The organism is Paraburkholderia silviterrae, from assembly GCF_004353915.1.
Lineage (GTDB): Bacteria > Pseudomonadota > Gammaproteobacteria > Burkholderiales > Burkholderiaceae > Paraburkholderia > Paraburkholderia silviterrae.
In genome coordinates this window covers 159,759-217,429 of sequence record NZ_SMRP01000010.1, presented here as the reverse complement: position 1 = coordinate 217,429, position 57,671 = coordinate 159,759, and the positions used below count along the sequence as shown (strand labels likewise).

The 57,671-nt window shown below is 62.8% G+C and carries 49 protein-coding genes (1 of these 49 only partly in view); 24 read left to right on the top strand and 25 right to left on the bottom strand.

Going from position 1 to position 57,671, the window contains the following annotated elements:
* A protein-coding gene (gene acnB / locus EYW47_RS20975; protein WP_133196751.1) for a bifunctional aconitate hydratase 2/2-methylisocitrate dehydratase crosses the window boundary here: on the bottom strand, window positions 1–424 show its start. 2,162 nt of this gene lie to the left of the window's left edge; the window shows 424 of its 2,586 coding nt (coding positions 1–424); it begins with the start codon at window positions 422–424; the stop codon falls past the left edge of the window.
* A 309-nt stretch (window positions 425–733) separates the two neighbouring features.
* Between acnB and EYW47_RS20970 the strand changes: the two genes are divergently transcribed.
* A complete protein-coding gene (locus tag EYW47_RS20970; protein ID WP_133196750.1) occupies window positions 734–1,186 on the top strand; it encodes a VOC family protein in 453 nt (150 codons plus the stop codon).
* Window positions 1,187–1,203: 17 nt separating this feature from the next.
* Here EYW47_RS20970 and EYW47_RS20965 read toward each other — a convergent pair whose 3' ends face one another.
* Both EYW47_RS20965 and EYW47_RS20960 read right to left on the bottom strand, forming a co-directional pair.
* Window positions 1,204–1,965: an SDR family NAD(P)-dependent oxidoreductase gene (locus EYW47_RS20965; RefSeq protein ID WP_133196749.1), complete on the bottom strand. Its 762-nt coding sequence runs from the start codon at window positions 1,963–1,965 to the stop codon at window positions 1,204–1,206.
* 42 nt (window positions 1,966–2,007) lie between these two features.
* Complete coding sequence (locus EYW47_RS20960; RefSeq protein ID WP_276322959.1) at window positions 2,008–3,681, bottom strand: GMC family oxidoreductase; 1,674 nt, start codon at window positions 3,679–3,681, stop codon at window positions 2,008–2,010.
* Window positions 3,682–4,158: 477 nt separating this feature from the next.
* Between EYW47_RS20960 and EYW47_RS20955 the strand changes: the two genes are divergently transcribed.
* Window positions 4,159–5,220, top strand: coding sequence for a porin (locus EYW47_RS20955; RefSeq protein ID WP_133196747.1), 1,062 nt, complete (start codon window positions 4,159–4,161; stop codon window positions 5,218–5,220).
* A 114-nt stretch (window positions 5,221–5,334) separates the two neighbouring features.
* On the opposite strand, the gene EYW47_RS20950 is transcribed toward EYW47_RS20955, so the two are convergent.
* Both EYW47_RS20950 and speB read right to left on the bottom strand, forming a co-directional pair.
* On the bottom strand, window positions 5,335–6,435 hold the full coding sequence (locus EYW47_RS20950; RefSeq protein ID WP_133196746.1) for a polyamine ABC transporter substrate-binding protein: 1,101 nt from the start codon (window positions 6,433–6,435) through the stop codon (window positions 5,335–5,337).
* A gap of 45 nt (window positions 6,436–6,480) precedes the next feature.
* Window positions 6,481–7,467, bottom strand: coding sequence for an agmatinase (gene speB / locus EYW47_RS20945; protein WP_133196745.1), 987 nt, complete (start codon window positions 7,465–7,467; stop codon window positions 6,481–6,483).
* Between the two features lie 71 nt (window positions 7,468–7,538).
* On the opposite strand from speB, the gene EYW47_RS20940 reads away from it, so the two are divergent.
* Window positions 7,539–8,528, top strand: a complete 990-nt coding sequence (locus EYW47_RS20940; protein WP_133196744.1) for a LysR substrate-binding domain-containing protein — start codon at window positions 7,539–7,541, stop codon at window positions 8,526–8,528.
* Between the two features lie 92 nt (window positions 8,529–8,620).
* On the opposite strand, the gene EYW47_RS20935 is transcribed toward EYW47_RS20940, so the two are convergent.
* Complete coding sequence (locus EYW47_RS20935) at window positions 8,621–9,460, bottom strand: IclR family transcriptional regulator (RefSeq protein WP_133196743.1); 840 nt, start codon at window positions 9,458–9,460, stop codon at window positions 8,621–8,623.
* A gap of 190 nt (window positions 9,461–9,650) precedes the next feature.
* On the opposite strand from EYW47_RS20935, the gene EYW47_RS20930 reads away from it, so the two are divergent.
* Window positions 9,651–10,748 carry a cupin domain-containing protein gene (locus tag EYW47_RS20930; RefSeq protein WP_165976630.1) on the top strand — a complete coding sequence of 366 codons (1,098 nt, stop codon included), beginning with the start codon at window positions 9,651–9,653 and terminating at the stop codon, window positions 10,746–10,748.
* A complete protein-coding gene (locus tag EYW47_RS20925; RefSeq protein WP_133196741.1) occupies window positions 10,745–11,467 on the top strand; it encodes a dienelactone hydrolase family protein in 723 nt (240 codons plus the stop codon). The genes EYW47_RS20930 and EYW47_RS20925 overlap by 4 nt, the downstream gene beginning before the upstream one ends.
* Window positions 11,468–11,487: 20 nt before the next feature.
* On the opposite strand, the gene EYW47_RS20920 is transcribed toward EYW47_RS20925, so the two are convergent.
* A complete protein-coding gene (locus EYW47_RS20920; protein WP_133196740.1) occupies window positions 11,488–12,390 on the bottom strand; it encodes a LysR family transcriptional regulator in 903 nt (300 codons plus the stop codon).
* A 133-nt stretch (window positions 12,391–12,523) separates the two neighbouring features.
* Between EYW47_RS20920 and EYW47_RS20915 the strand changes: the two genes are divergently transcribed.
* The 6 genes from EYW47_RS20915 (at window position 12,524) to EYW47_RS20890 (ending at window position 17,462) form a co-directional block, all read left to right on the top strand.
* Complete coding sequence (locus EYW47_RS20915; protein WP_133196739.1) at window positions 12,524–13,513, top strand: FAD-binding oxidoreductase; 990 nt, start codon at window positions 12,524–12,526, stop codon at window positions 13,511–13,513.
* 39 nt (window positions 13,514–13,552) lie between these two features.
* Window positions 13,553–14,809, top strand: a complete 1,257-nt coding sequence (locus EYW47_RS20910; RefSeq protein WP_133196738.1) for an aromatic ring-hydroxylating dioxygenase subunit alpha — start codon at window positions 13,553–13,555, stop codon at window positions 14,807–14,809.
* 1 nt (window position 14,810) lies between these two features.
* Complete coding sequence (locus EYW47_RS20905) at window positions 14,811–15,284, top strand: aromatic-ring-hydroxylating dioxygenase subunit beta (RefSeq protein ID WP_133196737.1); 474 nt, start codon at window positions 14,811–14,813, stop codon at window positions 15,282–15,284.
* A 9-nt stretch (window positions 15,285–15,293) separates the two neighbouring features.
* Complete coding sequence (locus tag EYW47_RS20900) at window positions 15,294–15,605, top strand: non-heme iron oxygenase ferredoxin subunit (protein ID WP_133196736.1); 312 nt, start codon at window positions 15,294–15,296, stop codon at window positions 15,603–15,605.
* A gap of 21 nt (window positions 15,606–15,626) precedes the next feature.
* Window positions 15,627–16,673: a gentisate 1,2-dioxygenase gene (gene gtdA / locus EYW47_RS20895; RefSeq protein ID WP_133196735.1), complete on the top strand. Its 1,047-nt coding sequence runs from the start codon at window positions 15,627–15,629 to the stop codon at window positions 16,671–16,673.
* Window positions 16,674–16,763: 90 nt separating this feature from the next.
* A complete protein-coding gene (locus EYW47_RS20890) occupies window positions 16,764–17,462 on the top strand; it encodes a fumarylacetoacetate hydrolase family protein (RefSeq protein WP_133196734.1) in 699 nt (232 codons plus the stop codon).
* Between the two features lie 113 nt (window positions 17,463–17,575).
* Here the strand turns inward: EYW47_RS20890 and EYW47_RS20885 are convergent, their stop codons facing one another.
* Window positions 17,576–18,493, bottom strand: coding sequence for a LysR family transcriptional regulator (locus EYW47_RS20885; RefSeq protein ID WP_133196733.1), 918 nt, complete (start codon window positions 18,491–18,493; stop codon window positions 17,576–17,578).
* 274 nt (window positions 18,494–18,767) lie between these two features.
* On the opposite strand from EYW47_RS20885, the gene EYW47_RS20880 reads away from it, so the two are divergent.
* From EYW47_RS20880 to EYW47_RS20865, 4 genes are all read left to right on the top strand, one after another.
* Entirely contained in the window at window positions 18,768–20,030 is a 1,263-nt protein-coding gene (locus tag EYW47_RS20880) for an aromatic ring-hydroxylating dioxygenase subunit alpha (protein ID WP_133196803.1), read from the top strand.
* The gene (locus EYW47_RS20875; protein WP_133196732.1) at window positions 20,027–20,503 is read left to right on the top strand and encodes an aromatic-ring-hydroxylating dioxygenase subunit beta; all 477 of its coding nucleotides are present in this window, start codon (window positions 20,027–20,029) and stop codon (window positions 20,501–20,503) included. Before EYW47_RS20880 ends, EYW47_RS20875 begins: the two co-directional genes overlap by 4 nt.
* 19 nt (window positions 20,504–20,522) lie before the next feature.
* Complete coding sequence (locus EYW47_RS20870) at window positions 20,523–21,587, top strand: maleylacetate reductase (protein WP_133196731.1); 1,065 nt, start codon at window positions 20,523–20,525, stop codon at window positions 21,585–21,587.
* A gap of 191 nt (window positions 21,588–21,778) precedes the next feature.
* Window positions 21,779–22,870: a porin gene (locus EYW47_RS20865; protein ID WP_133196730.1), complete on the top strand. Its 1,092-nt coding sequence runs from the start codon at window positions 21,779–21,781 to the stop codon at window positions 22,868–22,870.
* Between the two features lie 55 nt (window positions 22,871–22,925).
* Here the strand turns inward: EYW47_RS20865 and EYW47_RS20860 are convergent, their stop codons facing one another.
* Entirely contained in the window at window positions 22,926–23,510 is a 585-nt protein-coding gene (locus EYW47_RS20860) for a TetR/AcrR family transcriptional regulator (RefSeq protein ID WP_240763826.1), read from the bottom strand.
* A gap of 308 nt (window positions 23,511–23,818) precedes the next feature.
* On the opposite strand from EYW47_RS20860, the gene EYW47_RS20855 reads away from it, so the two are divergent.
* The 7 genes from EYW47_RS20855 to EYW47_RS20825 all read left to right on the top strand — a co-directional run bounded on the left by EYW47_RS20855 (window position 23,819) and on the right by EYW47_RS20825 (window position 31,865).
* On the top strand, window positions 23,819–24,256 hold the full coding sequence (locus tag EYW47_RS20855) for a MarR family winged helix-turn-helix transcriptional regulator (protein ID WP_133196728.1): 438 nt from the start codon (window positions 23,819–23,821) through the stop codon (window positions 24,254–24,256).
* 107 nt (window positions 24,257–24,363) lie between these two features.
* Window positions 24,364–25,926, top strand: coding sequence for a DHA2 family efflux MFS transporter permease subunit (locus EYW47_RS20850; protein ID WP_133196727.1), 1,563 nt, complete (start codon window positions 24,364–24,366; stop codon window positions 25,924–25,926).
* Between the two features lie 9 nt (window positions 25,927–25,935).
* A complete protein-coding gene (locus EYW47_RS20845; RefSeq protein WP_133196726.1) occupies window positions 25,936–26,373 on the top strand; it encodes a MarR family winged helix-turn-helix transcriptional regulator in 438 nt (145 codons plus the stop codon).
* A 52-nt stretch (window positions 26,374–26,425) separates the two neighbouring features.
* A complete protein-coding gene (locus EYW47_RS20840) occupies window positions 26,426–27,928 on the top strand; it encodes an efflux transporter outer membrane subunit (RefSeq protein ID WP_133196725.1) in 1,503 nt (500 codons plus the stop codon).
* 34 nt (window positions 27,929–27,962) lie between these two features.
* Window positions 27,963–29,249 (top strand): HlyD/EmrA/EmrK family protein, encoded by a 1,287-nt coding sequence (locus EYW47_RS20835; RefSeq protein WP_133196724.1) that lies wholly within the window; start codon window positions 27,963–27,965, stop codon window positions 29,247–29,249.
* An 83-nt stretch (window positions 29,250–29,332) separates the two neighbouring features.
* On the top strand, window positions 29,333–30,259 hold the full coding sequence (locus EYW47_RS20830) for a LysR family transcriptional regulator (RefSeq protein WP_133196723.1): 927 nt from the start codon (window positions 29,333–29,335) through the stop codon (window positions 30,257–30,259).
* Between the two features lie 139 nt (window positions 30,260–30,398).
* Window positions 30,399–31,865: a UvrD-helicase domain-containing protein gene (locus EYW47_RS20825; protein WP_133196722.1), complete on the top strand. Its 1,467-nt coding sequence runs from the start codon at window positions 30,399–30,401 to the stop codon at window positions 31,863–31,865.
* A gap of 41 nt (window positions 31,866–31,906) precedes the next feature.
* Here EYW47_RS20825 and EYW47_RS20820 read toward each other — a convergent pair whose 3' ends face one another.
* The 7 genes from EYW47_RS20820 to EYW47_RS20795 form a co-directional block, all read right to left on the bottom strand.
* The gene (locus EYW47_RS20820) at window positions 31,907–32,956 is read right to left on the bottom strand and encodes a PDDEXK nuclease domain-containing protein (protein WP_133196721.1); all 1,050 of its coding nucleotides are present in this window, start codon (window positions 32,954–32,956) and stop codon (window positions 31,907–31,909) included.
* 185 nt (window positions 32,957–33,141) lie between these two features.
* The gene (locus EYW47_RS20815) at window positions 33,142–34,854 is read right to left on the bottom strand and encodes a Na/Pi cotransporter family protein (protein WP_133196802.1); all 1,713 of its coding nucleotides are present in this window, start codon (window positions 34,852–34,854) and stop codon (window positions 33,142–33,144) included.
* Window positions 34,855–35,034: 180 nt separating this feature from the next.
* Window positions 35,035–35,184 carry a hypothetical protein gene (locus tag EYW47_RS42790; RefSeq protein WP_240763824.1) on the bottom strand — a complete coding sequence of 50 codons (150 nt, stop codon included), beginning with the start codon at window positions 35,182–35,184 and terminating at the stop codon, window positions 35,035–35,037.
* 17 nt (window positions 35,185–35,201) lie between these two features.
* A complete protein-coding gene (gad, locus tag EYW47_RS20810; protein ID WP_240763823.1) occupies window positions 35,202–36,464 on the bottom strand; it encodes a glutamate decarboxylase in 1,263 nt (420 codons plus the stop codon).
* Window positions 36,465–36,512: 48 nt separating this feature from the next.
* On the bottom strand, window positions 36,513–38,156 hold the full coding sequence (locus tag EYW47_RS20805) for a bifunctional aspartate transaminase/aspartate 4-decarboxylase (protein ID WP_133196720.1): 1,644 nt from the start codon (window positions 38,154–38,156) through the stop codon (window positions 36,513–36,515).
* 85 nt (window positions 38,157–38,241) lie between these two features.
* On the bottom strand, window positions 38,242–39,933 hold the full coding sequence (gene aspT, locus EYW47_RS20800; protein WP_133196719.1) for an aspartate-alanine antiporter: 1,692 nt from the start codon (window positions 39,931–39,933) through the stop codon (window positions 38,242–38,244).
* Between the two features lie 633 nt (window positions 39,934–40,566).
* The gene (locus EYW47_RS20795; RefSeq protein ID WP_133196718.1) at window positions 40,567–45,411 is read right to left on the bottom strand and encodes an NAD-glutamate dehydrogenase; all 4,845 of its coding nucleotides are present in this window, start codon (window positions 45,409–45,411) and stop codon (window positions 40,567–40,569) included.
* 330 nt (window positions 45,412–45,741) lie between these two features.
* Here EYW47_RS20795 and EYW47_RS20790 point away from each other — a divergent pair, with 330 nt between their 5' ends.
* Window positions 45,742–46,116 carry a hypothetical protein gene (locus tag EYW47_RS20790; protein WP_133196717.1) on the top strand — a complete coding sequence of 125 codons (375 nt, stop codon included), beginning with the start codon at window positions 45,742–45,744 and terminating at the stop codon, window positions 46,114–46,116.
* Between the two features lie 39 nt (window positions 46,117–46,155).
* On the opposite strand, the gene EYW47_RS20785 is transcribed toward EYW47_RS20790, so the two are convergent.
* Genes EYW47_RS20785 through EYW47_RS20775 form a run of 3 tightly spaced genes read right to left on the bottom strand, consistent with a single transcriptional unit; the run spans window position 46,156 to window position 50,971 of the window.
* Window positions 46,156–47,166, bottom strand: a complete 1,011-nt coding sequence (locus EYW47_RS20785) for a porin (protein WP_276322957.1) — start codon at window positions 47,164–47,166, stop codon at window positions 46,156–46,158.
* Window positions 47,167–47,217: 51 nt separating this feature from the next.
* Window positions 47,218–49,821: a glucose/quinate/shikimate family membrane-bound PQQ-dependent dehydrogenase gene (locus tag EYW47_RS20780; protein WP_133196716.1), complete on the bottom strand. Its 2,604-nt coding sequence runs from the start codon at window positions 49,819–49,821 to the stop codon at window positions 47,218–47,220.
* Between the two features lie 46 nt (window positions 49,822–49,867).
* Complete coding sequence (locus EYW47_RS20775; protein WP_133196715.1) at window positions 49,868–50,971, bottom strand: porin; 1,104 nt, start codon at window positions 50,969–50,971, stop codon at window positions 49,868–49,870.
* A gap of 324 nt (window positions 50,972–51,295) precedes the next feature.
* On the opposite strand from EYW47_RS20775, the gene EYW47_RS20770 reads away from it, so the two are divergent.
* Window positions 51,296–51,829 carry a cysteine hydrolase family protein gene (locus EYW47_RS20770; RefSeq protein ID WP_133196714.1) on the top strand — a complete coding sequence of 178 codons (534 nt, stop codon included), beginning with the start codon at window positions 51,296–51,298 and terminating at the stop codon, window positions 51,827–51,829.
* An 80-nt stretch (window positions 51,830–51,909) separates the two neighbouring features.
* Here the strand turns inward: EYW47_RS20770 and EYW47_RS20765 are convergent, their stop codons facing one another.
* The 6 genes from EYW47_RS20765 to benC all read right to left on the bottom strand — a co-directional run bounded on the left by EYW47_RS20765 (window position 51,910) and on the right by benC (window position 57,641).
* Window positions 51,910–52,587 (bottom strand): trimeric intracellular cation channel family protein, encoded by a 678-nt coding sequence (locus EYW47_RS20765; RefSeq protein WP_133196800.1) that lies wholly within the window; start codon window positions 52,585–52,587, stop codon window positions 51,910–51,912.
* 32 nt (window positions 52,588–52,619) lie between these two features.
* Complete coding sequence (locus EYW47_RS20760) at window positions 52,620–53,939, bottom strand: M20 family metallopeptidase (protein WP_133196713.1); 1,320 nt, start codon at window positions 53,937–53,939, stop codon at window positions 52,620–52,622.
* A gap of 102 nt (window positions 53,940–54,041) precedes the next feature.
* Window positions 54,042–54,494 (bottom strand): MarR family winged helix-turn-helix transcriptional regulator, encoded by a 453-nt coding sequence (locus EYW47_RS20755; protein ID WP_133196712.1) that lies wholly within the window; start codon window positions 54,492–54,494, stop codon window positions 54,042–54,044.
* A gap of 142 nt (window positions 54,495–54,636) precedes the next feature.
* Window positions 54,637–55,842: a benzoate/H(+) symporter BenE family transporter gene (locus EYW47_RS20750; RefSeq protein WP_133196711.1), complete on the bottom strand. Its 1,206-nt coding sequence runs from the start codon at window positions 55,840–55,842 to the stop codon at window positions 54,637–54,639.
* A gap of 3 nt (window positions 55,843–55,845) precedes the next feature.
* Window positions 55,846–56,616, bottom strand: a complete 771-nt coding sequence (gene benD / locus EYW47_RS20745) for a benzoate diol dehydrogenase BenD (protein ID WP_205710115.1) — start codon at window positions 56,614–56,616, stop codon at window positions 55,846–55,848.
* A 2-nt stretch (window positions 56,617–56,618) separates the two neighbouring features.
* Entirely contained in the window at window positions 56,619–57,641 is a 1,023-nt protein-coding gene (gene benC, locus EYW47_RS20740; RefSeq protein WP_133196709.1) for a benzoate 1,2-dioxygenase electron transfer component BenC, read from the bottom strand.
* Window positions 57,642–57,671 lie beyond the last annotated feature (30 nt).

The following is a 57,671-nucleotide window of genomic DNA, read 5'->3' as shown; positions in this document are numbered from 1 at the left end:
TGGCGTTGCCCTTGTCGGCCAGTTCCTTGACGTCGTGGAACTGGTCGAACATCAGCAGGGTTTTCTTCAGCGCGTTGGCGGCCACCGTGCCCACTTCGGCGTCGGACAGCAGCTCGATCAGCGGCTCGATGTTGTAGCCGCCCAGCATCGTGCCGAGCAGTTCGGTGGCGTGGGCGCGCGAGATCAGCGCGCAGGCGGTCTGGCCCTTGGCCACGGCGGCGAGGAACCCGGCCTTCACGCGGGCGGCTTCGTCCACGCCGGCGGGCACGCGGTGGGTGATGAGCTCGAGCAGCGTCTGCTCTTCGCCCGCGGGCGGATTCGTCAGCAGTTCCACCAGCTCGGCGGTCTGTTGGGCGGTCAGGGGCAGGGGGGGAATGCCGAGCGCGGCGCGTGCGGCTACGTGAGCACGAAAGTTTTCAAGCATGGGGGGACCTGCTGATATCGCGTTTAGGGGAAGGCTTTCCCGGCGCGCCAAGGCTGTGCCGGGCACTGCTTTGAACGCGATTTTAGTGGCAATGGCCTCTAACGTCAAATGTCTTATGTCTTATATAAGAGTTATGACCGGTAAAAGCTTCCAGTAGCGAGGTTGGAACACGTTATTGCTCCAAAAATGGATTAATCAAATCCTGTCTGAACGTCTGGTGTCGGGCGACTTCAATCCCCATACTTGAGGTGTCGCACACCAGGAGCAGGTGGCCATTTCCGGGCCGCCGGTCTACAAAGGGAGGGTCAAATGGTTGACTCCAAAAAGCCGCGCGCCATCGGCTTCAACCACGTCGCGCTGGAAGTCGGCGATATTGAGGAAGCGCTGGCGTTCTATGGCCGCATCTTCGACTTTGAATTACGCGGCAAGAGCAGGACGATGGCCTTCATCGATCTTGGCGACCAGTTCATCGCGTTGCAGGCGGGACGCAGACAGTCCGCCGATGACGGCCGGCATGTCGGCCTCGTTGTCGACGACAAGCAGGCGGCCCGCGCCGCGCTGAAGGCGGCGGGGGTCGAGCCGCTCGGCGGTCCGTTTCTGGATTTCCGCGACCCGTGGGGCAATCGCATCGAGATCGTGGGCTACGACAATGTGCAGTTCACCAAGGCGCCGAATGTGCTGCGCGGCATGGGCCTCACGCATTTGACCAAGAACGAGGGCGCGAAAAAGGAACTGGCGGAAAAAGGGATGGCGGAGAGCTAGACGCGATCGCCCGGCGATCACCAGACTTTCATGCCGCCGTCGACAACAAGATCGACGCCGGTGACGTACGAACTGTCGTCGGAGGCGAAAAACAGCGCGACCTTCGCCACTTCCTCCGGCTGGCCCAGGCGCCCCAGCAGCGTCTTGTTGAGCATGTAGCCGGACCATTCCGGGTTTTTCAGTTGCTCGCGCGTCTGGTTCGTTTCAATCACGCCCGGTGAAATGGAGTTAGCGCGAATCCCGTGCTGCCGCCCCTCCATCGCCAACTGGCGGGTCATGCCGATAATGCCGGCCTTGGCGGTCGTGTGCGCCAGAGAGCCAAGATCCCTGAAGCTCATGAGCGCGGTGAGCGAAGCCATGTTCACGACCACGCCGCGGCTTGCCTTCAGATAAGGCCATGCCGCTCGCGTGAGATAGAACACGAGGTCGACCTCTTCGCGCTGGTTGCGGGTCCATTCCTCGTCGGAGATGTCTTCGATCCAGTTGAAGTAGGCCATCGCCGCGTTGTTGACGAGCACGTCGATGCGGCCGAATTTTTCAACGGCGAGTTCGACAAGCGCCTGGCAGTCCGATGGTTTCGTGAGGTCGCAGGGATGCAAGGACACCATCTGTCCACCTGCGGCCTGAACGGCCGCCACGGTCGCCTCGCTGTCGTCTGCGCGTAGACCGCAGCCGACGATTAGCGCACCTTCCCGTGCGAACGTGACGGCGATCTCGCGCCCGACGCTCCCGCCGGTGCCAGTGATCACGCAAACCTTACCCTCGAGCCGCATCGACATGAAAAACTCTCCTGTTATGGCATCACGATAGTGGTGACGCGATCACGCGACGCCAAGGATCATGCCCGCGGCCTTGGCGCCAATCATGTGACTTGCGGCACTGGTTGGGCCGGTCACGATGTTCGGCATGATGGACGAATCGCAGACCCGCAGCCCCTCAACGCCATGGACGTGCAGTTGCGGATCCACCACGGCCATTTCATCGACGCCCATCTTGCAGGTGCCGACCGGATGGCCGAAGCTGATCGTCGCGTTGCGGGCGAAATCCCGCAGCGCCGCCTTATCGAGCGGGCGGCCCGGAATAGCCTCGGCCGCGCGCACGGGATCGAATGCCTGCTGCCGCCCGAGCTCCCTGCACAATTCGATGCAGCGCACGGTCGTTTCGAGGTCGTGGTCCGTCGACAGAAAGCCGGCGTCGAGCTGGCCCGGCTCCCGCCAGTCGGCGCTCGTGAGCTGGAAGCGGCCGCGGCTCGTCGGACGCACAAGGGCCGGTGAAATGACAAAGCCATTCTCCGGAGGGGCGCCAAACGCAGCGCGTATCTCCGGCGTGACCACCGAGACCTGTTGAAGGACCATGGCGACATCAGGGTCGCGGAGCGAGGAATCGCTGCGCACATAGGCCGCTGCCTCGACCGCGTTGCTCGTCATCGAGCGCGGCGGGAACGTGCCTTTGTAGCCGAGCGTGACACCGAACAGCAGCGGGTGGTCCTGGAAATTGCGCCCGACACCTTTCAGGTCGACGACGGGAGTAATGCCGTGGCGGCGCGCGTCTTCCGCGTCGCCAATGCCGGACAGCAGGAGCAGCTTCGCGCTCGCGATGCCGCCCGCAGTCACGATGACCTCGCGCCTCGCGCGAACGTTGCGAACGCCGTCCGCATCATTGAGCGTAATCCCCGTGCACCGGGTACCCATGAAACGCAAGCGGACGCCATCCGTGTTGAGCAGCAGCGTCAGATTCGGGCGTCCGAGCGCCGGGCGCAGAAAGGCGCGCGCGGCGCTTGCACGACTTCCGTCGCGGTTGATGCTCATGTTCACGTAGCCTGCGCCTTCGCGCATCGGGCCATTCATGTCGTCGAGGATGGGAACATCCATCTGACGTGCCGCCCCAATAAAGGCCGTCGCGGTAGGATGAGGCGAATGCGTCGTGCAGACGTGCAATGGGCCACCCGCGCCGCGCCACTGATTGGCCCCGCCTTCCCAGTCCTCGAGTTGCTTATAGATGGGAAGCACCTCGGAAAAGCCCCAGCCATCGCAGCCTTGCTCGGCCCAGCCGTCGTAGTCCTGCTTCACCCCTCGCACCCAGAGCATGGCGTTGATGCTCGTGCCTCCACCGAGAACATGCCCCATGGCCACCGGCACGGCCCGGTTGTTGACGTAGGGTGACGGCGCCGCCTTGACTTTCCAGTCGAGCGGACCGCCGATGTTGGTGAACCACAAGCCTGGCGTCGTCACCTGGGGCAGGTTGTCGGAACCGCCGGACTCGACGAGCAGCACTTCGGCCCCCGCATCCGCCAGGCGTGCGGCCACGATGCAGCCGGCCGCGCCCGCGCCTGCGATCACGTAGTCGTAGCTGTCCTTGATGGCCTGCCGGTTTGCGCGTTGAGTCTCGCCGGCGGCCAACGCCTGTTGCGTCTGCGCGGGATCGAGCACGGCGGCAATACCCATCGCGGCGGCCAGTTTCATGAACCCTCGGCGACTCAGTGTGCCGCGCGCCATGCGATCCAGAAGTTGTTGTGCCGCTTCGGCACGCGCTTGAATCACTCTCGTGTCTCCACCATCTATTTTTACGTGAGAATTTTCCACAGCCACAAACTACGCCGCTAAAAATCCGGATAACTAATGGTTTTATTATCCATGTCAATGCATGGATTACGAGCAACCATTCACGCGAGATGTACGGCGACGATGATGCACGGTCGCATCCCATCTGAACAGCAGCAAAATTCCGATTGGATGCATCGACTATGGAGATAGATCCGCGGCTCTCGCACACGGAGCAGGGCAAACCCGCTTCTCTGGCAGCGCAAGCGCATGTGTCGCTTCAGCGGTTTGATATTCGATTGCATTTACCTGGTACTACTCGGGAAAGTACCGACGACGTAAACTGCACACTCGGAAAATTTATCGCTAATCTTGCTCCACTAACCAACGCAGTGCGATTGCATCGCATCAAACAAGTGGAGACCTCGAAGAATGAAACGATCGATATTGGCGGTTGCGTTACTGGGGATTGCGCCTGTTATTCACGCTCAAAGCAGCGTTACGCTGTACGGCGTCATTGATGCATCGCTGTTGTTCACAAGCAAGACCCCCAACGCGCAAGGCCAGAACGCCGGCCGAACGTTCGCGCTGGCCGATGGGGGGTTGTCGCCATCGCTATTTGGCTTCTCTGGCGTGGAGGACCTGGGCGGGGGCCTAAAGGCCAAGTTCAAGATCGAAAGCGGATTCAATACCAGCAACGGTGGCATTAACGATTCGAACGGGAATTTCTTTGGCCGTCAGGCGTGGGTCGCGTTGGAGGGACACTACGGGGAGGTCAAGGCAGGGCTGCAGTTCTCGCCGTTCGTGAACACGATCTACGATTCCGACACACGGGGCTTTGCGAACTTCGGCGATGTACAAAGCATCTACGGCAACAACGTCTTCCTGACGGGCGTGCACAACTCCAATGCGATCTCCTATACCAGCCCCAAGATCGCCGGACTCGAAGGCAGCGTCATGCTCGCGCTCGGCGGGGAAGCGGGTAATTTTCAGGCGGGCCGGCAGTACGCCGCGAGCTTCAAATACGACAATGGCACCGTGATGGTCAATGGGGCCATTTACGACGGCAACAGCGGTGGGACCGTCAACACGCCGATTCCCAGCACCGTCGCATTCGTCGGCCGTACGCTCGGTGCCGCATACCGGATCGGGTCGTTGACAGCGAAGGCCGTATTCATCAATTACAAAGTAGCGGGCGCTGCCAATAACTATGTCTATGGTGGCGGCCTTGACTACATCATGGCATCACAGTTCGACTTTAACGGCGGTATTTGGCTAACGCGCGATCGCAACAATTCCGATAATCACTCGCTCCTCGCATCTGTGGGCGCAGCCTATTTCCTGAGCAGACGGACAACGCTTTACACGCAGGTCGGCGTAGTCAACAACCATGGCGCGGCGAATACCGGCCTGTCTGTGTCTTATCCCAATGTATTTTTTGAAGTGCAGGGAACCACTGTTGGGGTGAACGTCGGGATCAGACACACATTCTGATCTCGACGCAGGCGGCCAGGTCCGGGAAGTCATGGAGCGGGTCATGGGTCAAGGTCGGCGTTTGCGTGGGGAGCAGATACGGCGGCGTGCTGCCGCCGTGTGATGAACGCGAACTTAGCGCCCGTCCTTCAACTGCGACCAAAGACGCGTTTCCAGACGCTTGATCGCCGCGGGCAGCGGTTGTTGCATGAACAGCGTTGCGAGCACCTCGGGCTTCGGATAAACCATCGGGTCGTCGAGCAACTCGGGCTTGACGTACTTCGAAGCGGCGCTGTCGGCGTTGGGATAGAAGACGGCGTTGGTAATCGCCGCATGGACTTCCGGCCGCTCAATGTAGTTGATCCACTTGAGTGCGGCCTCCGGATGCGGCGCGTCTTTCGGGATCGCCATCATCTGGAACGATACCGGTGCACCGCCCTTCGGTATGAAGTACGCCAGCTGGAAGTCCTTGTGCGCCTCGTGCACGCGGCTGGCCGCCATCTTCACGTCGCCCGACCAGCTCACCCCGAAACAGATGTCGCCGCCGGCGAGGTCGTTGATCCATGAATAAAGGGCGAATTGCGTCACATAAGGGCGGATGCTCTTGAGCAATTCATAGGCGGCCTGGTAGTCGGCCGGATTGTGACTGTTGGGATCCTTGCCGAGATAGTGCAGGGCGATCGAAAACATGTCGGTTGGCGAGTCGAGCAGCGAGACACCGCAGCTCTTCAGCCTGGTCAGGTACTCCGGCTTGAACAGGATGTCCCAGTTGTCGAGCGCCACTGAGGGGCCGAGCACCTTGCGAACCTGGTCGACGTTGTATGCGAGACCGGTCGTGCCCCATGCCCACGGCACGCCGTATCGGTGCCCCGGGTCGGCTGCCTCGGTCAGTTTCAGCAGTTGCGGATCGAGGTTGGCAAGGTTCGGCAACTGGGACTTGTCCAGCTTCATGTAAATCCCCGCGGCCGCCTGCGCGCCGAGGTAGCTCGACGAAGGCACGACAATGTCATAGCCCGACGAGCCGGTAAGCAACTTCGCCTGCAAGGTGTCGTCGCTATCGAACACGTCGTAGCGGACATGGATGCCGGTCTCCTTCTCGAAGTTTGGTACGGTATCCTTATCGATAAAGTCGTCCCAGTTATAGACGTTGAGCGCGTTATCGCTGGCGAGCGCTGCTGTCGCGAATGCGCAGCCGGCAAGCAAGGCAAGTGCAGTCCGTAAATACGGTGCTGGCATGATGTCTCCGATAGGGTCGTTGGTCGTTATAGGGCATCGGTGTGTTCAGGATGAGCTGATCGGCCGTTGATGCCGCATGAGGAACAGAATGTCGGCCGCGAGATGGGCGGCCGCGAGCGCCGTGATGTCGCTGTGATCGTACGAAGGCGCGACTTCCACGACGTCGGCGCCGACAAGCTGGATACCGTCCAGCGCGCGCACGATCTCGAGCGCTTGCGCCGACGACAGTCCGCCCGCGACCGGCGTGCCGGTGCCCGGGGCGAAGGCTGGGTCGAGGCAGTCGATATCGAAAGTCAGATAGGTGGGACCATCGCCTGCCACCGCGAGAATCTGCTCGACCGTAGCCGCGGTGCCGTGACGATGTACCCAGGGCGCGTCGAGTACGCGCACCCCCATGAAGTCGCTGTTCCAGGTCCGGATGCCGACCTGCACCGATCGCGCCGGATCGATCAGGCCTTCGCGGATCGCCTTGTAGAACATCGTCCCGTGATTGAGCGAATCCGCGTGCTCGTCGGGCCACGTGTCGCAATGCGCATCGAAATGAATCAGGCCGAGGGGGCGGCCGTAACGTTCGACGTGTGCGATCAGCAGCGGGTACGTGATGTAGTGGTCGCCGCCCAGCGTCAGCATCTTTGCGCCTGAGGCGAGGATGGTGCGGGCGTGGGCCGCGATGGCATCGCGGATCGTCCACGGCCGGTGCGCATCGAACCAGCAATCGCCGTAGTCGATCACGTTCAGTGCGTCGAGCGGCGCGAGCCCCCACGGGTAGACACCCAGATCTGCGAGCTGTACCGAGGCGGCACGCACGGCGGCGGGACCGAGGCGGGCGCCGGGACGGTAGGTGGTTGCAAGATCGAGCGGCACACCCGAAACGGCGACGTCGACGCCGGTGAGATCGCGGCCATAGGGGCGCCGCATGAATGACAGTGGCCCGGCGTAGGTCGGCGAAGCAGGCTCCAACGGCTGCGGCGAGTCATTGCCTGCTCGCGAGGAAGCGGCGGCGAAGTGGTCTTTCTGAAAAGTGGATGTCATGGTCTATCGGTAAGTCAGGAGCTAGTAAATTGATTCATATGAGTTGTCGCGTCATCTAGCGCGAATCCCATGTGCGCTATGATTCGCCAGAAGAGATGGATAAAAAAGCGAAGGATTTTTCTGGAACTATCGATATCGCTCATACCTCGATGCGCAGACTCCCACCCCTCCAGGCATTACTGGCCTTCGATTCGGCCGCCCGATTGGGCTCGTTCACACGTGCGGCTCAGGAGCTGTCCCTGACCCAGTCGGCGATTAGCCACCAGATTCTTCAACTCGAGGAGTGGACGGGACAGTCCCTCTTCCTGCGCATGGGCCGTGGCGTCGTATTGACCGTGGCCGGCAAGCTGTTCGCGCAGACGGTGGCCGACGCGCTCGCGTTGCTGAGCGACGGGCGCGAGAGGATCGAGCCTTATGGCAACCCCGCTTCAGTGCTGCTCTATTGCCCGCCGGAGTTCGCCTCGGGCTGGCTGATTCCGCGCATGGGCGAACTGACCGCCGCGATGCCGGACGTCGAAATCTGGCTCGTGACCGACATGGAGGTGACCGAAATCGACCGCGTCGACATCGATCTCGTCGTATCGACCAAACCGATCAAGTCGCCGGATGTCGAATGCCGGTTGCTGATGGAACAAGAAAAAGTGGCGATCTGCGGACCCGAGACTGCGCGTCGGCTGCACGAGGTCCCGTTTCCCGACGTGCTGGCGCGCGCACCGCTGCTCGTGCACGAACAGTCCCAGGAATGGGCGCCATGGTTGCCCGAGCTGCGGCGCAGCGGCCTGCGAACCCGACGCGTGATGACGAGTGTCGATCCGCATTTGCTGGTGGCGGCTGCGGAACGGGAGGCGGGCATTGCCATGGTCTCGCGGCTATTTGCGAGCGAGGCGCTGGCGCAACAGCGAGTGTGCCGACTGCCGCAGGTGCCAGGGGTTGCAATGCCGCCTCTGTGGCTCATGAAATCGACGCTGCCGGCACGCTCAGCGGCGGTTGAGCCCGCCTTTCAATGGATTACATCGGCGTGCGGTGCCGGCATCGACGAGGGCCCCGCGTCGGTGAAATGATCGATCTCCGGTGACCAGACGCGAAACTATCCTGATGACGCGCCCGGGTCCAGGTCACGTGATCGGCGGTGATATTGGTTGCGTGCGCAACCTTAGTCTTCGACTTCCTGCTGGCCGGCGGCGCCAGCGCGGTATCCGAGCCGCTCCGAAGCAAGCGCGGCACAATCGAGCAACGATTTGATCGGCGCCGACTCCGCTGAGAGCGGCAAGTCAGGTTCCCGCCCGAGCAGCCCGATTACGACAGTGACGTTGCCCTTGTAATCATGGACCGGGGCGGCGACGGCGTTCACACCAGGCACGCTCGATCCCGCGACTCCCGCATAGCCGTTTGCGCGTGTTTCCTGATGGAGCTCGCGTGCCTGGACGGATGTCAACTTCGCCACGGGTGTCGACAGCGCATGCTCCTGAAGCTTGACGACTCGCTTGATGAGTTCCTCGGGCAAGTGAGCGGCGAATACCCGGCCGGCCGCGCTCTGGTAGACCGGCAATAGCGCACCCACGCGCACGTTCATGTAAATCGGCCGGTCGGATTCCTCCAGCAAGCAGACAGTGGGACCCACGTCGGTCCAGATCGCGCCGAAGGTCGTTTCCTGAGTGGCGTCTCTCAACTGTGCTATTGCGCGGGCGGCCTCCTTGACTGGCGAGCACGCCCAAAGTCCGGAGAGCCCAATCGCGATGGCGCTCCTGCCCACCCCGTAATGGCCGCTCAACGCGTCCTGCTCGACCAGTCCCGAGCGCGTCAGGCTCACCAGATAGCGGTGCACCTTGCCCACCGGCATCCCGCATTTCGCCGCAAGCGAGCGCAAGGGCACGGGTCTGCCGAAAGTCGCCAGCGCACTCAATATTTCGGCGCCGATTTCAACGGACTGAATGCCGGGACGCTGGTCATCTGTCTGCTCGGCCGGCTCGACGTCTTCAGCCTTCTTTTGCACGGTTATCGCCTTCCTTGTGTGGACTGATGCGAAGCGTATCAGCGGCGTGCCTTGCTATCAACTTGCCCTGTCCCCCAAACGTCTGAAGCCTTCGTTAAGCACCGGCTTGACAGCCCGTTTTTCATCTTATATTGTTCGATGCATCATACAATGTAATATCAACACGCAGCAGACCAGGAGGGACATCACCATGCAACATGAACAATCCGGCGTGCGCGCCACACTCTCGCGCGACGCATCCGCGCTCAACCTCGTGGAGTTCTGGAAGGAGCGCGAGGACATCGAAATCCGGGAACCACGCAAGACGGCCGTGCCGCATCTGTGGCAGTGGTCCGAGATCAACCCGCGGCTCGCGAGTGCGTCGAAGACCGTGCCAATCGAGGAGTGTGAGCGGCGCGCTTTGGTGTTCGCCAATCCAGGGTTGGGCGGCAAGCCGTACATCACCTCGACGTTGTTCGCCGCCTATTCGCTGTACAACCCGGGGGAGAGCGCGCCGGTCCATCGCCATACGCCGTGCGCCAGCCGTTTCGTACTGCAAGGCAACGGCGGGTTCACCACGGTGGCGGGCGAGAAGATTCCGATGTCGCGCGGCGACCTCGTGCTGACGCCTCATGGCTGCTGGCATGATCACGGCAACGACGGCACGGAGCCGGTCGTCTGGGTGGACGTGCTCGACGTCCCGCTAATCGAGGCGCTCAACTCAACGAGGTTCGAGTTCGATTACGCCGAAGAAGGGCAAACGAAAACGACCCAGTCGATCAGCCGGCCCTCGGGATACTCCACGCGCCTTTACTCGTACGGCGGCATTACGCCAACCTTCGTCGACCACCAAAGAGGCAGCGTCGATCATTCCCCGATGTTCGTCTACCGCTGGCAGGATACGCGCGAGGCGCTCAAAGCCATGGCCGATCTCCCAGGTAGTCCTTATGACGCCATTACGGTCGAATATACCAACCCGGTGAGCGGCGGGTCGGTCATGCCGACCATGTCACACCGGAGTACGTTGCTTAGAGCCGGGGAGAAAGCGCTGTCGCAGCGCAGCACCGCTTCGTCGGTCTTTGTCGTGCTCGAAGGCAGCGGGACGACCGAGATCAACGGCGTGCGTTTCGACTGGAAACCCAACGACGTGTTTTGCGTGCCTGCATGGGTTTGGTATCACCATGAAGCGGTTGGCGGCGAGGCCGTGCTCTACTCGGTGACCGATTCGCCGTCGCTGACCAAACTGGGGCTGATGCGCAAGCAGGGCCGCACGAACGACGGCGCGATCGTCGAACTGGAGGCAGCATGAATACCGCACAGTTCCCGTTGGGCTGGCACACGGTCTCTCAAGACGGAAACATTGAAGCGTTCTGCGCGGGACCAACCGAAGGCGAGCACGAGGCGCCGCGCGGCACGGTGTTGCTGCTTCAGGAAATCTTCGGCGTCAACGCGGCGATCCGGACCATCGCGACAAAGTTGAGCGAGAAGGGCTACCGGGTTGTGTGCGCGGACGTATTCGGTCATGTGGAGCGCCGGGTCGATCTGGGCTATAGCGAGGCAGACCGCAAACGGGGCTTTGCGCTGATGCAAGCCTACGATCCGGAAACGGCTCTCGATCATTGCAACACCATTGCGCAGTGGGCTCGTCACTTGCCGGGCTCCAACGGCAAGCTGGCCGTAGTGGGGTTCTGCATTGGCGGCCTGCTCGCACTCCGGTACGCGGCACGGTTTCCTTGCGACGCTGCGGTTTCGTTCTACGGCGTGCGGGTTCATGAGCATCTGGAAGAATTGCGCGCTATCGATTGCCCGCTGCAGTATCACGTTGGCGAAGAGGACACGCACATACTGCCCGAGCACAGGAAGATCGTTGCGCAGGCGGTCAGCGGCATGGAAAACGCCACCGTATTTGCGTACGAGGGCGCAAAGCATGGGTTCTTCAATCCCTTGCGTGAAGAGGCCTTCAACCGGGATGCCTTCCTGGCCGCGGACGAGCGCATGTTGAGATTGCTCGCCCAAAGCCTTCGGTAACGCTTGCCGGAACCGGGTTTCTATACGGAAAACTCGTCGAAGATGAGCTGGCGCAGCCATTGGTTGCCCGGCTCACGATGATTCTTTGCGTGCCAAAGGACGTTGATGACGATATCCGGAATCTTGACCGGGCATGGCGCCGATTCAAGTCCAAAGGGTTCGAGCGTCCCCGCCGCGAACGCTTGCGGCACGACGGCAATGAGATCCGTCGTCTGGAGGATATGTCCAACGGCAACGAAATGCGGCACGCGCAAGCGCAAGTTGCGTGTGATGCCTGCGCGCTGGATCACCTCGTCCACGATCCCATGTCCGGTGCCCTCGGCCACGATCGATACATGCTCCGCTTCGCGGAATGCGGCGAGCGTCATGCCCGTCTTGCCGAGCGGGTGCCCTTTGCGGAAGAGGCAAACATAGCGCTGTCGAAAAAGACGCCGCTGGAAAATCCCTGTCTTCAGATCGGGGATGAATCCGATCGCCAGATCGACGCGCCCCGCCTCCATTTCGTCCTGCAACGTTTCGGAGGCGTCGTGCGCAGTGCTGATCAACACGTTTGGCGCAACCTGGCCGAGCCGTTTCATGAGCGCAGGAAGGAAATAGATCTCGCCGATGTCCGTCATCGCGAGGGTGAAAGTGCGGGTGCTCGATGCAGGGTTGAACGTTGTCTTCGCATTGAGCGTGTCATGTATGGCGCCGAGCGCGAACCCGATGGGTTCCGCGAGCGTCTCGGCGAAGGGAGTGGGAATCATGCCTCTGGACGTGCGCAGGAACAACTCGTCTCCCAGCAGGCGGCGCAGACGGTTGAGGGCGTTGCTGATGCCGGGCTGCGAAATGCCCAGCGTCTCGGCAACGGCCGACACCCGGCGCTGGCGCAGCAGTTCGTTGAAAACCACCAGCAAGTTCAGGTCGATGTCGTGCAGTTCCATGGCTAGACTCTCCGCGTTCCGCCGCCATGTTATCACTGGCGGTGATGTGACGTATCAGCCATCTTCTGTTCATTTATAAGTTGGCCTCTGGCAACATGAATTCATCCAAAATCAACGCGGAGACACCGGTACCATGGAACTGTCCATCCTGCCGCTTCAGCAGACACTGGACGTACGTGCTGGAGACAACCTGCTCGACGTACTGCTAGCCAACCAGATTCCTGTTTCGTATAGCTGCATGTCAGGGCGTTGCGGAACGTGCCGCTGCCAGGTAGCCGCCGGGCGCGTGCTCGTGACCGGTGGCGGCGAATCGAATGCCCCCATGAACGAGGGCGCAACCGTGCTGGCATGCCAGACGACGCTTATCGACAATTGCGCGATCGAAATACCCGAGGTCGACGAGATCGTCGTTCATCCGGCAAAGATCATCAGGACTACTGTGTTGTCCATTGATGACCTGACGCACGACATCAAGCGCCTGCGCCTGAAGCTGCCCAAGCCGTTCGGGTTTTCGCCTGGCCAGTACGCGAATCTTCAGTTCACCCCGGAGCATATCCGGCCGTATTCGATGGCGGTTACGCAGAACCCCGACGAAATCGAGTTTCATATCCGGCTCGTGCCCGATGGCCGCGCGACGTCGTACGTCGTCAACGAATTGAAGGTAGGCGACAGTGTGCGTGTGAGCGGGCCGCTGGGCACCGCCTATCTGCGCCGCAAGACGGAAGGTCCCATCGTGTGCATCGCCGGGGGGACCGGGCTCGCACCGATTCTTTCGATCTTGCGCGGCATGGCCGAGGTCGAGATGGACAACGACGTGCATGTCTATTTCGGCGTGCGCTCCAGGGTGGATATCTACGGCGAACCGTGGCTTCGGGAACTGCAGGGGCGGCTGCCGCGCATGAAGTTTCACACCGTCGTTGCCTCGGGCGTGCAAGCGCACGGTTACCGCAATGGTGTGGTGACCCAGGCCGTTGGCGCTGACTGGCGCGACATGAGCGGCTGGACCGCCTATGTCGCGGGGGCGCCCGTCATGGTGGATGCGGCCGCGATACTGCTGCGCGAAAGAGGTGTCGCACCCGAGCGCATCTACGCCGACGCGTTCTATTCGAGTGGCGTCCGATAGCGCGGCGTCGCCACATAACCCGATCCTCGGAGACACAGCATGAATGAGGTTCCCGTTGTTTTCATGAAACCTGCCTGGAAGGACGAGGGCAGCAGCCGGATTCCGTTTTCGGCCTATACGGACGAAGCTATCTACAAGCGCGAACTCGAGCGCTTCTTCTATTCAGGGCATTGGTGCTACGTCGCGCTGGAGGCGGAGATACCGAATCCGGGCGATTTCAAGCGTACCGTGGTGGGCGAGCGCTCGGTTATCGTAAGCCGCGCAGCCGACGGCGAGATCTATGCCGTCGAGAATGTCTGCGCGCATCGTGGCGTTCGCTTTTGCCGTGAGAAGTTCGGCAACCGCAAGGATTTCACCTGCCCTTATCACCAGTGGAACTACGATCTGAAGGGCAATCTCGTTGGCGTGCCTTTCCGCCGGGGCGTGAAACTCGACGGAAAAGTCAACGGCGGCATGCCCGCGGACTTCGATCCGAAGGATCACGGCCTCACGAAACTCAAGATCGCAACGCGCAATGGCGTGGTATTCGCATCGTTCGATCATGATCTGCCCTCGCTCGAGGACTATCTGGGACCGACGATCGTGGCTTATTTTGACCGCGTATTCAATGGCCGCAAGCTGACAATCCTGGGTTACAACCGGCAACGCATCCCCGGCAACTGGAAGCTGATGCAGGAGAACATCAAGGACCCGTATCACCCGGGCCTGCTTCACACGTGGTTCGTGACATTCGGTCTCTGGCGTGCCGACAACAAGTCCGAGATGAAGATGGACGAGCATTTCCGTCACGCGGCGATGATCTCGACGCGCGGCGCGGGTGGAAAGAACGATGTGACGAAGGGCGTGTCGAGCTTCAAGGAGCAGATGAGTCTGCACGACGAGCGCATCCTCGACGTGGTGAAAGAGCCCTGGTGGGGCGAGCCGACGGCCGTGATGATGACGCTCTTTCCGAGCGTGATAATCCAGCAGCAGGTCAATTCGTTATCGACGCGCCATATTCAGCCCACGGGTAACGGGTCGTTCGACTTCGTGTGGACGCACTTCGGCTTCGAAGAAGACACCGATGAAATGACGCGCCGGCGCCTTCGCCAGGCGAATCTCTTCGGTCCGGCCGGCTTCGTATCGGCGGACGACGGCGAAGTGATCGAGTTCTCGCAGGAAGGATTCGAGCAGAAGCCGTTCTATCGGACGATTGCGGAACTGGGCGGGCGCGAAGTGGCCGACACCGATCACATGGTGACGGAGACGCTGATCCGCGGAATGTACAAGTACTGGCGCCAGGTGATGGAGGCCTGAAATGCTCGACTTCGAAACGTATCAACATTTGCTCGCGCTCTATGCCGACTACGCGGCGGCGCTGGACGAAAATCAGCTCGACAAGTGGCCTGAATTCTTTACCGAGGAATGCATCTACAAGGTGCAGCCACGGGAGAATTTCGAGCGTGGCTACCCACTCGCCACACTTGCCTTCGAGAGCCGTGGCATGTTGCAGGACCGCGTCTACGGCACGACCGAGACCATCTTCCACGACCCGTATTACCAGCGGCACGTGGTGGGCGCCCCGCGCATTCTCGGCGTAGACGCGGAGCGCATCCGCGCAGAGGCGAACTATGCGGTGTTTCGCACCAAGCCCGATGAAATATCCACGGTGTTCAACGTGGGTCGCTATGTCGACACGATCCGCCGCACCGATGCGGGGTTGAAGTTCGAGTCGCGTGTGTGCGTGTTCGACAGCGAGATGATTCCCAACTCGCTCATTTATCCCATTTGAGGTTTGATCATGACGCGACAATGGACAAGGATTATCGAGCTGGTCGAGGTTCCCGCCGATGATGTGGTGGCGGTTCAGGCGGGCGGCAAGGAGCTGGCAGTTTATGGCGTGGATGGCGAGGTGTTCGCCACCGACAACATCTGCACGCACGGGCACGCCAGGCTGTGCGACGGTTTTCTCGAAGGACACGAGATCGAGTGCCCGTTGCATCAGGGGCGTTTCGATATCCGCAACGGCCAGGCCATGTGCGAGCCGCTCACGAACGACATTCAGACCTATCCGGTCAAGATCGAGGACGGTGGCGTCTTCGTCGAAATCTGAAACCCGTTGCAGGAGACACCTATGACCGCAAATACACAACAAGAGCAACGCTCGGCTTATTATGGGCAAATCGCGCAGCAGCATCTCTCCCCGTTGTGGGAGTCCTTGCATAATCTGGTGCCGAAAGTGCCGCGCCCGCAGATCATCGCCGCCATCTGGAAGTACGCGCAAATCCGTGATCTCGTGATGCAGTCGGGGGCCGTCATTAGCGCAGAGGAAGCGGTGCGGCGCGTGCTGGTGCTGGAAAATCCTGGACTGCCCGGCAAATCGAGCATGACGACCACGCTCTATGCGGGATTGCAGCTCATCTTGCCGGGTGAGCTCGCGCCTAGCCATCGGCATACGCAGTCCGCACTGCGCTTCATCGTCGAAGGGCAAGGCGCGTGGACCGCAGTGAATGGCGAGCGTACGACCATGAAGCCGGGGGATTTCATCATCACGCCCTCGTGGACCTGGCACGACCACGGCAATCCCTCGGTGGAAGAAGGGGGCGAGCCGGTGATATGGCTCGACGGGCTCGACATTCCGCTCATCGTCAACCTCGATGCGGGATTCGCCGAGAACTATCCGGAATCGACGCAGCCCATCTCGCGGCCGGAAGGCGACAGCTTTGCCCGCTACGGGCACAACATGCTGCCGGTCAGGCATCGCGTGACGGACCCGACTTCCCCCATCTTCAGTTATCCATACGAGCGCAGCCGGGAGGCGCTCGATACGCTCTACCGCAACGGTGAACTCGACGGCTGGGACGGCGTGAAGCTTCGTTATGTCAATCCCGCCACCGGCGGCTCGCCAATTCCCACCATGGCGACCTTCATGCAGTTCCTGCCGGCAGGCTTCTCAGGCAGAACGTATCGCAGCACGGACGCAACCGTCTATTGCGTTGTGGAAGGGAGCGGGACGGCGCGCATCGGCGACAACGCATTTTCCTTCGAGCCCCACGACATCTTCGTGGCGCCGTCATGGCAGCCGGTTGCTCTCGCCGCATCGAGCGACGCCGTGCTGTTCAGCTATTCGGACCGGCCCGTGTTGTCCGCGCTAAATCTGTTGCGCGAAGAACGCATCTGAAACCTGGCTCAGGGCGATGACGGTTGCCGGATCGTGCGCCGCGCAGGCGTCTTCGCCATTGAGCATTTACAAAGAGCGAGTTAAATCATCATGTCATTCGTATTTCCCCCTGCAGCACCCGTTGCGCTTCCTGTCATTGGCCACGACGAGCAGTTTGCCGTGCGCCGCGTATATTGCGTCGGCCGCAACTACGCGGCTCACGCCCGCGAAATGGGCTTCGATCCGGACCGCGAGCCGCCGTTCTTCTTCTGCAAACCCGCCGACGCGATTCAGCCGGTTGGATACGGACAGACGCTCGAACTCGACTATCCATCGCAAACGGAGAACTATCACTACGAGGCGGAACTCGTCGCCGTAATCGGAAAGGGCGGTGCGGACATCCCCGTGAACGATGCGCTCGAGCATGTGTGGGGCTATGCGGTGGGACTCGACATGACACGGCGCGATCTGCAAATGAAGATGCGGGAAATGGGGCGGCCGTGGGAGATCGGCAAGAGCTTCGACCGCTCGGCGCCCACCGGACCGATCCATCGCGCGGCCGATGTTGGCCACTTCCTCACCGGCGGCATCTGGCTGGACGTCAACGGCGTCACGAAGCAAAAGAGCGATGTGTCTCAACTCATCTGGTCGGTCGCCGAGACTATCGCCGATCTTTCGAAATTCTTCCGCCTCGAACCTGGCGATTTGATATTTACGGGCACGCCTGAAGGCGTCGGCGCAGTGCAGCGAGGCGACACGATGAAGGTGGGCGTGGAGCGCCTCGGTGAACTGACGGTCGCAATCGTCTGAGCAAAGGTGAAATGTGACGCCATGGCAAGCGCTTGTTGAGGAGCCGATTGCGTTCCATTCCCATCGCTCAAGCATGCCGAGGCGTTACTGAGCGGTATTGGAACGCGTTCGGATCACACCGCTTTGGAATCCGAAAACAGCTCGGCGATCAGATTTCTCAACCACTGATTGCCGGGTTCCTTGTGCGCCTTCGCGTGCCAGAAAATATTGATGCCGATCTTCGGCAATACGACCGGGTGCTTCACGTAGGCAAGCTGGAATGGCACCCGGCAGGCCATTGCGTATCGCTCCGGCACCGTGGCGAGCAGATCCGTAGTCGAGAGGATGTGCCCCACGGCCACGAAATGGGGCACGGTAAGCCGAATGTTTCGGCGGATGCCTTTTCGCTCAATCATTTCATCCATTTTCGAGTGCCCCGTGCCCGGCGCCGAGACCACGACATGGTCGGCCTCGCAGAACTGCTTCAGTGAAATCCTTTTCCCCTGAAGCGGATGCCCCTGGCGGAACATGCAGACATAGTCCTGGTGTAACAGGCTGCGCTGAAAAAATCCTGCCTTCAGTTGGGGCAGAAGGCCGATTGCAAGATCGATCTGTCCCGCCTCCATGGCCTCCCTCAAATTGGCAGTCGTGTTGGGCACCGTGTTCAACGAGACGCCGGGAGCGACTTGCGCCAGCTTGTCCATCAGCGCGGGCAAGAAATAGACTTCCCCCACATCGGCCGCGCTAATGGTGAACTTTCGCGTGCTCGAGGCCGGAGCAAATGCCGCTTGCTGGTTCAGGGAGTTTCGAATCGTGCTCAGCGCGGAACTGATTGGCTCCGCAAGCTGGCTCGCATAGGGCGTCGGCTCCATTCCCTTCGATGTACGAATAAAGAGTTCATCGTCAAGCGTCTTGCGCAACCGGCTGAGCGCGTTGCTCACGGACGGCTGCGTCAAGCCCAGCTTGTCGGCAACCCTGGCTACACGGCGCTCGATGAGCAGTTCGTTGAACACCAGCAGCAAGTTCAGATCGACATCGTTCAGTTCTACCATCTCATTCACCAAATCAATATTCACAATTCACGACATTGTCTTTACCGAAGGTAGGCCAGTCCATAGAATTTGTCCACCTGGAGTTAGCGAGTGGACCGGGTGTGATGAAGCCGCTACTTCATGCACTTTTCCTGGACTTCTCATCGACGCGATCGCCAGCGACTGGCGCCGCAACCTGCAGCACTTTCACGCACATCCATGCGGTTCGCCTCCGCTGACGCACAGCGCCAAGGTGATCGTGACCGTGGCATCGCAAAACGAAGGAGGTAGCACAATGACGTCTACTGTATTTCCCTCAGCCGTCGAGTGGGAGAGCGAGGGTACCAGCCGCATCCCATTCATGGCTTATACCGACGAGTCGATCTACAAAAAAGAACTGGAACGATTCTTCTACCGTAATCACTGGTGCTATGTCGGCCTGGAAGCCGAGATTCCTGACCCCGGCGACTTCACGCGCACGACGATCGGCGAGCGCTCCGTCATCATGGTTCGCGGCGTGGACGGCAAGGTTAACGTCGTCGAGAACGCCTGCGCGCATCGCGGCATGGCGTTTTGCAGGGAGCGCCACGGCAACCGCAAAGATGGCTTCACGTGTCCGTACCATCAGTGGAATTACACGCTGGAGGGTAATTTGCAAGGCGTGCCATTCCGCAGGGGTGTCAAGCAGGACGGCAAGGTTCGCGGCGGCATGCCACCCGACTTCAGGCTGGAGGACCACGGCCTCACAAAGCTGAAGGTCGCCACGCGCGGCGGCGTCGTCTTTGCATCGTTCGATCACGATATCGAATCGTTCGAGGACTTTTTGGGCCCGACGATCCTCGCGTGCTTCGACCGGACGTTCAACGGCCGCAAGCTGAAGATTCTCGGCTATAACCGGCAGCGCATTCCGGGCAACTGGAAGCTGATGCAGGAAAACATCAAGGATTCCTATCATCCAGGTTTGCTGCATACGTGGTTCGTGACCTTTGGGCTCTGGCGTGCCGATAACCGGTCGGAGCTGAAGATGGATGCACGCAGCCGGCATGCCGCGATGATCTCCACTCGGGGTAACTCGCTCAAGGCGTCGGAGGTCTCGCAGGTCGCGCGTTTCAAGGAGGACATGCAGCTCAACGATCTGCGCTTCCTCGATATCGTGCAGGAGCCGTGGTGGGGCGGCCCGACCGCGGTGATGACGACCATCTTCCCAAGCGTCATCCTCCAGCAGTCGGTCAACAGCGTTTCGACGCGGCAGATCCAGCCCAATGGCCACGGCTCGTTCGACTTCTTCTGGACGCACTTCGGGTTCGAGGACGACTCCGGGGAAATGACCCAGCGACGGCTGAGGCAGGCCAACCTGTTCGGCCCGGCAGGCTTCGTCTCCGCGGACGATGGCGAGGTGATCGAGTTCTCCCAGGCGTCGTTCGAAAGTCGCCCGTTTCATCGTGCCGTGGCCGAGCTTGGCGGACACGAGGTCGCCGACACCGATCACATGGTGAGCGATACGCTCATCCGCGGGATGTACCGCTACTGGCGAGAAGTCATGGAGGCACCGCAATGATGGAGAGCCTGAAGGACTGGATGGCGCTCACCCAGTTGTATGCGGACTATGCGCGCACGGTAGATTCCGGCGACTGGAACCGGTGGCCGGATTTTTTCACCGAGCAGTGCCTCTACCGCCTGCAACCCCGGGAAAACTTCGAGCGCGGCTTTCCACTGGCGACGCTATCGTTCGAAAGCAAGGGGATGCTCAAGGATCGCGTGTACGGCATCAAGGAGACGCTCTTCCATGACCCGTACTATCAACGTCACATCGTGGGCGCGCCGCTGGTAAGCAAGGTCGAAGACGGGCGCATCCATAGCGAAGCCAACTACGTCGTGATCCGCACGAAGCTGAACCAGCTGTCAAGCGTATTCAACGCGGGGCGCTACATCGACGAGATCGTTGCGACACCGGAAGGATTCAAGTTCGCTTCGCGGCTCGCGATCTACGACAGCGAAATGATTCCGAACTCCATCATTTATCCAGTCTGATCATACAGAAGGGCTTTTCATGCAGACCGTTTTCGACTTCTTCTGCCATTCGCCGACTGTCTTGTTCGGCGCGGGCCGTGCGAACCGGGTGAGCGAGCGATTGCGCGAACTCGGGCGCTCGCGTGCGCTTGTCGTCACAACCCATTCGGGACCACGGCGCTATGCGCCGGTCATCGAGTCAATGGCCGACATGACGCATGCAACCTTTGCCGGTGCGCAGCCACATTGTCCTGTCGATGTCGCCAGGGCCGCGCTGGAAGTCTACGAGCGTGCCGGTTGCGATAGCGTCGTGTCGATCGGCGGCGGCTCGACGATCGGGCTTGGCAAATACCTTTCGGTCGAGGCCGGCGCGGTTCATGTCGCGTTGCCAACTACGCTCTCGGGGTCGGAGTTGACCCCGCTGTTCGGCGTGCTCGTGGATGGTGAAAAGCGCAGCAGGCGCGAGCCCAGGGCGCTTGCCAACACCGTCATTGTCGATCCGGCGCTCGCGCAATCCCTGCCGATACGCGAGACGGCAACTACAGGCATGAACGCGCTCGCGCATTGTATCGAGGCGCTCTATGTCCCGAAGCGCAATCCGTTGACCAGCCAGCTCGCTCTGACCGGCATCGACATGCTCTACCGTGCATTGACGAAACTGGCCGTCGAGCCCACCAACCTGGAAGCCCGGACCCAGGCGGCGTACGGCGCGACGATTGGCGGCCTGATGGTCAATTCGGTCGGCATCGGCATGCATCACCGGATCTGTCACGTCCTGGGCGGACGCTTCGAGGTGCCGCATGGCGAATCCAATTGTGTGGTGCTGCCGCACGTGCTGGCCTATAACGCGCCGGCGATTCCGCAAGCTTGTGCGGCGATGGAGTCGGTCATGGGCGTGCACCCCGCGGTGGCGTTGCAGCGGCTCGTGCGCGAGCTCGGCGCTCCCGTCGCGTTGAGTGAGCTGGGCGTGCCGGCCGAGCGCATTGCCGCCATCGCGAGCGAATCGTTTCACCACATCGATCACAATCCCTTCCCCATTGACGAGGCAGCTGTGCTCGGCTTGCTGCAAGCCGCGTGGTCGGGACTGGAGCCTGCCGTGAGGTAAGCGCGGCAGCCGGCATCAAGCTCTCCAGCTATCCATCCGGCGCCAGCAGCTTCGATAGGAGGCCGCTGGCGACGCCTGCGTATCGCGCTGACTGGAGGGCTCCGTCCATACAAAAAATACGCCGGTGCGCATGCATTTAATTAGTATGACAAAAATTACACCGCAGTGCCGCTAAAGGAAAGGAGACGTCAATGGAAGTGCGTAGTGTTGCGAGGAGTGTCGCTTTCGGTTCGCTCATGCTGGCATCAAGCCTCTCGTACAGTCAGAGCAGTGTCAGCCTGTACGGCATCATCGATACAGCGGTCGAATACTATAACCACGCCGCCGGTGGCGGTAGCTTCGCCGGCATGCCCACTTTGACCGGCGAGATACCTTCCGAGTGGGGGTTGACCGGCGCGGAGGATCTCGGCGGCGGGAACAAGGCGATTTTCAAGCTGGAGAATGGCTTCGCGCCCGGCACCGGCGGCTTCAATTATGGCGGCCGCGAGTTCGGGCGTCAGGCGTACGTGGGATTGCAGAATGCCTGGGGAACGCTGACGCTTGGCCGGTTGGTCAACATGACGACCTACGCACTCCTGAACGCCGATGTCATCGGCCCATCGACACATTCCCTGTACGTCTTCGACTCCTATCTGCCGAATGCGCGCAGCGACAACGCCATTGGGTATATGGGCAAGTTTGCGGGCGTGACCATTGGCGGCACGTACAGCTTCGGGCGCGACGCAGCCGGTCCCGCCGGCCCGGCCGCGACGAACTGCCCCGGCCAGGTGCCCGGCAATTTTCTCGCCTGCAAGCAGTACACGGCCTTGCTTGCCTACGATTCGTCGCAATTCGGGCTAGTGGCATCGTATGACCGCATGCGTGGCAATACGGGGGCGTCTGCGCCGCTGACCAGCGCCGCCTACACGGACACGCGCACTATCGTCGACGGCTATTTCACGCTCACGAGGCTGAAGGTCGGTGGTGGCTGGATTCATCGCAGCTTGTCTGCCGGCACTGCAAGCACGCTCTATAACCTGTACTTTCTCGGCCTCACTTATATGCCGATAGCGTCACTGGCCTTCGATGCGCAAGTCGACAAATACATTCAGGAACATGTGACGAGTTCGACGAACCTGGTTGCGCGCGCCAACTATTATCTGAGCCCGCACACAACGGTCTATGCCTCAGTGGGTTACATGATCAACGGTCGAAACGGCAGGAACCCGGTGGCCGCCGGCGGTACCGTCGAGACGGGCGCACAACAGCTTGGCATGATGGCGGGCGTGCGGCACGTGTTCTGAACGAAGCCTTGCGGAGCGCTCCTTTTCCACGATCGCCCACGTTCCGCTCGTCGGATTACTTCGGCGCCTTCTGAAAAGCGCGCAGAAATGCGGTGACGGCGTCTTTTGCCCATCTGTCCCGTTGGGCGGCGGACGCGGGGGACTCGGGGTGCGTCAGGCATTGCATCTGCGCATCGCCACGCACCATGCTCACGAAGAGCGAGGCGGCGGAATTGCGCCCGATGCCCCCAAGGTCCACATCCCCCCTCGATTCGGCGGCTTCCAGCGCTTCCTCCACGGCATCGATCATGGCGTTCGGGCCGGCGAGATAGAAGCGCCTGCCGAGCTCGGGAAACCTCGGCGCCTCGGACACGACCGCGCGATACAGCGCCATGCCGTCAGGGGAGAGCAACAGCTCCAGGTATCCGTGCGCTATCGCGCTCAGGTTGTCCGCCAGACGCTTCTCCGAAAATTCGCACTTGCGGATCGTCTGCAGAAACCGCTCGCATTCGGCTTCGACCACCGCTATGAACAGGGTTTCCTTGTTCGGGTAGTGCGAATAGACCGTCGACTTCGACACGCCCGCGGCTTGCTGGATCATGTCGGTCGTCGCGGCGCTATAGCCATTGGCCAGAAAGACGGCTCTCGCCCCGGCAAGCACGAGGCGCGCCTTTTCGGACTGGACGGCGGCGCCATCGGCCGGAACGGACGGGGGAGGTGTAATCGTCTTTGTGCGCGCGGCCGAACTAGCCATCGGTTCCATTCCTGCTGAAGTCAAAACGGGGCGACGCCACTGTATCACGGAAGTTCACACCGATCGGTATCGGTGCCAGATTGCCTGGTTACACGGTGATTTATCAAATTTTTAATTTCTCCCTTGACCGTATCGAACCGATCGGTTTAGTATGCCTCGCATCGAGATCGTGATCCTGGCGAGAAACGCCAGAGTCAGGAGCAGAGGCATCAGTCATGAACCACCTTGGCGAAGAGCGTATGTTGCCGGGCCTGAGCATCGGCCTTGCGCTGGGCAAGGCGCGCAGCGTGTACAAGGCGGACCTCGATATCGCCCTTGCAGAGTTGGGCGTTACGGCTTCACAGGTCGGCGCGCTGTTGCTCCTGTCTCACGGCAACACGCATTCATCGGTCGAGGTGTCGAGACTGCTCGACGTCGACTCGGGATTCGTCGCACGTGTGATCGAGCGGCTGGAAAGCAAGCGCCTCGTGCGCCGTGCTCGCGATAGCGAGGACCGGCGCGTGGTCAATCTCGCGTTGACCGGGACCGGTCGGGAGGTCGCCGAGCGCGCAGCCGAGATCGTGCCGGCGGTGTTGAACCGGCGCCTCTCGGCCTTTGACGGGCCGGAGTTCGTCACTTTTTGTCGTCTCCTCGGCAAGCTGCTGGATCAGTGAGCCATTTTTTTTACCGCAATGTCTGATATGTCAGATATAGACATGACAGATCAGACAAATGATGACCGTGTGGGCACTTCGATCGTCGCCCCCTTAAAGGACGCAACATGAACTCTCCAAAGAATGTGAACGTTCCGGCGCCATTGGCGGGCTGGCAGTTCGCGCTGGGCACGTTCGCCGTGGCGCTTGCCACGTTCATGAATGTGCTGGACTCGTCGATTGCGAACGTCGCGATCCCGACCTTGTCCGGCGACCTGGGCGTGTCGGTCGACGAAGGCACCTGGGTCATCACGGTGTTCTCGGCGGCCAACGCGGTGTCGATTCCGTTGACCGGGTGGCTCACGCAGCGGGTTGGGGAAGTGAAGCTCTTCGTGGCCGCGATCCTGCTGTTCGTGGTCTCGTCCGCGGCGTGCGGTATCGCGCCGAACCTGATGGTGCTGCTCGCCGCCCGCATCGTGCAGGGGGCGGTCGCCGGGCCGCTGGTGCCGCTTTCGCAGGCGCTGTTGCTCAAGTCCTTTCCCAGGGAGAAAAGCTCGAGCGCGCTTTCGCTCTGGGCGATGACCGCCACGGTTGGCCCGATCGCCGGTCCCGCGCTTGGCGGCTGGATCACCGACAACTACAGCTGGTCGTGGATCTTCTACATCAACGTGCCCGTTGGCATTTTCGCCGCGGCGGTGATCTGGGCGCTCTATCGCCAGCGCGAAACGCCGTCGCGCAAGCTACCGGTCGACAAGGTTGGATTGCTCTCGCTCGTCGTGTGGGTGGGCGCGTTGCAGGTCATGCTCGACAAAGGCAAGGATCTCGCCTGGTACGAGTCCTCCACAATCTGGATCCTCTCGATCGTTGCGCTGGTCGGCTTCGTATTCTTCCTGATCTGGGAGCTGACCGAGTCCAAGCCGATTATCGATTTGCGTCTCTTTACCGGGCGCAACTTCATGGGCGGCACCGTGGCCATTTCGGTTGCATACGCAATCTTCTTTGCCAACCTCGTGATTCTCCCCACCTGGATTCAGGAATACCTGGGCTACCGGGCCGTGGATGCGGGGCTCGTGACCGCGCCGCTCGGTATCTTCGCGGTGATTCTCGCGCCGGTGATGGGCAAGATCATGCCGAAGTCGGACCCGCGGGTGCTGGCGACGCTCGCGTTCCTCGGCTTTGCCGGCGTGTTCTTCATGCGCTCGTTTTATGTGACGGGCGTAGATCCGTACACGCTCGTGATGCCGACGCTGCTGCAGGGCATCCCGATGGCGCTGTTCTTCACGCCGCTCACGGCGATCATCCTCTCGGGCCTGCCGCCCGAGAAGATCCCGGCGGCCGCGGGCCTCTCGAACTTCGTGCGGGTGTTCGCGGGGGCGGTCGGCACGTCGCTCCTTTCGAACACCTGGAACAACCGGACGATCCTGCATCACTCGCAACTCGCCGAGCAGACGAGCGCAACCAACCCGAACTACGTGCACGCGCTCGCCAACATCGAAACGACCCTGCACGCGAGTCTTTTCAAAGCTCAGGCTTTTTTTGAAACGCAGTTGGGCGCGCAGGCGGCGATGCTGGGATTGAACGACGTGTTCTGGTTATCCGCGGTGATCTTTGTCGTGATCATTCCGCTCGTCTGGGTGACCAAACCCACCAAGGACGGGGCATCGAGCGCGGCGGGCGCGGGCGGTCATTGAGGAGGGGCCATGGAGCACTACACACGTGACTCTTTCTCGCTCACGCAAAACGTCGGGTTCATGTTGATCCGGGCTCGCAAGCAGATCGTGACGGAAATGGACGCGGCCTTCAGTCACCTCGGCATCACCAGTGCGCAGATGGGCGTCCTCCTCGCGATGCAGCGCGGCGTGGCGTCCACGCCGATCGAGCTCTCGAAACGACTTTCTGTCGACACAGGCCTGATGACGCGGATGCTGGACAAGCTGGAAAGGAAAGGGCTGCTGGAACGCGCCCGCAGTGCCGACGATCGCCGGGTGGTCAACCTCGCGATGACGCACAAGGGCAGGCAAGCCACGGCGGAAATGCCGGCGATCGCAGCCGTGGTGCTGGATGCGAAGTTGAAGAAGTTCACGAAGGCGGAGTTCGAGGAATTGGACCGCCTGCTGCAGAAGTTCATTGGAGTGTGAGCGCAGCAGCGCATCGCCTCTTTATTCAAACTTTAATCTGACAGGTCAGAAAATGAAGACGCAGATTACGCAACCCGGCATCCGTGCGGCGAAGGTAGGGCTGTCGGCGATTCTGGTGGCGTTGCTGTCGGCCTGCGTGAATTACGCGGGCATCCACAGCGACAAGCAGATGGCGCAGCCTCGGCAGTTCGAAACGGCAACCAGCTTGCCCGCTGAAAGCGGCCACTGGCCGGCGGCAGACTGGGCAGACCAGTTCGGCGACGCGCAATTGAAGGCGTTGATCGACGAAGCGCTCAAGGGCAGCCCGACGATTGCACAGGCGCGAGCTCGTGTCGCCGGGGCGCAGGCTTATACGGAAACCGCGAAGGCCAGCACGATGCCGAGCGTCAACGCCGACTACTCGCTCAAACGTGAGCAGTACAGCGGCAACGCGCTGATTCCGCCGCCGTACGCGGGTTCGTGGCAGACGGAAAACTCCGGACTCCTGAGCGCGTCGTACGATCTGGATCTGTGGGGGAAGAATCGCGAAGCGCTGAAAGCTTCGGTCTCCGACTTGCAGGCGAGCCGGGCCGACGCGGAAGTCGTCAAGCTCACGCTCACCACCACGATCGCCCGCACCTATAACCAGCTTGCGCAGCTTTACGTGCTGCACGACATCGCGCAACAGGAGGTCGACCGGCGTGCCGAAATCGACCGCATCACGGCCGGCCGCATCGCGACCGGGCTCGATACCGAAGTCGAGCGCAAGACGGCGCAGGCGAACCTGGCGAGCGCGCGCTCCGCGCTTGCGGCGCTCGACGGCAGCATCGTGACGACCCGCTACCAACTGGCGGCGCTCATGGGCGAGGGCCCCGACCGAGGGCTTGCGATCGCGCGACCCGCGCTCGGCGTGGGCGACGAAGTGCGCCTGCCGGACAACCTGCCCGCCGACCTCGTGAGCCGCCGGCCAGACATCGTCGCGGCCCGCTGGCGCGTCGACGCGATCACGCACGAAGTCAAGGAGGCGAAGGCCGAGTTCTATCCGGACATCAATCTGAGCGCCGCGATCGGCCTGGACGCGTTTGGCTTCGGCCGCTTCCTGACGGCCGCGAGCCGCACGGCCAGCGCGGGCCCGGCGATCCATCTGCCGATCTTCGATGCCGGCGAACTGCGCGCGCAATTGAAAGGACGCTACGCCGACTTCGACGACGCCGTCGCGACCTACAACCAGACGCTGATCACGGCCTTGAGCGAAGTGGCGACGCAACTCGCGCAGATCCGCTCGAGCGACACGCAGCTTGCCGATGCGCAGGCCGCGCAACAAGCCGCGCGCGAGGCCGACGATCTGGCGATCACGCAATACAAAGGCGGCCTGACGAATCAGCTGACCGTCCTCAACGCCGACATGACCGCACTGCAAGCCGATCAAGCCGTCGCCAGGCTGCTGATGAACCGGCGCGACCAGCAGATCGCGCTCGCATCGGCGCTCGGCGGCGGCTACGTCGATACGTCGACCGATGCCACTCGCCGCGCGGATTCCGCCGCGCAATCCCATCCCGTCGTCGCCGCGCGTTGAACCGGCGCGTTCGCAAATTCACTGGAGCATTGACATGAGCGATTCCACCACGACCGAGCGCACGAGCGCGGACACGGCACAACCGACCAGCAACCCAGCGCACGGCGCACCCGCTAGTGCCACGCCGAACGCTACGCGGCCCGATGCGCCGCGCAAACGCAGGCTGTGGATTGCGCTGCTGAGTATCGGCGTCGCGCTCTCGGGGGCGGCATATGGCGCATACTACTGGACGTACGGCCAATATCACGAGTCGACCGACGACGCGTATGTCAACGGCAACCTCGTGCAGCTCACGCCGCAAGTGACCGGCACGGTCGACGCTGTCAACGCGGACGATACCCAGATCGTGAAAGAGGGCGACCCCGTGGTCACGCTCGACCCTGCCGATTCACGAATCGCACTCCTGAACGCTGAAGCAGCGCTCGGCCAGGCGGTGCGCCATGTGAGCACGCTCTACGTGAACAACGACTACTACGCGGCCAACGTCGCGCAACGCGAGTCGGACCTCGCTCGCGCACAGGACGATTTGCGCCGCCGTGTCGCGGTGCAGGCCACCGGCGCGGTGTCCGCCGAGGACGTCTCGCACGCCCGCGACGCCGTAGCCGCCGCGCAGGCCGCGCTCGACGCCGCTCGTGAGCAGGCGCAGTCGAACCGCGCGCTGACCGACCGCACGTCGATCGAGCAGCATCCCGACGTGCAAGCCGCGGCGACCCAGGTCCGCGACGCCTACCTGAATTACGCGCGCAACACGTTGCCGGCGCCGGTGACGGGCTACGTCGCGCAGCGCTCCGTGCAGGTGGGACAGCGCGTGGGGCCAGGCACGCCGCTGATGTCAATCGTGCCGCTCGACGGCGTGTGGGTGGACGCGAACTTCAAGGAAGTGCAACTGCACCGCATGCGCATCGGCCAGCCGGTCACAATGACGGCGGACGTGTACGGTTCGAGCGTCAAATATCACGGCAAGGTGATCGGCTTCTCGGCCGGCACGGGCAGTGCGTTCGCAACGTTGCCGGCGCAGAACGCTACCGGCAACTGGATCAAGATCGTGCAGCGGCTGCCGGTGCGTATCCAGCTCGACCCGAAGGAGCTGCAGGCGCATCCACTGCGCATCGGCTTGTCGATGGACGTGGACGCCGACACGCGCGATGACTCCGGCACGCAGCTCGCCGCGGCTGTGAACACAACTTATCGCACGGACGTCTTTGCGCAGTACGGCGCGAAGGCCAATGCGGAGATTGAAAAGATTATCGCGAGCAATGAGATGGCGCAACAGACCAAGGCTGCATCGCCAGGCATGCAGAAAATCGCTCAGGCGAACTGAGCGGGTGGGTAGCCGGGCCCGCAGCAACGCTGATTACCCGTGTTGCGGCGGGCCATTCGGAAGCTGAATTAGAGGATCTGAAAATGGATACGTTGCAATCGATGCGAATATTCGTTCGCATTGCAGAAGAGGGCAGTTTTGCCCGTGCGGCAGAGCGCATGGATATTTCACGCGCCGTTGCAACCCGTGCCGTCGCCTGGCTGGAGACCCATCTTCGCGCCCGGCTGCTCAACCGCACCACGCGCCGCATCGCATTGACCGAGACCGGGCAACGCTATTTGCAGCGTTGCCAGCAGATTCTCACCTCTATCAGGGACGCAGAGGTGGAAGCCTCGGACGCATTGGCCAAGCCGGCCGGCCGTTTGCGGGTGCACGCGATGCTGGGCTTTGGCCAGACCTACCTGGTGCCCGCCCTCATGCGTTATCAGGAATATTATCCGTCCGTGTCGGTGGATCTGAACCTGTCCCACCATCTCCCGAGGATTCTGGACGAGGGGTGCGACGTCGCGGTCTGGATGGCGGGCGATCAACTGCCGGACTCGGGATTCGTATCGCAGCGGCTTGGGACGCTGCACAGCGTATTGTGCGCGTCGCCGGCCTACCTCGAGGATCACGGAGCGCCAGAGGACGTTGCCGATCTGGCGCAGCATTCGTGCATACCGCTCGTTTCATCGCTGTTCCCGCGCGGTCGCTGGGATCTCGACGGACCGGACGGCCCGGAAACATTCGAGCTTCCGCCGACGGCTTTTCAGGTGAATGTTCCGGAGGTACTGGGCACGGTGCTGCAGGAGGGCAAAGGCATCGGCGCGCTGCCCATGCCGTCGGCCGTACCGCTCCTCAAGAGCGGTGCGTTGGCGCGTGTCTTGCCGAACCACCAGCTGCAGAAACTGACCGGCTATGTCCAATATCCATCGCGACAATATCTCGATGCGAAAGTCCGGACCTTTGTCGAGTTCCTGCGGGAGATCGTGCCTCCGGCGTTGGCTAGCGACCACGCCGCGCTGCATTGAAGCGCTCGCATTCAGCGCGCTATTGTTCAAGCGCGCGAGAGTTTTGAACCCTGGTCAGCGCCGGGCAGAGTGGGGGCTGTCGGAACCGGCATCATTTCTGGCACACTCCGGGACGTTCCCCCTTCTGCGTCCCGTTCCCATGCCAGTCCCGTTCAATCCCACGCAAGAGCAGCGCGCGGTCGTCGAGGCGGTGCTGCGTGGCGGGAACCTCAAGATCAAGGCCTACGCGGGCGCAGGCAAGACCTCCACGCTCCAGCTGGTGGCGGAGCAACTCGGCGGACGGCGCGGCGCCTATCTCGCCTTCAACCGGGATATCGCGGCGAGCGCCGGCCGCCGCTTTCCTCCCACGGTCGACGCCCGCACGATGCATTCGCTGGCCTGGGCGTGCGTGCCTCAGACGCTGAGAAGTCGCGTGAGCCTGCAGGCCGAGCCTGCGCACTTGCTGGCCGCACGCTACGGACTCGGGCCGGTACAGGTCCGCACCGTGACGGGGAAGGCCGTCGACGTCACGCCGTTCGAGATCGGGCGCTGGATTGCCGACGGACTCGGCAGGTTCTGCCGCTCGGACCAGCACCAGCCGGAAGTGCAGCATATCGTCGTGGACGAGAAAATCGACGAGGCAATGGCGGCGCAATTGCGTGCCTGGCTGCTGCCCCACGTCGTGCGATTGTGGGAAGAGAGCGCCCATCCACGGGCACGCAATGTCATTTCGCCGGACGTGCTGCTCAAGCTCTGGGCGCTTTTGGAGCCACGCATCGAGGCCGATTACATCCTGTTCGACGAGGCGCAGGACAGCGACGGCGTCATGCTTTCGGTACTCGAGCGGCAGCGCCACGCGCAGATCATCTACGTGGGCGACCCGTACCAGCAGATCTACGAGTGGCGGGGCGCGGTGAACGCGATGGCGCAGATCGACGCGCCCGAATGCGCGCTCACGGAGTCGTTTCGTTTCGGCACGACATTCGCGGCGCTGGCGAGCCGGCTGCTTGGCCTGCTTGGAGAACGAACGCCCATTCGCGGGCAAGACGCGATTGGCTCGATCATGGTCGAAGACCCGGCGATTGCGCCGCCCGTGGACGCTGTTCTATGCCGCAAGAACGTCTCGGCGCTATGGCAGTTCGCTGCGGGCATCGAGGCGGGGCATCGCCCGGCAATCCGCATGAGCGCGGCCGAGATCGTTGCGTATGCAGACGGCGCGGACCAGTTGCTGGCCGGACAGCGCGCATTCCGGCCAGCGGCGTTTGCGCTGTTCGAGACATGGGGCGAGGCGCAGGCGTTTGCGCGCAGCGCTTTTGGCCAGGACCTGCTGCCGGTTGTCCGGATCGTCGACGAGCTGGGCACGGACTATCTGCGTGCCCTCGCGCAACGCTCGACGGCGGAGGGCGCCGCGGATTATGTAATCTCGACCGTCCACCGCGCCAAGGGCCTCGAATGGAAGCGGGTCAAGGTCGCGAACGATTTCCGCCTGCGGGGTGCCGACGGTAGCCCGATGCCCGACGAGGATGAGCTGCGCCTGCTCTATGTGGCGCTGACTCGCGCGCAGCATGTGCTCGATATCTCCGAGTTGCGCGACGAGCTGTTGCGGCTTTTCAGTCTTCGGCGCTAGGACCGGCTGGTGAAAGCGGCGCGGGCGCTGCCCAACGAGGCTTACGCCGCGCCGTCCGGCAGGTCGGGACGCAGTTCCGCCTCGATCTGGTCAATGCTCGGCAGGCCGGTCTCGAGCGAGGGCGGCACCTCGCGCATCAATTGGTACTCGGCCACACCCATCGGCTTGGCCACGCCGCGCAGCGCATATTCCGCCACGAGCCGGTTCTTTTCCTTGCACAGCAGCAGGCCGATGGTCGCTTGGTCCTCGGGTGCCTTCACCTGCGCGTCGATCGCGGACAGGTAGAAGTTCAGCTGGCCCGCGTATTCGGGCTTGAATGGCGTCGTTTTCAGTTCGACGACAACATAACAACGCAGCTTGAGGTGGTAGAAAAGCAAATCGACGAAAAACTCGTCGCCGCCGACTTCCAGCCGGTACTGGCGGCCCACGAACGCGAAGCCGGCGCCCAGTTCGAGCAGGAAGCGCGTGATGTGCTGCGTGAGCGCGCGCTCGATGTCGCGCTCCTGGGCGTTCTCGGTCAAGCCGAGGAAGTCGAAGATATACGGATCCTTGAGCGTATCGCGCGCGAGATCGGATTGTGGAGGCGGCAGCCGGTCCGCAAAATTTGTGATGGCGCTGCCTGCACGTGCATGGACGGCCGTCTCGATCTGCATGGTCAACACGCTGCGCGACCAGCCGTGTTCGAGCGCCTTGGCGGCATACCAGTCGCGATGCGCGGTATCTTTGACCTTGTCGAGCAAGGTGCAAAGGTGGAACCACGGTAATTGTGCAGCAGGCTGCTGCACAAATTCCGGATCCGGCCATGCCAGGGCAAGAGCGCGCATGTATTTCAGGTTGCGCGGCGAGAAACCTCGCATATCCGGGAATGCGGACTTCAGGTCGCGAGCCAGCTGGTCCACGACGCCGGCTCCCCATCCCTGATGCTGCTGCCGCTGAAGGATATCGCTCCCGATCTGCCAGTACAGCTCGATCAGCTCACGATTCGCACTGGCGGCCGCGCGCTGACGAGCACGCTCGACGCGCTGCTTCAACTCGGACAGCCAGCGGCGGTAATCCTCGCTCGTGGCGAGGTTGGTCAGGTCATTTGTCATGCACTGCGGGCGCTAGGCACCGGTCGTCGGACCATGAAAGATCAATTATCCAGTTAGCGACACGTGACCGGCAAGGCCAGTGGCGAGCGGATCGAAGCTGGATTGTAGCATCGTACCCCATCAAAAACTTCGTTAATTTATCTTATGTAAAATCAAGGATTACGTCGCACACTCATCCCATCTGCTCATTCGCTTAGCTCAGTTTTCCCCCGCATCTCCCCAACAACCTTGGCTATTGCGCGTGACAGGCGCGCGATCTGCTTGTATTCCTCGATCATGTCGACCGCCAATTGATAGTCCAGCACCTCCGGCTTCTGCGCGAGCTGCAGATCGCCCAGGATGCCTTGCCGCGCCTGCGCCGCGAGCATCTTGATCTCGGCCTTCGTCCCGATGCCTTGCGACCCGACGATCGCGCCGGCTTCGCCAATCGTCTCGACGATGGCCGCCAGATTCTGCATCACGACTTCGGCGAACCGTGAGTTCGCGACCTCATTCAGCCGCGTGAGCTCGATTCGCTCAGTCAAGCGCTGCTGGCTCACCGCCATCAGATTGGTCCCGATAATGTCGCTGATGTTCTCGAGATTCGCGACGACCTGGGTAAAGCCCACCATCTGCAGCCCCTCCTGCTCCGAGTGCTCAGCCTTCGAGAGCCGCCCGACGTAGTGCAGAATTTCGGCCGCGAGCCGGTCGGCTTCCTTGTCCCGGTCCAGCAACGCGTTGATCTCTTCAATCGATCCGCTCACCACGACGAGTGCGCCATCACGCACGATGTCGACCACTTCATTGCCCAACCGGCTCACCTCCAGGCGAACGCGCTGAAGCCCAAGCGACGGCACGCCCAGGGACGTTTCATCGAGGTACGCCGGATCGCCAAGCGGTTGCGTTTCCGCCATCCGCGTACGGACGATCATGCGCGCAAGCTGCGCGATCCATCCCGAGAACCAGATCAGCACCAGCGTGTTTGCCACGCTGAATATCGTGTGGGTGTTTGCGACCTGGCGCGGCGTTTCGGCGGCCAGGCGGGCAACGCCATGCAACTCGGGGTACGACGGGGAGACGAAGCGCGCCAGCTCGGCCATTTGTGGAATGAAAAAGGCCCAGAAAAGCACGCCCAGCACGTTGAATATGAGGTGCACCACGCCCACCTGGATGGCTTCGGCAGACTTGCCTATCGAGGCAAGCAAAGCCGTTCCGCAAGTGCCCACGTTCGCACCCAGAATCAGCGCAATGCCCGCCTCGAGCGGCATTAGCCCCTGTGCGCCCAAGGCGATGACGATAGCAAGCGTCGCAGCGGAGCTTTGTACGATCGCGGTAAAAGCGGCGCCCGCGAGGATGCCCAGCAACGGGTGCTCCATGCTCTGCATGGCATCGATGAACGGCGGGTATGTGCGCAGCGGACGTGTGGCGTCGCCCATGAACTCGATGCCCAGAAACAGCAGCCCGAGCCCCATTACCACTTCGCCGATCCTGCGCACCAGCTCGCGCTTGCCGAACGCGTACATGGCAAAGCCAATAGCCAGCATGAACGGCGTCAGTCTGGAAACGTCGAAGGCGATGATTTGAGCCGTGATCGTCGAGCCGATGTTCGCGCCCATGATCATCGGAACCGACTGCGCCAGCGTCATCAAGCCTGCAGAAACGAATCCGACCATCAATACGGTGGTGATCGTGGACGAATTCAACAGCGCCGTCACCAGCGCGCCGGCCACTACGCCCCGGAACCGGTTTGCCGTGAGTACGCCGAGCAGCATCTGGAGCCGTGAGCCGGCAATGGCCTTGAAGCCTCCGGTCATGAATTGCAGCCCGAGCAGGAAAAGCGCAAGCCCGCCGATAAGGACGCCAGACATCTGCACCAGATTCAGGCTGACCTGGTCGATTGCGGTGGGATCTGGAGTCATCGGATTGCGCCTTGTGCTGACTGTCGACCCCCTATTCTGTTGCAAAACGGGGAAATGGCGCGGATGTTGGGCCGACGCGCTTTGTCGGCGCCTGTTGGCATTTCCGGGGCACCGCAACAAGCCGCCCCTCGCCGGCAATGCCCCGCGGCCGACCCAGATGGATCGGCCGCGGGGCCGAGCTCAGCACTTGGCCGGCGAGCCCTTCAAATGCGTGTGCCCATGCAGCGCCGGCGGCGTCGCATTGCCGCCGTGTTCCTCGAGGTATCGGCAGGCGTCGAGGATGTCGCGCCCGAGATTGCTCGCGACGTTGCGATTGATGTGCGGACGCACGACAACGCGCAGGCTCCTCACCGCTTCCGCGTCCGGCGGCATCGTATAGGCCGATAGCACCCAGCCCTTCTCGCGCACCTTGTTCGATACGTCGAATTCATTGAAGCGGGTGATTTTTTGTCCAGCGTGACGGCCACCACCGGAATACGCTGCGTGTCGTTCATGATCGTGAAATAGCCGCTTTTCACGAGCATTTCGCGCAGCGCAAGCGCGTTGTCGAGCGTGTGCTGCATGACGCGCCTGTAGCCCTCGAATCCTAGACGCAGGAACTGGTAGTACTGGACAGCCAACTGGAAGCCATTGCGGCTGAAATTCAACGTCGCGGTGGGCATTTCACCGCCCAGATAGTTCACGTAGAACACCAGGTCCTCGTTGAATACCTTGCGGTCACGGAAAACGACCCAGCCGAGCCCGGGCGGCGTGAGGCCGTACTTGTGCCCCGAGGCATTGATCGATTGCACCCGCGGCAACCGGAAGTCCCACTTGTAATCCGGATAGAGGAACGGGTGGATAAAGCCGCCCGACGCGCCGTCGATGTGCATCGGCACCGAAATCCCCGTGCGCCGTTCGTAGTCGTCCAGCCACGCATGGATGCCGGCGAAGTCGTCGTCCTCCCCGGTAAAGGTCTGCCCGGCAATGGCGACAACGGCAATCGTATTCTCGTCGACATACTTGTCGAGATCATCGGCGGTCAGGCGGTACTTGCCGGGTTTCAGCGGGACGATACGCGGCTCGACGTCGAAATAGCGCATGAACTTCTTCCAGACGATCTGCACATTTCCGCCGGTCACGAGATTCGGCCGGCTGACGTTCTTGCCTGCCTTTTCGCGCCGCTGGCGCCAGTTCCATTTGTGCGCCAGGCCCGCGAGCATGCATGCCTCGGACGACCCCACTGTCGCCGTGCCGTACGGCTCCACGTCACCCGGGCCATTCCACAATTTGTGGAGCCAGCGCACCATTCGCGTTTCCATCGCGAACAGCTGCGGGTACATGTCGTGGTCGATATAGTTCTTGAAAATATTGCGTTTGGCGGTTTCCAGCGCTTCGGGTTCGGCGAAAGTCGTCACAAACGACGACATGTTCAGGACCGGATTGGTGTCCGTCCATTCGTCGCTTTCGACAAGCGCAGCCGCGGCCCGGGCAGACATCCCTGTTTTGGGAAACTCGTTTTGCGGCACCTCAAAGTTGAATTCGTCGTACGGGGTAATTTTCTCGATATCTAAGGACATCTTAATACTCCTTTCGGTTTGCGCCCGCACGGGCGGACGCTTCGTTACCACCGGTACCGCCTCAACCGAAGGAACGGGTCGGCCGAGGCGGCATCAGGCTTACCGCGCGACGTGCTTGCCTGTCTGCGCGCAGTAGCGCTCCACGTATTCATCGAGGAGCGTTCGGATCGCCTTGCCAATCGCGCGATAGTCAGCCTCATTCAGGTTGGCAAGCGACACGCGTCCGGAAGGATGCGGCGTGCCGAAGCCCTGGCCAGGCAGGAGCACGACATGGGCATCTTGGGCGAGGCGGAACAGCAGCTCGGAAGCCTCGGTGTTCTTGAGGAGCCAGTCGACAAACTCACGGCCGTAGGCGCGTTCACCGAAGTACTCGAGGTCCAGCACCGTGTAGTAGTCGACTACGTTTGGGTCCCCTTCCTTCAATGGAATGCCGATCGTCTCGAAGAGCGCGCGCTTGCGGCTGCGGATCAGGCGCTTCAGCGCATTCTTGTAGGCGTCGGGCGTGTCCATGAGCGAGAACAGCGAGAACAGCACCATCTGCACTTGCTGCGGCGTAGAGAGGCCTGCGGTGTGATTGAGCGCAACGGTACGGCTGTCGGCCACGAGGCGATCGATGAACTTCAGGTTGTCCGGGTCGGTCGTGATTGACTCATAGCGCTTGTGCAGGGCCAGCTTCTGCTCTTTCGGCAGTTTCGCGAGCGCGGCGTCGAGCACGTTCTCGCGGTGCGTCGCGATCGCGCCCAGGCGCCAGCCCGTCGCGCCGAAGTACTTCGAATACGAGTACACGAGAATCGTGTTCTTCGGCGCCAGTGCGAAGAGCGAGACGAAGTTGTCGGCGAAGGTGCCGTACACGTCGTCGGTGAGGATGATGAGGTCCGGGCGCTCCTTGACGATCTCGGCGATGTACTGGAGGCTCGCCTCATCGATCTTCACCGAAGGCGGGTTGCTCGGGTTCACGAGGAAGAATGCCTTCACCTTCGGGTCGCGCAGCTTGTCGAGCTCCTTTTTCGAGTATTGCCAGCCGTTCGCGACATCCGCCTCGACGTTGACGATATTGAGCTGGTAGTCGTTGAGCGCGGGAATCTCGATGTACGGCGTAAAGATTGGCATGCCGAGCGCGATGGTGTCGCCCGGCTTGATGAAGAAGTTCTCCCGCATCGTGTTGAAGATGTACGCCATGGCCGCCGTGCCGCCCTCCACCGCGAACACGTCGAACTCGCCCACGAACGGATGCTTGCCGATCATCTCGCGCCGCAGGTACTGGCCGACGATGACTTCCGTGTTCTTGAGAATGCGGTCCGGCACCGGGTAGTTGCAGGCGAGGATGCCTTCGCACATTTCATAGAGGAAGTCGCCAGCCGAAAGGCCCAGTTGATCGCGCACGTACGACACCGCGCCCGCGAGGAAGTCGATGCCGGGCTGCCCCTTGTTCTCGCGCACGAACAGGTCGAAGCGCTCGACAATACCTTCGCGCTGCGGGAAGCCGCCCACGCCTTCAGGCAGATACGCGAACGAGCGCTCCGACTCGCGCATGGCGAAGTGGCCGAGTTGCCAGAAGCCGTGGCGCGGAATCGTGGCGAGGAAGTTCGGATTGCCGCGGCCCGCGTTGAGCATCGGCAGGTTTGCCGCGGAACGCGCCGTCGCCCCGCCGCCGGCGACCTTGATCAGCTCGTCCTTGAGTTCGAACGGGCTCAGCGCGGCCAGCTTTTGCGCCTGCGTTACGTTGTCGTTTCGTGAATTCATCTACTTGCTCCGGTTGATTAGTTAGCGAAACATCCAATACGTCCAATACGTCCAATGCGTCCAATACGTCCAATACGTCCAACGATCAGCTCAAGATCATCACGAGCACCATTCCCCAGATCGTCAGGAGCGTATTGCCGACCGCGTAGGTCACGGTATAGCCGAGCCCGGGCACCTGGCTGCGCGCCGCGTCGCAGATCATCCCCAGTGCGGCCGTCGTGGTTCTGGCGCCCGCGCACACGCCGAGCAGGATTGCGGGGTGGAACTTGAACACATACTTCGCGATGAACATGCCGATGATCAAGGGAACCGCCGTAGCGAAAATCCCCCAGAGGAACAGACTGATGCCGAGTTGCTGCAAGCCGGCGACGAATCCCGGGCCTGCCGTGATGCCAACCACGGCAATGAACACGTTGAGGCCCACGGAGTTCATGAACCAGACGGTCGGTTCGGGAATGCGCCCGAAGGTGGGATGGATCGCCCGCAACCAGCCGAACACGATTCCGGCAATGAGCGCGCCGCCCGCCGTGGAAAGCGTGAGCGGAATGCCGTGCACGTTGATCACGATTGCGCCAATCAAGGCGCCTGCCGTGATGGCGAGGCTCACGAAGGCAACGTCGGCCACCGTGGTGGGACGGTCGAGAACGCCTAGCTCCCTGGCGGCCGCGGTGGTGTCCTGCGTCCTGCCCACGATCGTGACGGTGTCGCCGTGTTCGAGCTTCGTATTGGGCAATACCGGGATCTGCGTTTCGGTCGGCCCGCGCTTGATTTTCTTCAGGTAGACACCGCGTGCGCCGGGAAGGCTCGCCAGCTCCTGCAACGTCTTGCCGGCCACCGACTTGCTGGTGACGTAGACGTCCACGCCTTCCGTGGTGACCGCGAGCAGATCGGCGTCTTCGACTTCGTCGCCGCGTGAGCCGAGTCTCGCCACGAGCTGATCGCGAGGACCAGCAACCGCCACGATGTCGCCTGCTTGCAAGACGAAGTCCAGCGTTGCTTCCGTGACGGCGCCCGCGCGTCTGACGCGCTCGATGAAGAGCCGCACGCCTGCGGGCTCGGCGGCTTCTATCTGGCTGATCGTCTGGCCGATGAACGGGCTGTCGGCGGCGATTCGGTAGGCGCGCAACTGGTAGTCATGCCATTCGCGCCCGTCCTGCGCGCCGGCGCCCTTGCCGCCGAGGGTGGCTTCGTATTCCTTGCATGCGGCGGGCAGGTCGATGCCGAGCAACCGTGGTCCGAGCGTTGCGAGAATGATGGCCGAGCCGATCGTGCCAAAGATATAGGTGACGGCGTAGGCGGTAGGCATGGCGTCGAGCAGCGCCTTGGCCTGATCCGCCGGCAGATGGAGCCGGTTGATCGCATCCGTTGCCAGCCCCATCGAGGCCGAAATGGTTTGCGAGCCGGCGAACAAGCCCGCGGCGGACCCCAGGTCGTAGCCGGCGAATTTGGCGGCAACGATGGGCGCCGCGAGACACAGCAGACACTGCACGACCGCGAACAAGGCCTGCGGCAAGCCATCTTTAGCGATGCCGCGCACGAATTGCGGCCCCACCCCATATCCAACGGCGAACAGGAACATCAGAAAGAACACCGACTTGACGTTGGCCGATACCGTAATGCCGAGCTGGCCGATTGCGATGGCCGCAAGAAGCGTGGCCGTAACAGCCCCGAGACTGAATCCCTTGAAGCTTTTTCCACCCACCCAATAACCGATGCCTAGTGAAAGAAAAATGGCGATCTCGGGGTAATGCCGAAGTGTGTCTGTCAGCCACGACATAATGGTTCCTTTTCATGGTCATGCCGGACGACGCGAATCGCATGAGCAAGCGAGGCATTCGTGCCATCCTGTCTGGAGCGCCAGCATCGCATGGCACCCCCAATGGCGGCCTACGTTTTTGTCAAACCATCGCGTAATTCGTTTAACGCTTTGACGAAGCTCTATTCCCGGTGCGAATCGCCCGAATTGCGGTTGAACGAAATCGCGCGTCATGCTGATGCGGAAAATGTCCCTGAGTTTGAACAATCATTTGCATCAAGCAAAAAATGAATGGAAGTTCCAGTCAACGCGAAATATCGCCGGCTATGCGTGGATGGGCCGATCAACTCGCCGGTGCGCGGCGAATCGTCAAAGTGCACAAAATATGAGCAAGCGTTGCGCTTGCTCGTCGGCCGGATAGTGACTTCAGAAGGTGGATCTGCAAGGAAGATTATGATTTCATGCCGTCGGCGCCACATTGAAAAATGAAAATTTTATTTATTATTTAAAGTATTTATACATAAATTGGGCATTCGGATTAAGCCCATTCATCCCGCTCGAATCGTATTTTTCTATTGACGCCGCGTATTCCCACGCGCCGGGCAGGCACGGGAACCGCATTGGCACAGCGGCTCCCGTATGACGCCCTACGCCTCAAGGCCGCTCGAGCGCCGCCATCGCCCTTACGATCACCAGCAGCACCGAAAGGCTCACGCCGCTCGTCGCGCGAAACTCCGCGAGCAGGCGTCCGTAGCGCTCGAGCGCAGCCTCGTGCTGCTCGCACCAGGCATCCACGAGCGCTTGCGCATCGTCCGTGTCGGGTGCCTGCGCGAGTGCGTTGGTCGTGAGCGCACGCTTGAGGCGCGCGACCTCCGCAAGCGCCGCCGCACGCGCCATCGTGTCCCAATGCGTCGGTGTGGGCAACGCCGCCGCGCGCTCGCCGATCCAGCCGTAATTCAGACGCGTGTCCAGCGCGAAATACGCGGCCGCCACGTGCTCGAGCGGACGATCGCAGGCGGCAGCCACATCGGCAATATCAAGCAGTGCGATGGAAGTCTCCCCACTCGCCACGCGCACGGCCAACGCGCTTTCCACGCCGGCGTTCACGAGCTCGGCCTGACGCGCCGACAACGCTTCGAGATCGGCGGCGGGCAGCAATGCCGGCAGTTGCGGCGCGAGCCGCTGTGCCGCGTCGCGGCAACGCGCGAGCAGCGTGCCGCCGTCGTCCACGGCACCCGCCTGCAGGTGCCGCAGGAACCAGAGCGCCGCGCGCTCGAGCAGGCGCGCGACGTCGACGAACATGCGCGCCTGCACGTCGTCGGGCACGCGGTTGTCGAGCGCGTCGATGTCGCGCCACACATCGTTCAGGTCGAACACGTCGCGCGCCATGATGCAGGCGCGCACGATATCGCCGGGTTGCGCGTCCGTTTCCTCCATCAGACGATGCACGAACGCGCAGCCCACACGGTTCACCAGCGCGTTCGTCAAATGCGTCGCAAGGATCTCGCGGCGCAGCGGATGGCGCTGCATCGGCTCGCTGAAGCGCTGCTGCAGCGGCTTCGGAAAGTAGTCGATCAGCAAATGCGCGACAAGCGGGTCTTCCGGCACGTCCGATTCGAGCAAGGCATCGTAGAGCCACATCTTGCTGTAGGCGAGCAGCACCGCGCGCTCAGGCGACGTGAGGCCGAGCTTCGCGCTCTGGCGCTCCGCGATTTCCTCGTCGGTCGGCAAGAACTCGATCGCGCGGTTCAGGCGGCCGGCGCGTTCGAGCCAACGCAAGAGCCGCGTCTCCGCGTCGAGCAGCTCCGCGCTGTAGCGGCCCGCGATCGAGAGCGCCTGGGTCTGGTAGTAGTTGTCGCTCAGCACGAGCAGCCCGACTTCGTCCGTCATGTCGGCGAGCAGCGTGTTGCGCTGTTTCATCGTCATCTCGCCGTCGGCCACCACGAGGCCCAGCAAGATCTTGATGTTGACTTCGTGATCCGAACAGTCGACGCCCGCTGAATTGTCGATGGCGTCGGTATTGATGCGTCCGCCGCGCTGCGCGAACTCGATGCGGCCGAATTGCGTGACGCCCAGGTTGCCGCCCTCGCCCACCACCTTGCAGCGCAGGTCGGCACCGTTGACACGCACGGCATCGCTCGCTTTGTCGCCAACCTGCGCATTGGTCTCGTGCGCGGCTTTCACATAGGTGCCGATGCCGCCGTTGTAGAGCAGATCGACCGGCGCCAACAAAATCGCGCGGATCAATTCGTTGGGCGTGAGTGCGGCCGCTTCGATGCCGAGCGCACTCTGTACGGCGGGTGAAAGCGGGATCGTCTTCACCGTGCGCGGGAACACGCCGCCGCCCGCCGAAATGGCTGCGGGGTCGTAGTCGGCCCAGCTCGAGCGCTCGAGCGCGAAGAGCCGGCTGCGTTCGGCGAAGCTCGTGGCCGGGTCGGGGTTCGGATCGAGAAAGATGTGCCGATGATCGAATGCGGCAACCAGCTTGATATGCGGCGAAAGCAGCATGCCGTTGCCGAACACGTCGCCCGACATGTCGCCGACGCCAACCACGGTGAAGTCGGTCGCCTGCGTGTCGACGCCCATCTCGCGGAAGTGCCGCTTGACCGACTCCCAGGCGCCGCGCGCGGTGATCGCCATCTTCTTGTGGTCGTAGCCCACCGAGCCACCCGAGGCAAAGGCGTCGTCGAGCCAGAAGCCGTATTCGCTCGAGATCGCGTTCGCGTAATCGGAGAAGGTGGCCGTGCCCTTGTCCGCTGCCACCACCAGATACGGGTCGTCGGGGTCGTGGCGCACCACGTCGGGCGGCGGCACGATCACGTTGTTCACGAGGTTGTCGGTGAGGTCGAGCAGGCCGCGCAGGAAAGTCTGGTAGCACGCAATGCCTTCGCGCATCCACGTTTCGCGATCGGTGGGCGGCGGCGGATTCTTCACCACGAAGCCGCCCTTCGAGCCCACCGGCACGATCACCACGTTCTTCACCATCTGCGCCTTCATGAGGCCGAGCACTTCGGTGCGGAAGTCCTCGCGCCGGTCGGACCAGCGCAGCCCACCGCGCGCGACGCGCCCGCCGCGCAGGTGCACGCCTTCCACGCGCGGCGAGTAGACCCAGATTTCGAACATCGGCTTGGGCTCGGGCAGCCCCGGCACTTTCGCCGGGTTGAACTTGAACGACAGCGACGGGAGCAGCGCGCCATCGGCATCGCGCCGGAAATAGTTCGTGCGCTGCGTCGCGTTGATGACGCCGAGGAATTGCCGGAGAATGCGGTCTTCGTCGAGATTGGGCACCTGGTCGAGCGCGCTTTCGATGGCCTTGAGCGCGCGCTCCGTGCGCGCCTCGCGCCCCTCGCCCAGCTCGCCCACGGCCGGGTCGAAGCGAATGAGAAACAGCTCGACGAACTGGCGCGCGATGGCCGGGTTGCCGGTCAGGGCGCGCTCGATATAGGCGTCGCTGAACGTCGAGCCCACCTGGCGCAGGTACTTCGCGTACGCACGCAGGATGGTGACTTCGCGCGCGCCCAGATACGCGCGCAGCACGAGGCGGTTGAAGTCGTCGTTTTCGATGCGCGCGCTCCACACGGCTTCGAATGCGTCTTCGAACAGGTCCTTCACGCGTTCGATGTCGAACTCCGCGTCGTCGGCGAGTTCGAGGCCGAAGTCGTGCACCCACGCGCTCTCGCAGCCCGGCGCCTCGATGACGTACGGCCGCTCTTCGTCCACGCGCACGCCGAGATGCTCGAGCATCGGCAGGCTGCGCGACAAGGCAATGGCTTCACCCGTGCAATACACCTTGAAGCGGAACGCGCGCGGTCCGGCTTCGATAGGCCGGTAGAGATTCATCGCGATGCGCCGCGTGCCCTGCACGCGCTCGATGAGCTCGATGTCGCGCACCGCCGTGCGCGCCGGATAATCGTCTCGATAGCCCGCGGGAAACGAGTCGGCGTAGCGATGCAGGAGCCGCGTGCCCTGCTCTTCGCCAAACGCGTCGAGCAAGGCATCGGCGAGATCGTCCTGCCAGCGCCGCGTGACCTGCACGAGCCGCGCCTCCAGCTCGCGCGTGTCGACATCGGGCATCGCACCCGTTTTCGCATGGACAACGAAATGAATGCGCGCGAGGGCCGACTCGGATAGGAGCGGCGTGAATTCCACCGACTCGCCAGCGAAGGCCTCCGTGAGCAGATTTGCAATGCGGCGGCGCATGTCCGTGTTGTACTTGTCGCGCGAAACGTACACGAGGCAGGACACGAAGCGGTCGAAGCGGTCGCGACGCACGAACACGCGCGTGCGTTGATGCTCCTGCAAACGCAGCACGCCCATGGCCATGTCGAAGAGCTCGTTTTCGTCGGCCTGGAAGAGTTCGTCGCGCGGCCAGGTTTCGAGCACCGTCACGAGCGACTTGCCGAGATGCCCCTTGGGCAGGAAGCCCGCGCGCCGCACGATATTCGCGCACTTGCGGCGCACGATGGGGATCTCCGAGCTCGAGACCATATAGGCCGTGGAGGTATAGAGCCCGACGAAGCGTCGCTCGCCGCACACTTTGCCGTCCGGCCCCACGAGCTTCACGCCCACGTAGTCGAGATAGCCTGGACGATGCACGGTCGCGCGCGAATTCGCCTTGGTCAGAAAGATGGGCCACGCACCGGTGATGATCTCGGTTGCGGCGCTCGGCAGCGGCGTGACGTCGGGCGTGCCGGGCGCGCGCAGCGACTCGCGCAGGATGCCAAGGCCGGAGCCCTCCACGCCGCGCAGGGCGAAACCATCGCCGTGCTCGACGAGCGCGTAGTCGCGCTGGCCAAGGAACGTGAAATGGTCGGCCACCATCCATTCGAGGAACGCGCGCGACTCAACGTCTTCCGCACTACTCTCGCGCGCCTTCATGGTCTTGATCGTGCCGCGCGCCACCTCGACGATCTTCGGCCAGTCTTCGACCGACGCGCGCACGTCGCCGAGCACCCTGGCGATAGCGGCGCGCAGCTCCTCGAGTTTTGCTGCATCGCCGCAGCGGTCGACCTCGAAATGAATGAACGAGGCGAGTTGCGACTGCCCTTCATCGGCACCCACACCGCCCACGTCCGTGCGCACGATGGCGCCGTCCTGGCCGCGCCAGAGGCGGAACACCGGGTGCATGACCGAATGCAGCGCGAGGCCGAGCTTGTTGACGGCCATGGAGACCGAATCGACAAGAAACGGCATGTCGTCGTTGACGATCTCGATCACGGTATGGTCCGAATGCCAGCCGTGCTGCTCGAGGATCGGGTTGTAGACCCGCATGCGCTCGGCGCCCGGGACGAAGCGCTGCGCCGTCTGCCAGTGCGCCATGGCGGCGCCGTAGAGATCAGCGATGCTGCGGCTGCGCAGGTCCTCGGCATCGACAAAGTCGTAGTAATGCCGCAGAAAGGGTTCGACGATCTGGAAGGTGGGCTCGGGTAATCGCGCACGCGCGAATTCCACGACGTCGGAAAGCAGATGGGTGACGAATTCCTCGTTTCTCACTTGCATGGCGGACTCCTGGAAGGACGGCCATGGACTGCATCGGCGGGAGGTCCATTATGCACCGGGCAGGTGACAAAAAGGGGGTTGCATGTGCAGGTTGCCGCGTTGCTGCATGGCATGGCGTCCTGCACTGCAACATTCTCAGCGCCGCGCTTGCGGTTCGCTCATCGCTCCCGTTGTTGCGTTTTCCGGGGTCGAATCACGGTTGCGCGGATAAGACAATTTGCGGTACGAAATGTATTCACTTCTCCCGATTGATTCGTATACTGCGGCCGTAAAGTCGAATCTGCCGGGAGGATGCCGAGCGCAAGCTTCCCGGTTCTTTGGAGAGAGACGGTGGATTCGGTTAGCAATGCGATGAAAGTGACGCTGCATGCGACGACGGTGTGCGTGGCGCTATGGGCTTGCTCGCTTGCTCAAGCGCAGCAAGTGGGCACCACGGGCGGCGCGCTGAGCGGCACGTTTTTCAACGGCGCGAGCCTCGCGGTCAAGGCCGCGCACAACGTCCTCGACAGCGCCAGGATCGACAACGTCGCCGTCCCCCAACTCGAGCCCACCACCGGGAAAGCATCGCCTCCACGCGTGATGCCTTTTTTCGATGGTGGCTATGGGCACAGGCGGCCCGCCATCGGACTCAATTTCTCGTTCGATCTGGGCGAGGCAAACGGCGCCCCGCCCGCCTCGTCACACGCATGGATTGGGTGGGCATGATGGCCCGGCACTCGCCAGGCGGCCCGCCAGGTCCGTAGCCTAGAACCGGTCGATCATCCCGAGCTGCACGCCTCGCACCGTCGCGCCCGGCCATGATGGCGTGAGGCCGGTCACGTTCACGCCGCGCAGGGTCATTTCGCCTTGCCCGCGATTGCGCAGCCAGCCTGCGCTCGCATACAGCAGCACGCGTGTGGAGAGGTCGTACTCGCAGGCCGCGCTGAACTGGTCGGCGTTGTTGTCGCCGCCCGAGCGGTCGCGCATATACGTGTAGCCGAGCGACGCGCGAAAGCGCGCGCTCACCGCATAGCGCGCCGAGACCGACACGCCGTCGTTGTGATAGCGCGGCGTGCCGCCGTCGCCGTTGAAGAACGAGAGAAAGCCCGTGACCGGGCCGTACACGTACGAAACGCCGCCGAGATTCGCGCGCAGCGCGCCGTTGCCGTGCGTTTGCTGGTGCGCGTATGAAATGCGGAACGGGCCGCTGCTATACGCAAAGGTCTCGATGTTGCCTGCGATGCCGTTGCCGTCAGCATTGCTCGCGTCGCGCAGCGAGGTCATGAGCGTTGTCGAGAAGCCGTGGAATTCGGGCGACAGGTAGGTGATTGCGTTGCTCTCGTACGGCGTGATCTTCGAGAGATTGTCGAGCCCCGAAGCGATGGTGCCCGCACCGAACGCGTCGAGCCCGCCCTTGAACGGGATATAGATAGGCGAGTACTGGCGGCCCACGCGCAGCGTGCCGTAAGCCGTACCCACGCCGATCCAGGCCTGGCGGTTGAAGATCGTATTGCTCACGGCGTATGTGCCGTCGTTCGAGCCGAAACCGTTTTCAAGGTCGAACAGGATCTTCACGCCGTTGCCGATGTCTTCGGCGCCGAGCAAGCCCATGCGCGAACCGCGGTACGCGCCCGAATCCATGCGGGCGACGTAGCCCGCGCCAGGGTTGGTGACTTCGATGCTCGTGTCGAGTGTGCCGTAAAGCGTGACGGCGCTTTGCGCATGCGCGCTCATGGCGCGCGCCGCCAGCGCGATGAACGCGATGAGCTTGACCAGTGCGCCTTGCGGCGCACTGCATCCACATGAGCGGGCAAAAAAACGCACGCGTTACTGCGGCAACGCGTAGGCGATCACGTAGTCGCCGAGCTTCGTGCCGAACGAGCCATGTCCGCCAGCGGCAATTACGACGTACTGCCGGCCGTTGACCGAATAGCTCATCGGTGTGGCCTGTCCGCCCGCGGGCAAACGGGCGCGCCAGATTTCCTTGCCCGTGTTCACGTCGAACGCGCGGATATAGTTGTCGGCCGTCGCGCCAATGAACGCCACGCCGCCGGCTGTCACGATCGGGCCGCCCAGCATCGGCATGCCCATCTTGAACGGCAGCGGGACCGGGGAGCTGTCGTGCACCGTGCCAATGCGCTTCTTCCACACGATTTCGTTGGTCTTCAGATCGATCGCGGCCATATAGCCCCAAGCCGGCTGCTTGCACGGCAGCCCGAACGGCGAGAGGAACGGATTAAGCGTCACGCCGTAGGGCACGCCGTATTGCGGCTGGATGCCAGATTCCGTGCCGCTGCCCTTGGCGCCCGGCACTGGCTCCATGGGGTTGCCAGGGCCGCGCGGAATCAGCCGCGAGACGAACGGCAGCGCGATCGGATTGGCGATGGCGATCTGGCGGTCCGTGTCGATGGCAATGCCGCCCCACTCGAACATGCCGAGGTTGCCCGGGAACACGAGCGAGCCTTGCAGCGAAGGCGGCGTGAACGTGCCTTCGTAGCGCAGCTTGTGGAACATTACGCGGCACACGAGCTGGTCGTACATCGTGGCGCCCCACATGTCGGCGTCGGTGAGCAGATTCTTCGGGCGGAACGTGAGCTCGGAGAACGGCTGCGTCGGCGAGACGTGGTCGCCGGGCGCCGCGCCTTGCGGCACCGGCATTTCGGGCGCGGGCACGACGAGCGCGCCGGTGCGGCGGTCGAGCACGAACAGGTTGCCCGTCTTCGCGGGGCCGTACACGACCGGCACGGTGTTGCCGTCCTTGTCGGTGATGTCGGCGAGTGTCGGCTGCGAGGGCATGTCCATGTCCCACAGGTCATGGTGCGCGGTCTGGTAGAACCACGCGAGCTTGCCCGTAGAGGCATGCAGCGCAAGGATCCCGCTCGCGTAGCGCTCCATGAGCGGCGTGCGGTCGCCGCCCCAGATGTCCGGCGTCTTCACGCCCATCGGCAGATAAACGATGTCGAGCTTCGCGTCGTAAGCGCCGGGCGCCCACGAGTTCGGTGAATTCCACGTGTAGTGCTCGCCCGGGCCCGGGATCTTGTTCGGATCTTCAGCGCCCGTATCGAACACCCAGAGCAGTTTGCCCGTGCGCACGTCGAAGCCGCGGATCACGCCCGAGGGCTCACGCGTCGAGAAGTTGTCCTCGACCGCGCCCGCCACGATGATCACCGTGTTCGTGACGACTGGCGGCGAGGTGGGCTCGTACATGCCCGCCGTAGTGACCGGCATGGCGTGCTGCAGGTCGAGGTCGCCGTTGTTGCCGAAGCCCGCGCAGCGCTCGCCCGTGATCGCGTCGAGTGCGTAGAGGTGACCGTCGTTCACAGGCAGCAGGATGCGGCGCGTGCAGGCACCGCTCGCCGATGTCGCGGCTGGCGCCGCCGACGTCGCGCCGCTCGAGGGCGCGCCGGGCTGCATGGAAGATGCGTCTGCGTCGCTGGCGGGCGCGCCGGCCTGCATGGAAGATGCGGCCGTGTCGCTGGCAGGCGCGGCGGCCTGCGTATAGGGCGCGGCGGCGGCATCCGATGCGGCAGCGCCCACATCCGAGGCTGCACCTGCAACATCGCTCGCGGCCGCGGCGGGCTCTGCCGACGCCGCATTGGCCGAAAGATCGATATACGACACACCGCGGCAAGTCACGTGCTGAAACGACGGATCGGCCTGCAGCTTCGGATCGAACTTCCACTTGAGCTCGCCCGTCTGCGCGTCGAGCGCGAAGAGCTTCTGGTGCGGCGAGCACAGATAAAGCAGATTGCCGATCTTGAGCGGCGTGACTTCATTGGTGATCTCGACCGGATCGTTCGGGCCTTTCGTGTCGCCGGTGCGGAAGGTCCATGCGACCTGCAGGTTCTTCACGTTTTCCGGCGTGATCTGCTGCAGCGGCGAATAGCGCGTGCCTTCCTGCGTGCGGCCGTAGGCGGGCCAGTCTGCTGGATCGATACCGTCGGGGTTCGCAGCAGGCGTCGTGCCTGCCGACGCGCCGAACGTGCCGTTCACCACCTGCGGATCGTGGTAGCACGCGTAGGCCAGCACGCCAGCCCAGATCACGAGCGCGGCGAGGAGCGCGCTCACGGCAAGCTGCTTCGCGCCCTGGAGCCGCCAGCTCACGAGCAGCAGCAGCCACACGCCGAAGACGACCAGCACGCCGGAGCGCGGCGCGAGCGCCCAGAAGTCGGGCCCCGACTCCCAGAGCGACCAGATCGCCGTGCCGACCAGCACGAGCGCATAGAGCACGAGCGCGCTGGGACTGCGCCGGTACAGTTGCAACGTCACGACGAGCAGCACGACGCCGGTCACGACGTAGTACGCGGAGCCGCCGAGCGAGAGCAGCCATGCGCCGCCAATCAGCAGATAGAGCGCGGTGAGCGCGGTAAAAACCAGCGTGAGGCCGCCGATGAATCCCGGCGATGTCGACGATGCCGACTGTCTGGACATGATGATCTCAACCTTTGTGTGAGGATGCAGCTTTCATCACTGGCGATCAGAACACGTGCATCATGCCGATGTACGCCCCGGTCTGCGACTCGCCGGCCATCGGGCTCGTGGGCGAGCTCGAATCGCGCGGCGTAGCGAACACCGAGAAGGTGCCGTTCTTGCTGTTGTTCACGTACGCCACCGTGCCGTAGAGAAACGTGCGCGCGCTCAGGTTGTAGGTGGTGCCTAGCGCGTACAGCATGGCGTGGCTCGACGGATCGTGCGCGGCGTCGCCGCCGCCCGCGCCCACGTGAATATAGAAGCCCGCGGCCGTCATGGCCCAGCGCTGCGTGGCCTGGTAGGTCGCGCCCAGCCAGTAGTGGTCGGCGCTATCCGCCACGCCAACAGGAGAATCGGGCGCCGCGTAATGCGTATAGGCCGCCTGGATCTTGAACTTCTCCACGCGCAAATTGCCGCCCACGAAATACTCGCGCGAAGCGGTAAAGATGTTGGAGAGGCGGCCGTTCTGGTCGCGCAGCTCGTCGTAGATGCCGCGCATGTCGAAGCGCGACGAGTGATACGAGAGCATGATGCCGTCCGAGCGGCCGAACTCGCCAGGCGCACCGCTATTCCAGGCGCCCGGCTGATTGCCGAAGGCATATTGCCCCTGCACGTCGAAGCCGTGCCAGACGGGGCTGTGATACTCGACGTTGTTGCTGGTCTGCTGCCAGTTGCGCCCGCGCACGAGTGAAGCCGACGACACGGCCTGCTGCACGAACGGATCGAATTCCCACACGCCGTCACTGTCGATGAAGAGATTGCGGCCAGCCTGCAACTGGCCCCACGTCTCATTCTTCAGACCCACATAGGCGCGGCGCGAAAAGAGCCGCCCACCGCCTGTAGTGCCGTTCATGATCTGCAGCGCCGTTTCGAGGTCGAACAGCGCGCTGGTGCCGCCGCCGAGGTCCTCGCTGCCCTTGAAGCCGAGCATGCTGGTGCCCCAGTCGCCGCCTTCCGCGCTCCATCGGCTCGAGCTGCCGCCCGTGCCGTTGGCGATGTGGTTCAGGTATTCGATGCCGCCGTCGACACGGCCGTACAGCGTCACGCTCGATTGTGCCGAGACAGCCGTGCTGGCGGCGACCAGGACGCACGCACCCAGTTGTTTTTTCACGTCAGCTCCCAGTTGGATTCTTCTTTCGGTATCCGTGCCGTCGAGCCTTGCTACGTCACGGGGCGATTCATCCAGTACCGCTGGGCATGCTCCACGCGGCCGTCTGGCGGGTGCGCATCGTCCGATGCGGACCCGCCGAAGTAGACTGCGTCTGGAAAATATAGCGCGTCATCGAGAATGGTGCTTTCCTGGTGCTTTCCGGCGGGTCGCAGCCGGGGCGGTCGCGATCGGCCCGCCAGGAACACCGGCGTGCATGCGCACACATTCGCCGCGAATACGGTCACACAAAGCTAGAATCGCCGTTTCATCACTTTTCGCGCTGCCATGACAACCGCGCTGCTTGTAATCGATTTCCAGCACGGACTCGTGTCCGTCGACCCGTTGCCCGGCAACGCGGCCATGGTGACCGCCAACATCAACGCGCTGGCACAGCGTGCCCGGGAAGCGGGGGCGCCGGTGGTATTCATCCAACACGAAGACAACGAATTCGTGCGTGGCGAAGCGGCATGGGCAATATCGGGAGATTTGCGCGTGGAGCCGCAGGACTATAAGGTCGGCAAGCGCACGCCCGATTCCTTCCTGAACACGGAGTTGGGGCCGATACTGGAGCGGCACGGCGTGAAGCATGTGGTTGTCTGCGGGTACGCGAGCGAGTTTTGCGTCGATACGACCGTGCGTCGCGCAGCGGCCGCCGGCTACGCCGTCACGCTGGCCGCCGACGCGCACACGACCCACGACAAGCATCACGCTACGGCGGCCATGATTCGCGAGCATCACAACCAGACGCTCTCGAACATCGAAAGCTTCGGCCCGCGCATTGACGCCGTGCCTGCCGAAGCCATCGCATTCGGCGCATGAGCACAGATCGCACCAGGCGAGGACGGTGCGTTCTGCACCACCCTGCGGCTTTTGTCTAATTTGAGCAGGCGTTCAACGCCCTACCGTGCGTCCCGCCGGTCGTCCGTGGAGCCCGCGCGCGCAGGCGGGCGCTTCTCGCCTTCGCGCGTATGGAACACGGGCAGGCGCCAGCCGAATTGCAACGACGCCAGGCGCAGCGCCACGCAAGCCAATGTCGCGACCCACGGCGTCCAGAACGAGGACCACTCCATCGCGGTGAGCCCAACCTGCAACGCCGCGCCCAGCAGCGCCGCCGACGCATAGATCTCGCGCTCGAGAATCGCGGGCACACGCGAGAGCAGGATGTCGCGCAGCACGCCGCCGCCGACCGCGCTCACCATGCCGAGCAGGATCGCCGTCTCCGCGCTGTTGGTCCAGATCCACGCCTTCTGCGCGCCGGACACCGCGAAGAGCCCGAGCCCGATCGCATCGAAGAACAGCACCGGATGGCGCAGCCGCCGGACCTGCGGATAGGCCGCAATGGTGAGCGCCGCCGCGAGCAGCGACACTGCCAGATACGCCCAGTTCGAGAGTCCCGCAGGCGGAATCGCGCCGATGCTGACGTCGCGCACGATGCCGCCGCCGCACGCCACCATGAAGGTCACCACGATAATGCCGAACAGATCCAGCCGCCGCTGCCTCGCCGCCACGGCGCCCGAGATCGCGAACGCGAAGGTGCCGATCAGATCGAGAACCGTGTACGCCGTATGGGCGTTCATATGCGCGCTCACGTGCGCGCCCAGTGCTGCACTCACGCTGCCTCGCTTTCCTGTCCGGTTTTGCGTCCGCTTGCAGGTTCGCAGGTTTGAAGCTCGCCTTCGCTACCCAGCCATGCGCCGGCCGCGCACAGCATCGCCTCGAGTCCCGTGCGCAGCGTCGTGTCGATGACGGGCGCGAACCGCGGGGAGTGATTGCTCGGAATCTCGTTGATCTTCTTTGCCGCCCGGGCTTGCGCGAACACCTCGCGGTCGGTGCCGCCGACGAACCAGAACGCGTAAGGCACGCCCCATTCGCGCCCGAACACGCTGAAGTCTTCGCTGGCCGCGGCGGGTTGCGTTTCGTAGGCCCGCTCGCCGAAATACGCTTCGAACGCCGTGCGCAGGCGCGCGATGGTGGCGTCGTCGTTCTCGGTGAGCGGAAAGCTCGAGAGCGTGGTGAACTCGGGCTCGCGGGGCGCGTTCGAGGCCGCGCATTCCGCGCAGCAGATGCGGCGGATCGCACCGAGCATGTATTCGCGCACGTCTTCGTCGAAGGTGCGCATGTTGAGCTTGAGCGTGGCGTCGTCGGGGATGATGTTTTCCTTCGTGCCCGCCTGCAGGGCGCCGATCGTCAGCACGGCGCTGTCGCGCGGCGAGATCTCGCGCGAAACAATGGTCTGCAGGCGCAGCGTGGTGGAGGCAGCCATGATCACGGGGTCGATCGAGGTCTGCGGCTGCGAACCGTGCGAGCCGCGGCCGAAAAGCTTGACCTTGAGGCTGTCGCCAGCCGAGAGGATCGTGCCGCTGCGATACCCCACCGTGCCAGCCGGTCCCACCATCACGTGCTGGCCGAGAATGACATCGGGCTTCGGAAAGCGCGTGATCATGCCATCGTCGATCATGCTGCGCGCACCGCGCCCGACTTCCTCGCCAGGCTGGAACACGGCCATCAGGGTGCCGCGCCAGGCGTCGCGGTGCGCCTCCATGAGACGCGCGGCGCCCAGCAGCCAGGTCACATGCATGTCATGGCCGCAGGCATGCGCGACGCCCACCTCTACGCCGTCCTCGTCTTTCGTGGTGACCTGGCTCGCATAGGGCAGCCCCGTTGCCTCGGTCACGGGCAGCGCGTCCATGTCGGCGCGCAGCATCACGACCGGCCCCTCGCCGTTGCGCAGCAGCGCCACCACGCCGGTCACGCCGACTTCGCGCGCGACTTCGAAGCCAAGCTTCTCCACGTAATCGGCGACGATTTGCGCGGTGCGGAACTCCTGCATCGAGAGTTCGGGGTGCGCGTGCAGATCTTTGTAGATCGATTCGAGCTCGGGCAAAAGCGCGTCGATGTCGGGCGCGAACGATTCGACCAGATTGGTCATGGGTGACTCCTTGTTGCCGGCATGTGCGCTACAGCGGGCAATGGTGGGTTGAGCGCGCGGCTTGCGCGGCGCACAGGCTTGCGCGCCTGGGGGAGCGTCATGTCAGGTTGCACCGGTGCCGCTTTCCAGCAGACTATCGGAAAGCTTTTCCAGCAGGCGGTCTAGCGTCTTGCGCTCGTCGAGCGTGAGCGCGGCCGAGAGATCGGCTTCGAGCGCGGCCCCGACCCTGGCCGTTGCCTGCGCCACCTTGACCCCTTCGGGCGTGCCGCTTAGCGCGACGCTGCGGCGGTCTTGCGCATGCGTGTCGCGACCGATCAGCCCGCGCGCCTCCAGTTCGGCCAGCGTCTTCGAGAGCAGGGTTTTTTCGATCAAGGCACGCTGCGAGACGGCTTTCGGTGTGATGCCGGTCTCGGCGCAAACGAGCCGCAGCACGCGCAGCGCACGCACGTCGAGGCCCCAGCGCTCGCGGTAGACCGCGTTGGCGCGCTCGCTCAGGAGCGCGCTCGCGAGATCGAGCCTGAAGGTGAGAAATCCGGAATAGAGACCCGTGGACAAGCGCGCACTCCCATGGCGTGCGCCGGCAGGGGCCGGCGACGCATGGGAGTATAGTTACTTAGTTGAAAATTTCAACTATTTTTGCCGTAGGCATTGATCCGGCGACGTACGGGGTCTGATGCCCCGTGCTCGCGGCTTCGCGTCATTTGCGCAGGAGGCTCATGCCGATCTGGCGCGACCACTTCCACCGCAGCAGCGCATGCGCGCCGAGGCCGAACAGCAGCCCCCAAAAGGCCGCGCCCAAACCGAACAGCGACATGCCCGACGCCGACACGATAAAAGTGACCAGCGCGGCGTCGCGCTCGCCGACGTCGGCCATCGATGCGGCCAAGGCGCTTGCGATAGTCGGGAACAGGGCAAGGCCGGCAAGCGCGGCAATGAGTTCGCGTGGCAGCATCGCGAAGAGCGAGAGCACCGTTGCGGCGACGGCGCCGAGCGCGATATACAACAAGCCGCCCGATACGCCGGCGACGTAGCGCTTTGCAGGATCTTCGTGCGCCTCGTGGCCCGTGCAAATCGCCGCGGTGATCGCGGCCAGATTCAGGCCATGGCAGCCAAACGGCGCGAGCACGGCGGACACCGCGGACGACCACGCAATGACCGGCCCCGCGGAAGGTTTCGCATAGCCTGCGTTGCGCATCACGGCCATGCCCGGCACCCATTGCCCCGTGAGCGCCACCACGACCAACGGCAGCGAGATGTTGACGATGGCCTGCCAGTCGAAGCGCGGCGTGGTCCAGACCGGGCTCGTGAATTGCAGTGACGGCGCCTGCCCGGTGAGCTTGCCGCCCGCAACCGAGACCAACGCCCCCACAATGAGCACACCGACCACGGCATAGCGCGGGAACGCGCGACGGCCGATAAAGAAGGCAATGAACATCGCGCCTACCAGCACCGGTTGCGCGGGCAACACAACGAACATCTTCGCCGTGAAGCCGAACAGGATGCCCGCGAGCATCGCTGCCGAAATGCCCGCCGGCAGCCTGGAAACGATCTTGTCGAATGTTCCGGTGATGCCCACAAGGAAAATCACGAGACTTGCCGCGAGATACGCACCGACTGCCGCCGCATAGTCCACCGTGGGCAGCAGGGTGATCAGCAGTGCCGAGCCTGGCGCCGACCACGCGATGACCACCGGCACCTTGTAGCGCAACGACAGCACGATGCCGAGCACGCCCGAGCCCACCGCGATCGACCAGACCCATGATTCAAGCACCGCATGGGGCAAGCCTTGCGCCGCCTGGAACACGATGACGAGCGGCCCGGCGAACGAGATCAGCGTGGCGATACATCCGGCCAGCAAGGCCGGCAGCGAGCAATCTTTGACCAACTGGCGCAATGCGTTCATAGGTCAGCCGTTGTCTCCGCCTGCAACCGGCAATACTGCGCCGGTGATGTAGCTGGCCTCGTCCGAGGCGAGAAAGAGGATCGGCGCGATCTGCTCGTCGAGCGTGCCGTAGCGCTTGAAGAACGTCGATTCGGTGACTTGCTTCACCGCTTCGTTCATCCATGCCTTTTCCTGCTCGCTGTCTCCGGCGGCGTTGCGCGGAACGCGGCGCGCAGGCGCGCTGGTGCCGCCCGGCGCGCTGGCGACCACACGAATATTGTGCTCCGCGTATTCCATCGCCAGCGCCTGCGTTAGCGCATTGACACCGCCCTTGGCCGCTGAGTACGGGACGCGTCGAATGCCACGCGTGGCATTCGACGAAACGTTGACGATGGTGCCGCCGCCGCGCGCGAGCAGATGCGGCAGCACCGCGTGACACGTATACAGCGTGGGCATGAGCGAGCGGCGAATTTCCGCGTCGATCTGGGCCGGCTCGAATTCGGCGAACGGACGCATGCGAATCGCACCGCCCACGCCATTGATCAGAATGTCGATGCCGCCAAACTTCTGGGCGGCGAACGCCATGGCCGCCTGGGCGCCCTCGTACGTCTCCAGATCGGCGACGAATCCCGCAGTGTCGGCGCCCTGCGCTTCTGCGGCGACTTCAGCAACGAAATCGGCGCGATCGACAAACAGCACCTTGCCGCCCTCGGCGGCCGCACGCAGCGCCACGCCACGGCCAATGCCCTGCGCGGCGCCGGTGACGACGATGACCTTGCCTGTGAATCGTTGCATGTTCAAGCCGCCTTCGCCGGTGCGTTAGGAGTGAACTTCTCGTAGTGGAAGCTGTTCGGCTTCACACCCTCGTCGTCGAAATACTTGCGCACGGCATCGACCATCGGCGGCGGCCCGCACAGGTACACATCGACGTCGCCGTCGTTCAGCGCGTTGGCCGGAATGTGCTGCGTCACCCAGCCCTTGCGTGGATGGGTCGATTGCTCTTCGGCCACCACAGTGGCAAAGCTGAAATTCGGCAGCTTCGCCGTGTAGGCCTCGACCTCCTCTACCTGCACGAGATCGAGATCGCGCGTGACGCCGTAGATCAGATGCACCTGCTGCCGGGAATTCGTACGCGCGAGCACTTCGAGCATCGAAAGGAACGGTGCGAGGCCCGTGCCGCCTGCGAGGAACAGCAGCGGCCGCTGCACATCGCGCAGATAGAAGCTGCCGAGCGGGCCGTGCAGCTCCAGCTTTTCCCCCGGCTGCGCGGCTTCGAGCCAGGTGCTCATCACGCCGCCGGGAATCTTCTTGATGAGGAAGCTGATCTTTGCTTCACCCGGCGCCGACGAGAACGAATACGAGCGATGCTGGCCGCTGCCGGGCACGTCGATATTCACATACTGGCCAGGCAGGAACACTGGAGCGCTCGCATCCACATCCATTTCGAGCACGACGGCCGCGTCGTTGTGCTGCTCGACTTTCGACACGGTGGCGGCGAACTTGCTGTGACCGGTCTTGCACGCGGTAGACGACGTCGGGATCGCGATCACGCAATCGCTTTGCGGCACCATCTGGCAGGTCAGCACGAGGCCGCCGTCCTTCTCGTCCTCAGTCAGCGCGTCTTCGATGTAGTCGTCGCCGAGATCGTAGCTTCCGCTTTCCGCGCGGCATTTGCAGGTGCCGCAAACGCCATCGGAGCAATCCATCGGCAGATTGATCTTGGCTCGAAAGGCAGCGTCGAGTACTTTCTCGCCCGCCTTACAGTCGATGAAACGGGTAACGCCGTCCTCGAAATTCAGTGCAATTTTGAAACTGGACATGGGAATCTCCTCCACTGCCTCTGGTGCCTG

What these genes read in the sequence shown, in the direction of transcription:
- EYW47_RS20970 (WP_133196750.1), top strand. Translation starts at nt 734, where the DNA reads ATGGTTGACTCCAAAAAGCCGCGCGCCATCGGCTTCAACCACGTCGCG.
- EYW47_RS20965 (WP_133196749.1), bottom strand. Translation starts at nt 1,965, where the DNA reads ATGTCGATGCGGCTCGAGGGTAAGGTTTGCGTGATCACTGGCACCGGC.
- EYW47_RS20960 (WP_276322959.1), bottom strand. Translation starts at nt 3,681, where the DNA reads ATGGCGCGCGGCACACTGAGTCGCCGAGGGTTCATGAAACTGGCCGCC.
- EYW47_RS20955 (WP_133196747.1), top strand. Translation starts at nt 4,159, where the DNA reads ATGAAACGATCGATATTGGCGGTTGCGTTACTGGGGATTGCGCCTGTT.
- EYW47_RS20950 (WP_133196746.1), bottom strand. Translation starts at nt 6,435, where the DNA reads ATGCCAGCACCGTATTTACGGACTGCACTTGCCTTGCTTGCCGGCTGC.
- speB (WP_133196745.1), bottom strand. Translation starts at nt 7,467, where the DNA reads ATGACATCCACTTTTCAGAAAGACCACTTCGCCGCCGCTTCCTCGCGA.
- EYW47_RS20930 (WP_165976630.1), top strand. Translation starts at nt 9,651, where the DNA reads ATGCAACATGAACAATCCGGCGTGCGCGCCACACTCTCGCGCGACGCA.
- EYW47_RS20925 (WP_133196741.1), top strand. Translation starts at nt 10,745, where the DNA reads ATGAATACCGCACAGTTCCCGTTGGGCTGGCACACGGTCTCTCAAGAC.
- EYW47_RS20920 (WP_133196740.1), bottom strand. Translation starts at nt 12,390, where the DNA reads ATGGAACTGCACGACATCGACCTGAACTTGCTGGTGGTTTTCAACGAA.
- EYW47_RS20915 (WP_133196739.1), top strand. Translation starts at nt 12,524, where the DNA reads ATGGAACTGTCCATCCTGCCGCTTCAGCAGACACTGGACGTACGTGCT.
- EYW47_RS20910 (WP_133196738.1), top strand. Translation starts at nt 13,553, where the DNA reads ATGAATGAGGTTCCCGTTGTTTTCATGAAACCTGCCTGGAAGGACGAG.
- EYW47_RS20905 (WP_133196737.1), top strand. Translation starts at nt 14,811, where the DNA reads ATGCTCGACTTCGAAACGTATCAACATTTGCTCGCGCTCTATGCCGAC.
- EYW47_RS20900 (WP_133196736.1), top strand. Translation starts at nt 15,294, where the DNA reads ATGACGCGACAATGGACAAGGATTATCGAGCTGGTCGAGGTTCCCGCC.
- gtdA (WP_133196735.1), top strand. Translation starts at nt 15,627, where the DNA reads ATGACCGCAAATACACAACAAGAGCAACGCTCGGCTTATTATGGGCAA.
- EYW47_RS20890 (WP_133196734.1), top strand. Translation starts at nt 16,764, where the DNA reads ATGTCATTCGTATTTCCCCCTGCAGCACCCGTTGCGCTTCCTGTCATT.
- EYW47_RS20885 (WP_133196733.1), bottom strand. Translation starts at nt 18,493, where the DNA reads ATGGTAGAACTGAACGATGTCGATCTGAACTTGCTGCTGGTGTTCAAC.
- EYW47_RS20880 (WP_133196803.1), top strand. Translation starts at nt 18,768, where the DNA reads ATGACGTCTACTGTATTTCCCTCAGCCGTCGAGTGGGAGAGCGAGGGT.
- EYW47_RS20875 (WP_133196732.1), top strand. Translation starts at nt 20,027, where the DNA reads ATGATGGAGAGCCTGAAGGACTGGATGGCGCTCACCCAGTTGTATGCG.
- EYW47_RS20870 (WP_133196731.1), top strand. Translation starts at nt 20,523, where the DNA reads ATGCAGACCGTTTTCGACTTCTTCTGCCATTCGCCGACTGTCTTGTTC.
- EYW47_RS20865 (WP_133196730.1), top strand. Translation starts at nt 21,779, where the DNA reads ATGGAAGTGCGTAGTGTTGCGAGGAGTGTCGCTTTCGGTTCGCTCATG.
- EYW47_RS20855 (WP_133196728.1), top strand. Translation starts at nt 23,819, where the DNA reads ATGAACCACCTTGGCGAAGAGCGTATGTTGCCGGGCCTGAGCATCGGC.
- EYW47_RS20850 (WP_133196727.1), top strand. Translation starts at nt 24,364, where the DNA reads ATGAACTCTCCAAAGAATGTGAACGTTCCGGCGCCATTGGCGGGCTGG.
- EYW47_RS20845 (WP_133196726.1), top strand. Translation starts at nt 25,936, where the DNA reads ATGGAGCACTACACACGTGACTCTTTCTCGCTCACGCAAAACGTCGGG.
- EYW47_RS20840 (WP_133196725.1), top strand. Translation starts at nt 26,426, where the DNA reads ATGAAGACGCAGATTACGCAACCCGGCATCCGTGCGGCGAAGGTAGGG.
- EYW47_RS20835 (WP_133196724.1), top strand. Translation starts at nt 27,963, where the DNA reads ATGAGCGATTCCACCACGACCGAGCGCACGAGCGCGGACACGGCACAA.
- EYW47_RS20830 (WP_133196723.1), top strand. Translation starts at nt 29,333, where the DNA reads ATGGATACGTTGCAATCGATGCGAATATTCGTTCGCATTGCAGAAGAG.
- EYW47_RS20825 (WP_133196722.1), top strand. Translation starts at nt 30,399, where the DNA reads ATGCCAGTCCCGTTCAATCCCACGCAAGAGCAGCGCGCGGTCGTCGAG.
- EYW47_RS20820 (WP_133196721.1), bottom strand. Translation starts at nt 32,956, where the DNA reads ATGACAAATGACCTGACCAACCTCGCCACGAGCGAGGATTACCGCCGC.
- EYW47_RS20815 (WP_133196802.1), bottom strand. Translation starts at nt 34,854, where the DNA reads ATGACTCCAGATCCCACCGCAATCGACCAGGTCAGCCTGAATCTGGTG.
- EYW47_RS20805 (WP_133196720.1), bottom strand. Translation starts at nt 38,156, where the DNA reads ATGAATTCACGAAACGACAACGTAACGCAGGCGCAAAAGCTGGCCGCG.
- aspT (WP_133196719.1), bottom strand. Translation starts at nt 39,933, where the DNA reads ATGTCGTGGCTGACAGACACACTTCGGCATTACCCCGAGATCGCCATT.
- EYW47_RS20795 (WP_133196718.1), bottom strand. Translation starts at nt 45,411, where the DNA reads ATGCAAGTGAGAAACGAGGAATTCGTCACCCATCTGCTTTCCGACGTC.
- EYW47_RS20780 (WP_133196716.1), bottom strand. Translation starts at nt 49,821, where the DNA reads ATGTCCAGACAGTCGGCATCGTCGACATCGCCGGGATTCATCGGCGGC.
- EYW47_RS20770 (WP_133196714.1), top strand. Translation starts at nt 51,296, where the DNA reads ATGACAACCGCGCTGCTTGTAATCGATTTCCAGCACGGACTCGTGTCC.
- EYW47_RS20765 (WP_133196800.1), bottom strand. Translation starts at nt 52,587, where the DNA reads ATGAACGCCCATACGGCGTACACGGTTCTCGATCTGATCGGCACCTTC.
- EYW47_RS20760 (WP_133196713.1), bottom strand. Translation starts at nt 53,939, where the DNA reads ATGACCAATCTGGTCGAATCGTTCGCGCCCGACATCGACGCGCTTTTG.
- EYW47_RS20750 (WP_133196711.1), bottom strand. Translation starts at nt 55,842, where the DNA reads ATGAACGCATTGCGCCAGTTGGTCAAAGATTGCTCGCTGCCGGCCTTG.
- benD (WP_205710115.1), bottom strand. Translation starts at nt 56,616, where the DNA reads ATGCAACGATTCACAGGCAAGGTCATCGTCGTCACCGGCGCCGCGCAG.
- benC (WP_133196709.1), bottom strand. Translation starts at nt 57,641, where the DNA reads ATGTCCAGTTTCAAAATTGCACTGAATTTCGAGGACGGCGTTACCCGT.